The sequence below is a fragment of the Cupriavidus sp. C1SS-2L genome, from assembly GCF_057073735.1.
In genome coordinates this window covers 2,489,987-2,546,568 of sequence record NZ_CP172708.1, presented here as the reverse complement: position 1 = coordinate 2,546,568, position 56,582 = coordinate 2,489,987, and the positions used below count along the sequence as shown (strand labels likewise).

Below are 56,582 nucleotides of genomic sequence, written 5' to 3'. Positions count from 1 at the left end.
GTCGAGTTGACGCACCAAAAGCACAAAGGGCATCCGTAGGGATGCCCTTTCCTGAAGCTGTCGACCGGTGTGGCCGGACGATCAGAATTTACTGCTTCGGCTCGGTGATGAAACCAATCTTTCCTAGCCCGCCATGCTGCGCGGCGGCCATGACCTCGGCCACGCGCTCGTAGCGCACGTCGCGGTCCGCGCGCAGGTGCAGTTCAGGTTGCGGTTCCTGCTTCGCGGCCAGCGCGATGTTGTTGGCCAGCGTAGTATCGTCCACCTCGGTCTGGTTCCAGTAGACCTTTCCCTGGGCGTCGATCGAGACGTTGATGTTCTGCGGCTTGGATTCGTTCGGGGTACTGCTTGCGCGCGGCAGGTCGATCTTCACCGCGTGGTTGATGACCGGGATCGTGATGATGAAGATGATCAGCAGCACCAGCATGACGTCGACCAGCGGCGTCATGTTGATTTCGCTCATCACCTCGTCATCGTCCCCGTCGAGCGTGCCAAATGCCATGATGACTTCCTTGATGCGGTAGTGTTACTGCCGTGCAGAGGCGAGGCGTACGGCGTTGTCGTCGCCGCGGGTGCTGGCCGGCCGAACGCGTGCGCCGGTCACGAAATAGGCGTGCAGGTCGTGCGCGAAGCGGTTCAGCTTGGAGATGACCGACTTGTTGCCACGGGTCAGTGCGTTGTAGCCCAGCACGGCCGGAATCGCAACGGCCAGGCCGAAAGCGGTCATGATCAGCGCTTCACCGACCGGGCCGGCGACCTTGTCGATCGTCGGCACGCCTGAGGCACCGATACCGATCAGTGCATGGTAGATGCCCCACACCGTGCCGAACAGGCCCACGAACGGCGCGGTCGAGCCAACCGAAGCCAGCACGGCCAGGCCAGACTGCATGTGTGCCACGGCGTCGTCGATCGAACTCTTGAGCGAGCGCGTCAGCCAGTCGGAGATGTCCATCACGTCATGCAGTTGCGGCTGGCTGGCGCGGTGGTGCTGTGCCGCTTCCTTGCCGGCGATGGCCAGCGTGCGGAACGGGTTCGCGTCATTGGAACCGAGTGTCTCCAGCGCGTGGTCGAAGTCGTCGGAGTGCCAGAAGCGCTTTTCCGCGCCGTGCGCCATCTTCTTCAGCCGAATCAGATCCCACGCCTTGGTGAGGATCACGATCCACGACAAGAGCGACATGATCAGCAGAATGATGGCCGTCGCACGCATGACGAAATCGCCTTGCGACCAGAGGTGGGAAAGTCCGAGATCCTGCATGTTGGTTCCTGGTAGGTGCGTTGTAGGTTGAGATCAGTTGAGTTCGAATCCGATCGGCTGCTGCGCGGTCACGGCGATGGCGCGGCCGTTGTCCATGTACGGCTTGCAGCGCATACGCTGGACGGCCTCCACAGCAGCATTATCCAGTCGTGACGATCCACTGCTAGATACCACCGAGGTCTTGATCACCTTGCCGGTTTCGTCGGTTGTCAGTCGGACCACGGTCTTGCCGGTCTCGCCCATGCGACGCGACTGGGCCGGATAGCTCGGTTGCGGCGGCGAGCACTGGATCTCGCCGATACCGACGGCGCGGGGTGCTGCGGCGACGGGCGCCGGCTCAGGCGCTGGCGCGGGCGCCGGGGTGGGCGGAGCAGGGGGCGACGGCGGGGCCTCGATCGCAGTGGGCGATGGCGGCAGCGCGGCGACTGGTTGCGGAACCGGCTTGGGCTGCTGCGGCGTCGGCCGCGGCGTGGTCACCTTGACCTGCTTGGGTGGCGTTTCCGTCTTGGGCTTGGGCGGTTCCGGGGCGGCCGGCTTAGGCTGCTCGAGCGGAATGATGCGGGCGATGATTTCCGGGGCGATCACCGCCTCGGTCATCTTGCGGCCCATGCCGCTCTGGATCAGGTAAAGCAGGCCGGCGTGGAACAGCAGGACGGCGAGCGTAATCTTGAAGAAGCGTTGATCGAACATGGGATGAACAACAGGTCTGCCGGACGGCACAAGTCACTTGCGATAGAACAGAATCAGCGAGATACCACATCCGACCAGCAAGCTGACAAGCAATTCCATGATAAACGCTCCTGCAATGGGTCTGCTGGGGAGCGCCACTCTCGGCGCGGCGTGTAGCTGGATAGTATAAACGATAATGATTCTTATTTGTTGTGATTTGTGCGTCGCAGCTGGAAATTTGTCCGAAGCGCAGTTATACCCCCAAATCCAGGCAGCAATTTCGCATTGGTGGCCGGTACCACAGTGACCGGCGAATGGCAGGGCGGCCGAATGCGCTGCAAGCAGCAAAGCGCGTAGCATAGGAAAAAGACTGCAAGCGTGGCGGTGGGGCCGGTTGCGGCGCCGCCCGCGGGTACACGGGGACGATGCGATGGACTTCACACGTTTTGCTGAAGAGGACCGCTCGCGGATACTGCGCTCCGGTCCGGGCATCTCGGCCAGTTCGGCGCTGGACTGGATGTGTGCCCAGTTTGCCCTGCGCGTCGTATGTGCGTTGGGCCCTCGGTTCAATCTGCGCAGCAATATCAATGACGTACTCACGGTCAGCGCGCCGGAAATGGTATGGCCGTACGGTGTCGTACTGCGCGTGCAGCGTTTCCTGTCGGCCCGCTGCGCCGACATGCCGGCGTGGAAAGGGGCGGGGCGCCTGACGCCCGAGGAGTTCCTGGAACGCCACGGGCAGTGGAACAGCGCGTTCGACGAGAGCGCGCTGTTCTACTACCTTGATGAGTACGTCAAGCACCACGCCAAGGACATGTTCGCAGTGTTCGACGCCTCGGCTGCGGCCATCGCGAGCCGGCTTGATGGCGAACGCGTGCTGCTGGTGCGCAACATCGACATGCTCAGCCATGTGCTCGACCTGCCCGAGCACGAGCGCAAGCTGTTGCTGTACGCGGCGCTGGCCAAGTACAAGCGCGACCTGCGTGCGGTGATGGTCGATTGCAAGGTCGCGCACAGCCAGGAAGCGTTCCAGATCCTGTCCGGCCTGACCGGCGCCAGCCCGGCGGACGTCGCTGCGTCGCTGCGGCCCGGTTCCCGGCTGGAAACACTGAACCTGATCGAACAGCCGCTGCCCGAGAACAGCGTGACCGATCTCGGCGACCTGATGCGCCTGTCCGACCGCCTGCTGCACGTACTGCTCGGCAACTACGCGAACGAAGCCGAGATGATGGCGGTCTTCACGCGGCCGGCCGCGCCGCCCACGCTGACCGTGACCGACTATCCGCATGTGGAAACCGACGCGCGCTATCTTTCCGCGTTGCTTTCCAATGCCACGCGCCAGCACGCGGCTGGTGTGAATGTGCTGATCTATGGCCCGCCCGGCACCGGCAAGACCGAGTTTGCGCGCCTGCTGGCCTGCGAGTCCGGCTGCGAGCTGTACGAGGTCGATTGCCTGGACCGCGACGGTAACAGCCTTTCGGGCAAGGACCGCTACCGGTCGCTGCAGGTATCGCAGGCTTTCCTGCGCGGGCGGCCGCGCACGGCGCTGCTGTTCGACGAAGTCGAGGACGTTTTTCCCGGGAGCTCGCGCGAACTGATGAGCCTGTTTGCCCAGGAAGATCCGCGTGCGTCGGTCAACGGCAAGGCCTGGGTCAACCAGACGCTAGAGCAGAACCCGGTGCCCGTGATCTGGATCTCGAATTCGATTCGCCAGATCGATCCGGCGTACCTGCGCCGCTTTCAGTTCCACCTCGAACTGAAGATTCCGCCGCCGCTGGTGCGCGAAAACATCATTCGCAAGCATCTGGGCGGGCTCGATGTCAGCGATGCCTTCATCACAGCGCTGGCGGGGCGCAAGACGCTCACGCCGGCGCAAGTGCAATCCGCCGCGCGCTTCGTGCAGCTCGCGCGGCCCGACGTGGACGAACCCGTCGAGGCGCTGATCCTGCGCCAGCTCGAACACGCTGACCGCGCGATGGGGCTGCGACCGGAAGCCGAGGCGCGACCGGTGGTGACGCATTACCGCCTCGACAACCTGCACCTGGAAACCCGCTACGAAGTCGCCAAGATCATCGAGGCGCTGCGCGTGCGCGAGCGCGGCACGCTGTGTTTCTACGGCCCACCGGGCACGGGCAAGACCGCGCTTGCCGAGCACATTGCCGCCGCACTCGACATGCCACTGATGATCCGGCGCGCCTCCGACCTGATGAGCAAGTACGTCGGCGAAACCGAACAGCAGATTGCCGCGATGTTTGCGCGGGCCGAGGAAGACGGTGCCGTGCTGTTGCTCGACGAAGCCGACAGTTTCATGCAGAGCCGCCAGCAGGCCGTGCGCAACTATGAGGTATCCGAGGTCAACGAGATGCTTCAGGGCATGGAGCGCTTCAACGGCATTTTCGTCTGCACGACCAACCTGTTCGACCGCATCGATGAGGCCGCCTTGCGCAGGTTCTCGTTCAAGATCCGCTTCCTGCCGCTGAAGCCCGCGCAGCGAGTCACGATGTTCGTCGACGAAGCGCTCGAAGGCGATGAAACCCGGCTGACGGAGTCCATGCGGCACGAACTCGATGCGATGGATTGCCTGACTCCGGGTGACTTCGCCACGGTCAAGCGCCAGTGCGTGCTGCTCGGGGACTCACTGACGCCAGAGGAATTCCTCGCGCAGTTGCGCCATGAGCATGCAGTCAAGCCAGACGTGCGCGCGCACCGTCCGGTGGGGTTCCTGCGATAGGCGTCAGAAAGCCGGGGCGGGTTCGATGGCTACCGTTTCCGCCTGCGTTTCGATATGCAGCAGCGCGGCGGCCATCTGCCTGAGGTGGGCGGCATCCTTGGTCGAGACGAAGCGGTCTTGCGGCACGGCGCCGGGCGCAACGGCAAGATCGTGCTCGACGAGCTTGCGCGCCAGCTGACGTGCGATCGCGCTGCCCGTATCCACCAGTGTCAGCTGATTGCCGACCATGTCGCGGATGGTGTCGGACAGGAAAGGGTAGTGAGTGCAGCCGAGTACCAGTGTGTCGGCGCCGGCCTCGAGCATCGGCGTGAGGTAATTGTCGAGCCGCCCGCGGATGTCGGGGCCATCGATGTCGCCTTGCTCGATCAGTGGCACAAGGCCCAGTCCCGCTTCGCAGATAAAGCGGCTTTCGCCGTCGAGTGATGCCAGCAGCCGCGCGAACTTGCCGCTCTTGAGCGTGTTGGCCGTGGCCAGCACGCCCACGACTTTGCTTTGGCTGGCCGCCGCAGCCGGCTTGAGTCCCGGTTCCACGCCGATGATCGGCACGGGAAGTGTTTGGCGCAGCAGCTCCACGGCATGGCCGGTGGCAGTGTTGCACGCGATCACCAGAGCCTTGCAGCCTTGCGCGAGCAGCCACTCGCACGCCTGCAGCGTACGCGCCTGCACGAAAGCTTCCGGTTTCTCGCCATAGGGCGCGTACTTCGAGTCGGCCAGGTAGAGCAGCGATTCATGCGGCAGCAGCGCGCGGATCTCGCGCAGCACGGACAGGCCGCCGAGGCCGGAATCGAAGACGCCGATGGGTGCGGGGTTCACGTTAGGCAAGCAGAAGGGCGGGGATGGAAAAAAGCCGGGCGGAGCCCGGCTTTCTTATGCAGATGCGCAATCTTACAGCGCCGCGACCGGAATCTTGCCGATCTTGGCCTGCCATTCCGCAGGGCCGGTCTTGTGGACCGAAGTGCCTTGGCTGTCCACGGCGACGGTCACGGGCATGTCCTTGACGTCGAACTCGTAGATGGCTTCCATGCCGAGGTCTTCGAAGCCGACGACCTTGGCTTCCTTGATGGCCTTGGCCACCAGGTAAGCGGCGCCGCCCACGGCCATCAGGTAAGCCGACTTGTGCTTCTTGATGGCTTCGATGGCTACCGGGCCGCGCTCGGCCTTGCCGATCATCGAGATCAGGCCGGTTTCCGCCAGCATCATCTCGGTGAACTTGTCCATGCGTGTGGCGGTGGTGGGGCCTGCCGGGCCGACGGCCTCGTCACGGACCGGGTCAACCGGGCCGACGTAGTAGATCACGCGGTTCTTGAAGTCCACCGGCAGCTTTTCGCCCTTGGCCAGCATGTCGGCGATGCGCTTGTGCGCGGCGTCGCGGCCGGTCAGCATCTTGCCGTTGAGCAGCAGGGTCTGGCCCGGCTTCCACGAGGCGACTTCTTCCGGCGTCAGCGTGTTCAGGTCGACGCGCTTCGACGTTTCGGTGTTAGGCGCCCACTCGACCTTCGGCCATTGCGACAGGTCCGGCGCTTCCAGCTTGGCCGGGCCGCTGCCGTCCAGCGTGAAGTGCACGTGGCGGGTGGCTGCGCAGTTCGGGATCATCGCGACCGGCTTGGACGCAGCGTGCGTCGGGCAGGCCATGATCTTGACGTCCAGCACGGTGGCCAGGCCGCCCAGGCCTTGCGCGCCAATGCCCAGCGCGTTGACCTTCTCGTAGAGCTCGACGCGCAGTTCCTCGACCCAGTCCTTCGGACCACGAGCGATGATGTCCTGGATGTCGATGGACTCCATCAGCGATTCCTTGGCCATGACCATGGCCTTCTCGGCGGTACCGCCGATGCCGATGCCCAGCATGCCCGGCGGGCACCAGCCGGCGCCCATGGTCGGCACGGTCTTCAGCACCCAGTCAACGATCGAGTCGGACGGGTTCAGCATCACGAACTTGGACTTGTTCTCCGAGCCGCCGCCCTTGGCCGCGACCTGGATGTCCACCGTGTTGCCCGGCACCACTTCGTAGTGGATCACGGCCGGGGTGTTGTCCTTGGTGTTCTTGCGGCCACCTTCGGGCGGGCTGACGATCGACGCGCGCAGCACGTTGTCCGGGTGCGTATAGCCGCGGCGCACCCCTTCGTTGATCATGTCGGTCAGGCCCATGGTGGCGCCATCCCAGCGCACGTCCATGCCCACCTTGACGAAGACCGTGACGATGCCGGTGTCCTGACAGATGGGGCGCTTGCCTTCCGCGCACATGCGGCTGTTGGTCAGGATCTGCGCGATCGCATCCTTGGCCGCGGGACTCTGCTCCAGCTCATAGGCACGGCCCAGGCTGGTGATGTAGTCCATCGGGTGGTAGTAGCTGATGTACTGCAGGGAGTCTGCGACGCTCTGGATGAGGTCTTCTTGCTTGATGACGGTCATTTTGTGGGGGGTGGCAGCGGTGAAACACAGCCCGAAATCATACACCGAGCCGGGGCGCTCTGCCCGGCTGCATACAGGCGTCTACACGGCTCGCCGTGCATATTGCGGCACATGTTGGCATTCACGACACCCGATCGAAAACCGCGGCACAGGGTCGCGGTCCGGGGTGAAGCCGACGATGTATGCCGCTTTAGTGTGACTCGGACTTCGCGTGGCCGGCGGCCGGATGGGAAACCATGCGGTCTACCCAGGCCATTGCCAGCGCCGACATCAGGAATGCCAGGTGAATAGCGACCTGCCACATGATCGTGTGGGTCGAACGCTGTTCCGCGTCGATGAACGTCTTGAGCAGGTGGATCGAGGAAATGCCGATCAGCGCCATCGACAGCTTGACCTTCAGCACGCCGGCGTTGACGTGGTCGAGCCATTCCGGCTCGTCGGGGTGGTTGTCGATCCCGAGGCGAGAAACGAAGGTCTCGTAGCCGCCCACGATCACCATGATCAGCAGGTTCGAGATCATCACCACGTCGATGAGGCCCAGCACGACCAGCATGATCTTGTTCTCGTCGTACTCGGTCACATGCGACAGCAGGTGCCATACCTCCACCATGAAGTGATAGACGTAGACGCCCTGCGCGACGATCAGGCCGAGATAGAGGGGCAGCTGGAGCCAGCGCGAAGCAAAGATAAGGCGGGGGATGGGACGCATCGGGGTTTGGGCCATAAGCAAACAGGTGAAAAGTCTTTGTCGCCAGACATCCGAAATGGGTCTGGATTGTACCTTGCCTTGTTTGCGTCCCGCGACGCCTGTCACTTCCTGAAACGCTTCAGGTGACGTCGCGCCATGCCCGGCGCGCTACCGGGCCCGGCCAGCTCGCCAGCACGATGCCGCCCAGCACGCACGCCAGCGCCACCGCATGAGGCCAGCCCGGTGTCTCGCCAAGGAAGACGATGCCGTAGGCGGCCGCCGCCACCGGCAGCACCGAAGTGAAAACGCCCGCGAGTTGTGCGGGCACATGCCGGATCCCTTTCATCCAGAGCCAGAACGAGAACACGCTGGCGGACAGCGCGTACCACAGCAGCATGAGCCAGGTCTGCGTCGGCACGGTGGAGGGATCGAACCCGAGCAGCGGGATCAGGCCCAGCGGCAGCATCAGCAGGCCGCCGATCAGGTGCGTGTAGGCACAGATCTCGATCGCCGCGAGCGTCTGCGTAAGGCGGCGCGACAGGATCACGTAGATCGATTCGCAGATCACGGCGCCGAGGATCATCAGGTTGCCGAGCAGCGCCTGGCCGCCGCCACCACTGTCGTGCGCTCCGCCGCGCGCGATATTCAGTACCGCGACGCCGGCCACCGCCAGCAGCACCGAACCGATCGTCCGGCGCGACAGCCGCTCACGCAGCCACAGCCATGACAGGATCGCGACCGTCGCGGGAATGGTGCTGGTGATGACCCCAGCGGCCATTGCGCTGGTCAGCCGCACGCCATTGAGCATTAGCAGCGTGAACAGGAAGGTGCCGAAGAACGCCTGCAGGAACAGGTTGCGCCATTCCGCGCGCGCCACCTGGCGCATGCGCGACGGCCGGTACCACGGCGACAGGCAGATGATGGCGATGACAAAGCGCAGCAGTGCGAACAGCAGCACGGGCACATGCACGATGATCGATTTGCCCAGGCCGACATTGCTGCCAACGAGCGCCATCGAGGCGATCAGGAAGAAGGGATAAATGGACACGGATACTGCCTCGGGAGTATGCACGCAGCCGGTTTTGCGGGCAGGGTGCGGGCGCTTCGTGAGCGCTGGCATTGGACGCGCCGGGGCCGCGCGGGCAGCCGAATATCGGGCCCGCGGCATTATAGCTGTGCTAGCCTAATGAAGAAGGCTGCACATTCCTCGCGCCGCGCCCTTTCATGCGGGTTTGTTGCTTTGCAGCAAGAACCGGGCATGCTTTTGCCGCGCAAGGGAGCGTCAGGTTTAAGTAAGCCGCCGCGCGTACTTTTGCAGCCAAGCCGTTCAGTCAAATACCAGGAGACCCGCCTATGTCCGCCATCGAATCGGTGATGCAAGAGCATCGCGTTTTCAACCCGCCCGAGTCCTTCGTCCGGCAAGCCGCGATTCCAGGCATGGACGCCTACCGCGCGCTGTGCGCCGAGGCGGAGCGCGACTACGAGGGCTTCTGGGCCAGCCGTGCGCGCGACCTGCTGCACTGGAACAAGCCCTTCACCAAGGTGCTGGATGAAAGCAATGCACCGTTCTACAAGTGGTTCGAGGATGGCGAACTGAACGCTTCGTACAACTGCCTGGACCGCAACCTGCAGAACGGCAATGCCGACAAGACCGCGATCGTGTTCGAGGCCGATGACGGCACCGCGACGCGCGTGTCGTATCGCGACCTGCACGCCAAGGTCTGCCGCTTCGCCAATGGCCTGAAGGCGCTTGGCATCAAGAAGGGCGATCGCGTGGTGATCTACATGCCGATGTCGGTCGAAGGCGTGGTGGCCATGCAGGCGTGCGCGCGTTTAGGTGCCACGCATTCTGTGGTGTTCGGCGGGTTCTCGGCCAAGTCGCTGCAGGAGCGGCTGGTGGACGTCGGCGCCGTGGCGCTGATCACCGCGGACGAGCAGATGCGCGGCGGCAAGGCGCTACCGCTCAAGGCGATTGCCGACGATGCGCTGGCGCTCGGCGGCTGCGAGGCGGTCAAAAACGTGATCGTCTATCGCCGCACCGGCGGCAAGGTCAACTGGGTCGAAGGCCGTGACCGCTGGATGGAAGACGTATCCGCCGGCCAGCCCGACACCTGCGAGGCCGTGCCCGTGAGCGCCGAGCATCCGCTGTTCGTGCTCTACACCTCGGGCTCCACCGGCAAGCCCAAGGGCGTGCAGCACAGCACCGGCGGCTACCTGCTGTGGGCGCTGATGACGATGCAGTGGACCTTCGACATCAAGCCCGACGACCTGTTCTGGTGTACTGCCGACATCGGCTGGGTCACCGGTCACACCTATATCGCGTACGGCCCGCTGGCCGCCGGTGCCACGCAGATCATCTTCGAAGGCGTGCCGACCTATCCGAACGCAGGCCGCTTCTGGGACATGATCGCGCGCCATAAGGTCAGCATCTTCTACACCGCGCCGACCGCGATTCGCTCGCTGATCAAGGCCGCCGAGGCAGACGAGAAGATCCATCCGAAGCAGTACGACCTTTCCAGCCTGCGCCTGCTCGGCACCGTGGGCGAGCCGATCAACCCCGAAGCCTGGATGTGGTACTACAAGAACATCGGCAATGAGCGCTGCCCGATCGTCGATACGTTCTGGCAGACCGAGACCGGTGGCCACATGATTACGCCGCTGCCGGGCGCCACGCCGCTGGTGCCGGGCTCGTGCACGCTGCCGCTGCCGGGTATCATGGCGGCGATCGTCGACGAGACTGGACATGACGTACCTAACGGGAGCGGCGGCATCCTGGTGGTCAAGCGCCCGTGGCCGGCGATGATCCGCACGATCTGGGGCGATCCGGAACGCTTCAAGAAGAGCTACTTCCCGGAAGAACTCGGCGGCAAGCTGTACCTGGCCGGCGATGGCTCGATCCGCGACAAGGAGACCGGCTACTTCACCATCATGGGCCGTATCGATGATGTGCTGAACGTGTCGGGCCACCGCATGGGCACGATGGAAATCGAATCGGCGCTGGTCGCGAACCCGATCGTGGCTGAAGCCGCCGTGGTCGGTCGCCCGGACGACACTACGGGCGAGGCCATCTGCGCATTCGTGGTGCTCAAGCGTGCGCGTCCGAGCGATGCCGAGGCGCAGCAGATCGCCACCGAACTGCGCAACTGGGTCGCGAAGGAAATCGGTCCGATCGCCAAGCCCAAGGACATCCGCTTCGGCGACAACCTGCCGAAGACGCGCTCGGGCAAGATCATGCGCCGCCTGCTGCGTTCGCTGGCCAAGGGTGAGGAAATCACGCAGGACACCTCGACGCTGGAAAACCCTGCGATCCTTGATCAGTTGAAGCAGGCACAATAACCGGACCATTCGGTAACGGCTCGTCCGACAGAACCCGCCGCCGCGTGAATCGCGCCGGCGGGTTCTTTACTCTAGATTTCCCTCACAGCCAGATCCTTGCCTATGCCCGACGCCCAGTCGCGTTTCCGCCGCCGGCTGATGTTGTACTACGGCCTGTTCACGCTGGGTCTGTTCGGCTTCGTCGGCATGATGGGGCTGCTGGAGAAATCCAATGCCGATGCGCTGTGGCTCGGCTATGTCTTTCTCTTCGTCACCATCGCGATCTACGCCTGTATCGGGCTGATCTGCCGTACGTCCGACCTCAACGAATACTACGTCGCCGCGCGGCGCGTGCCGGCGATGTTCAATGGCATGGCGATCGCGGCGGACTGGATGAGCGCCGCGTCGTTCATCGGCCTGGCCGGCATTCTGTTCGCTTCCGGCTATGAGGGGCTGGCGTATGTGATGGGATGGACCGGCGGCTATTGCCTGGTGGCGTTCCTGCTCGCGCCATACCTGCGCAAGTACGGCGGCTACACCATTCCCGATTTTCTCGCGGCACGCTATGGCAACGGCAAGCCGGGCGGCAACCTCCCTGTGCGCGCCATTGCGGTGCTTGCGGCATCGTTGTGTTCGTTTGTCTATCTGGTCGCGCAGATCCAGGGTGTGGGCCTTGTCGTGACACGCTTCATCGGCGTCGAGTTCGCGGTCGGCATCTTCTTCGGGCTGGCCGGCATCCTGGTTTGTTCGTTCCTGGGCGGCATGCGCGCCGTCACGTGGACCCAGGTCGCGCAGTACATCATGATGATCGTCGCGTTCCTGGTAACGGTCTCGATGATTGCGTGGAAGCATCATCATGAAGTCGTGCCGCAACTGAGCTACGGGCCGCTGCTTTCGCAGCTGGACCAGCGCGAACGGCAGCTTGAGCGCGAACCGGCCGAGTTGGCCGTGCGCGATTTCTACCGGCAGCAGGCCATCCAGATGCAGGAGCGCATCGCCCGTCTGCCCCAGTCGTTTGCCGAAGAACGCGACGCGCTCGACGTGCGCCTGCGCGACTTGCGCGCTCGCAATGCGCCGCTGCGGGAAATCAAGGCATTGGAGCGAGAACGGATCGAGTTCCCCGCCGACGCGGCTGCCGCGCAACTGCAGTGGAACCAGATGCGTGAAGATGCGCTCGCACGCAGCAAGCCTTCCACGCCATCGACGGAGCCTTATCCTTCGGCCTCCGAGCAGGAGCGTGGCACCAAGCGCCTGAATTTCGTGCTGCTGGTGTTCTGCCTGATGGTGGGGACCGCCAGCCTCCCGCACATCCTCACGCGCCTGTACACAACACCATCGGTGAAGGAAACGCGCAACTCCGTCGCGTGGGCGCTGTTTTGTATCGCCTTGCTTTACGTGTCGGCCCCCACGCTGGCGGCGCTGGTCAAGTACGAATTCTTCCAGCACGTGGTCGGCACGCCCTACGCTGAACTGCCGCAGTGGGTCGTGCAGTGGCGCAAGGTCGATCCACCGGTGTTCGCGCTGCGTGACGTCAACGCCGATGGCATCGTGCAGTGGGCCGAAATCCTGTTGCAACCCGACATGATCGTGCTGGCCGCACCTGAAATTGCGGGGTTGCCTTACGTAATATCCGGACTGATCGCCGCCGGCGCGCTGGCGGCTGCACTATCGACGGCGGACGGCCTGCTGTTGACCATCGCCAATGCGCTGTCGCACGATGTCTTCTATCACATGGTCGACCGCCAGGCGAGCCACCAGCGGCGCGTAACGACGGCAAAGATCGTACTGCTCGGCGTAGCGCTGTTCGCCTCGTACGTCACATCGCTGCGTCCCGGCAACATCCTGTTCCTGGTGGGCGCGGCCTTCTCGCTGGCGGCATCAAGCTTCTTTCCGGTGCTGGTGCTCGGCATCTTCTGGCGCCGCACGACGGCCGCTGGCGCGGTCGCGGGGATGGCGGCGGGCTTGGGCATTTCGGTCTACTACATCTTCGTCAACTATCCTTTCTTCACGCGGATGACGGGTATCTTTGGTGACCGGTGGTTTGGCGTCGATCCCATCGCGTCAGGTGCCTTTGGCGTTCCTGCGGGCTTCGCTGCAGCCATCCTGGTCAGTCTGGTCACACCGAGGAATGCGCCTGTCATCGACAGGCTGGTGAACTACTTGCGGAAGGGGTAGGGGGTGGCCAATGAAACACTGGACGCGTCGCCGCGCTCTGCTATAATCGCGGACTTCCCGGAGAGATGGATGAGTGGTTTAAGTCGCACGCCTGGAAAGCGTGTATAGGTTAATAGCCTATCGGGGGTTCGAATCCCCCTCTCTCCGCCAGGATTCTTTAAGGCTTCGCGGGTTAGCAATCGCTCGCAGCAGGCCGTAAAAAAGGGGCTGGGGTCATTGACCCCGGCCCCTTTTTGTTTGCCTGAGGGGCGCCAACACTACCTTATGCAGGACACTCATAGTCCTCCCATTACGGAATGTTCGAAAGGTCGCATTATGGACAACCTTGCGAAGGCTCCGACCCGAACGGGGGATTATTATTATCGGTGGGTTTGACACTCTCGCCGACATCGATAAGCCGCTGTGGAAAACATTGTCATCATCGGATCGGGCGGCCATGCGAAGTCCGTCATCGATGCGGTAGAAACTCAGCGCAAACATCACATAGTCGGACTGATCGACACTTCCCGGCGCGAAGTGATGGGTTATCGGGTGCTCGGTGATGAGGCGGCTTTGCCGATTCTTGTCAGGGAATATCGGATCGATGGCGCGCTGATCGCAATCGGCGATAACAGCGCACGTGCCCAGGTCGCCAAAAGAATCATGGCGCTGTGCCCGGGTCTCCGGTTTCCAGCGGCCATTCATCCGGCAACCAGCATCGGCAGAGGGACCACGATCGGCGAAGGTTCGGTCGTGATGGCGGGCGTGGTGATCAATGCATGTTCGACCGTTGGCCGGCATTGCATTATCAACACCGGCGCATGCGTGGATCACGATTGCGAGGTGGGCGATTATGCCAGTCTCGCGCCTGGCGTTGTCACAGGGGGGGGAGTGCAAGATCGGCGTCTTTTCCGCCATAGGGTTAGGTGCGAACCTGATTCACGGCATCACCGTCGGCGACGACGTGGTCATTGGCGCTGGATCGTTGGTTGCGAGAGACATAGAGCCGCTGACGGTCGCCTATGGGCTGCCGTCGAAGGTTATCCGAACGCGCCAGCATGGTGAGCGCTATCTTTAAGGACCGGAGCGAGGTTGCCGCTTGCACCATCCAAAGCCGTCTCGTAGGCGGCTTTTTTGTTTTTGCACGCTCTGATTGCGCCCCTTTGCCGCGGGTTTAGTCCTTCACCTCGAGCGCTTCCGTTTCGAACGAACTGCGTTCCACGATCTGTCCGTCGCGGCCATGTATCAGTAACGCGACTTTCGCCTGCCTGGCTCTTTCGGTGCCGGTGGCAATTGCATGTTTCTGGCAGGTGAATCGATGTTCGTTACCGGAGCCACCGTCGAGTTGTACTGCCCAACCGTTGTGGGTGGGTACGACGTGGATATTTTTATTGGGCATCTCTGTCTCCCTGGGTTGATGGAGACAGTGTCGACAGGTAAACGGTGCGCCGGTATCAGGCGCCGTCCGACAGCGGGCGCCTGACCCTGTTGGGAAGCGACCCGTCCGGAGCTCCGAAGCCTTATGCGCATATTGCATAAGCCATCCCACGCGCCTGTGAAAGAATCGGACATCCCCTCAGCAAGCACTTACCATGTCCGAGCCTCTCGTCTATCTCAACGGCGATCTGACCCCCTTGTCCGAAGCCCGCATCCCCGTCCTGGATCGCGGTTTCATCTTCGGTGATGGCATTTACGAGGTCATCCCGATCTACAACGGCAAGCCGTTCCGGGGCGCTCAGCACCTGGCACGCCTCGCGCGTAGCCTGGCGGCCATCGGTATTCCCGATCCGCACGACGCGTCCGAATGGCTGGCGCTGATCGCGCGCGTGGCGGAGGCGAACGGGCTGTCCGACCAGATGATCTATATCCAGGTCACCCGGGGCGTGGCACGGCGCACACATGCGTTTCCAACGGAAGTCACGCCGACCGTGCTGATCATGACCAATCCGATGGTGCTGCCGGCTGCGGAGGCGGTGGCGCAGGGGGTGGCGTGCGTGACGATGGAGGATCGGCGCTGGCTCAATTGCCAGATCAAGTCGACGTCGCTGCTCGGTAATGTGCTGGCCGCGCAATATGCGGCGGAGCATAGCGCAACCGAGGCGATCCAGTTTCGCGATGGCTGGCTCACGGAAGCCTCGGCGTCCAATGTCTGGGTGGTGCGTAGCGGCCGAGTATCGGCGCCACCCAAGGACAACCTGATCCTGGAGGGCATCCGCTACGGGTTGTTGGAAGAGTTGTGCGCCGCGCTGGACATCTCGCTGGAAACCCGCCGCATCTCGCGCGAGGAGGTCTTCGGTGCGGACGAGGTATTGCTGTCGTCGGCGAGCAAGGAACTATTGCCAGTGGTGTCCATTGATGGACAGACGATTGGAGCAGGAGCGCCCGGCCCGGTCTTTCGCAAGCTCTACGACGCTTACCAGGCCGCCAAGGCCGCGCTTTGAGCGCACGGGCATGCCCGTGCTAGCATGACCGCCGAACCGCTTCCGGGAGACAGCCATGGCCAAGCGCGAGCGCGGCCGGCGCGCCTTGCAGGACGAGGTAAGCCGGCGAGTGCAGCAGATCGACGAAATCGGCGAGGACGGTGCAAAGATCCGCGCACCAATGCCTGAGCCTCATCCACGCGATGCACGCGGACGGAACTGGGACATGAAGGGCTTCGGCCGGTCCACCGGCTACGAGGCAAGCATTCGCGCCGTCGTCGACAAGGTGCGCGACGAATTCGACCTGTCTGACTCCATCGAGAACCGCGCGTCCAATCCCTTCGGCGACTGAGGCTGTCGGCGTTGCCGGCAGTCGTTGCCGCGATGTGTCCCGCGCGGTTACTCCACCGTCACCACGATGGAGGCGCGCCGATTCTCCGCGCGACCGGCGGCGGTGCGGTTGTCTGCCACCGGCCGGCCCTTGCCCATGCCGCGCAGTTCAATGTTCGCCGGTTCGAAACCGGCAGTGACCAGTACCCTGGCTACGGCTTCCGCGCGCCGCAGCGAAAGCCGCAGGTTGTATTCGGTGCTGCCGGTGTGATCGGTGTGGCCATCCACGCGTACATGGTCGATGCCCACGCCTAGCAGCACGCCGCCGAGGCGCCGGATGTCGGCAATCCGATCGGGAGGGATGGCATCTTCGTCGAAGCCAAACAGGACTTTGAGCGGACGGCCGAGTTCCCAGCCGACGTCTGTCTCCGTAAAGCCTTCCTGCTGCAGCACGGCTACCTGTGCCGGTGTCAGGCCGCCCTGGGCCGGAGGGGCGGTCTTGCAGCCCGACAAAGCCAGAACCATCGCTGCCAGAGCCGCCAGCAGTGCGCCCGCCGCCAGCCCGCGGGTATCCCGCGGGCCGGTATGCGGCAACTGGCTTGCCGCAGCGGAACGGTAGGCAGGCGTCATCGCTGGTCCCGGCTGGCCTCCAGGCGTGGCTCGGCACTCTGCCAGGTCCCGCCGCATCGGCGCTTGGCGCCGTACATGGCCGCGTCTGCCGCATGCAGCAACCCCTGGCTGCCCTGCGCATGCATCGGAAACACGGCTACACCAATGCTAAGCGATGCCGTGATGCAGGTGCCATCGGGCAAGAGGATAGGTTCGGGGATTCGCCGCAGGATCTGCTCGGCAATCGGCACGATATCCGCCGCAGCGCGCAAGGACGTGACGAGCACCGCAAACTCGTCGCCGCCAAGGCGCGCGACCACATCGCCTTCGCGCACGCTTGCTCGGATGCGCTGAGCCAGCGCGACCAGCACCACGTCTCCGGCGGCATGGCCGAACCGGTCGTTGATGCCTTTGAAGTCGTCGCTGTCGAGATAGAGCAATGCCGCATAGCTAGCGCTGGCAGCCGCGGCGCGAACGGCAAGCTCAAGCAGTTCTTCAAACGCGGACCGGTTGAGCAGGCCGGTCAGCGAGTCATGGCTGGCACGGTGCGCGAGCGAGCGGTTCTCATGCTGCATCTGGTTTTGCCACGTTTCCAGCTCATCGAGCAGGCCGTTGAAGTCGTCGCCAAGTGCATTCAGTTCCTCGATGCGGGCGGGGGGGGTGCGCTGGGCGAAGTCGCGCTCCGAACGTACGGCGTGAGCCACGCGCATCAGGTTGCGCAACGGCTCGACGATCTGCGCGAGCATGCGGCTCGACATATAGTGCGCGCTGACGGCGGTCAGCAGCAGGCAGGCTAGCAGGCCCAGCGCGCCTTGCAGCAGGAACTGCAGCAGATTGGACGGATCGCCGGTCATCCGCAGGGTACCGACCGGCTGGGTGTCGTGCAGGATCGGCTGCTCGATCACGCCGGTGCTGAGCAATTCGCCGAGCGCGTACCGCAAGCCGTCTCGGCGTTCGTGGCCGGGACGCTGCCAGTCGGCCAGCACGCGGTTGTCGAGATCGAGGACGGTAGCGCGGGAGACGTCTTCGGACGCGGCAATCACGGCCAGCGTCTCGCCAGTGGCGACCTTGTCGCGGAATACCACCGGCGCTTCGAGCGTATAGGAGATCGACCGTGCCACCAGGCGCAGGTTGTGGTCCGCATAGACCCGAAGTGCAGCAAAGCCGAGCGCGGTCAGGGAGAGGCCCGCCGTGCAGACCGCCAGCAGCGCTACGCCAAGATGAATGCGTCGCAGCGTGCTGTACAGGGTAGGGCGTTGTCGGCCGCCCGCGGGCCTCGATCCGGGCTTCATGACGACGCGCCCCTGCGGCGACCCAGTTGCAGCACGGCCGGATGGACGTGGACACCGCTGCGGGCCAGCGAATCGAGATTCACGCGGAACGACACCTGGTTCTCGCGGATGTTCAGGCAGAACATGCTGCCAACTTCACACTCGAAGTCCTCTTCGCTGATCACCAGCACCGGCCGTCCGGTCAGTTCCGCGCCCAGCCGCTGGCGTCGTGCGTCGGTCATGGCGCCAAGATAAAGCGCGTCGCAGTTGCTCGCGAGCGCTTCCGTCATGACATCGACTTCGCGCGTGCGTACCGTGCGGCCGTTGCTCAGCGTGCCGCCTTCCAGCAGGCGCGCCGGATACCGGCTGGTGTTGTCGACGCAGAGGCGGACCGGTTCGCGTTCCGACGGCCAGCGCGCGTAGCCAAGCAGGCTGAAGACCACGCGCGCCACCATGTCTGTGCGTTGCGGAGCCGGTTGCGCGGTGACGCCCGGAGGCAGCACGGCCGGCACGATGGCAAGCACGGCTGCCGTCAGCAGCCGCAGCCAGTAGCGAAGCGGGCTGCGGTCGCGGATGATTCGGAATCTGGCTGGGGCGCGAGCCATGGGTGGCGGAGTATGCGTACTGCCTGATCGGGTTGTCCGGGGGGCACTCATGGCAGGATACGTGCGTTCCTTCCATGAGTTGTTCCAGGGGCAGGCGGCGTGGCGAAAATATTGTCCCGGTGGCTGCGTCGGGCGGTCAAGCCATGCACCAGCCGGCGCCAGGCCGCGGTTGTTGTACTGGTTCTGGTTCTGAATCGCGCCGGGATGCGGGTTGGGGCGGGGCCGGCACTGTCAGGACCGGTTATCGGCAGAAGCGCCGGAATCCTGAATTCCGGGGGATCGTGGCGTCCGCTGACTGTGCGCAATAATGCGCGCGGCGCATAGAATGCAGGTTCAGCGCGCAGCGCCTATCCCACACCATCACGATGACTTTCCTGCCGATTCTCCTGTTCCTGCATGTGGTTGCCGCCGTCGTATGGGTGGGCGGCATGTTCTTCGCTTACCTGTGCCTGCGCCCGGTTGCGGGGCAGGTGCTCGACCCGCCGTCGCGGCTGCGGCTCTGGCGCGGCGTCTTCGAGCGGTTTTTCCGCTGGGTCTGGGTAGCGCTGGTGCTGATACTGGGCAGCGGCGGCGCCATGATGGCCAATGCGGGCATGGCAGCGGCGCCGCCAAACTGGCACCTGATGGCCGGCATCGGCGTGGTGATGGCCCTGGTTTTTCTGTTTGTTTTCTTCAAGCCCTATCCGGTCTTGCGGCAAGCCGTGGATGCCGGCGAATGGCCGGTTGCCGGCGCTGCGCTGAATCGGATTCGTCAGGCGGTCGGTATCAATCTTGTGCTGGGCCTGCTCAATGTCGCGGTGGCGACCTTGGGGCGCATGGCCAACTGATGGCCGGCCGATCGACAGATTGAGTGTCCGGCGCCTGTCGGGGAACTGTCGCACCGCTGTGCTAGTCTTTTCAGACACGCATTGCGAGGAGGTGGATCATGGTGAATGAATCCCGTTCCGGGTTGAAGGCTTTCGTGCAGACCGCGCCCCAGGCGGGCCGCTATGTCTGGATCATTTCACTGGTCGATTTCAGTGCGCAGCAGATCCGGCGCACCATTGTGTCCGACGATACCTTCACGACATCGGATGCTGCCCGGGTGGCGGGCGACGCCGAACTGAAGGCCATGGCTGCGGACCACTAGTCCGTTGCACCGCCGCAACCCGGTGCGACGGCCGGTGCCCGGATACCCTTTCTTACAATGGATGTGCCCGTCCCAGCGTTAGACTTGGGCCACATCTCCAAGACAAGAAAGGGTTTCCATGATGATTCGTTCCCGCGTCTTGCCGCGCGCGATTCTGCTTGCGTCCTTCGTTTGCGGTGGCCTTGCCGTTGGCCAGTCCGCACAGGCTCAGGTCTCGGTCAATATTGCCATTGGCGTGCCACCGCCGGCGCCGGTTTACGAGGTAGTGCCCGCGCCGCGCCCAGGCTATGTCTGGATGCCAGGCTATTGGGACTGGGACGATCACCACCACAAGCACGCGTGGAAGAAAGGTCGCTGGGAACACGAGCGTCCGGGTTACGTCTATGAGTCTCCGCGCTGGATTCAGTCGCGCGATGGCTGGGTGCTGGTGCCGGGCCGGTGGGACGACCACCGTGGCAAAGGCAAGGGTCCCAAGGGCTATCACTGCCCGCCGGGGCACGCCAAGAAGGGGGAATGCTGAAGCCTTGACTGTTGTCAGGCTGGCGCCTCGGCCCGCACGATGACAAGCGTGCGGGATGCCATGCTACGATCGTCCGCGGTGATCCTGCGAACAGCAGGCCATGCGGTCCGCCGGCCGCGGATACGGAGAGACGGACAATGGCAAAGCATGTTTTCACGCGTGCTCAGTATCTCGACATCCTCAACGACAGTTTGCGCAACCATCCGGGCTGGCGGCCCGGCATGGCTTTCGTGTTCCTGCCACCGGGTGCCGATGCCCGTCAGGCAACGGCCGTGGGTTGTACCGGACCGCTTGAAGCCATTCCGGTTTACGCGGAGATCCAGCGCGTGGCGGCGGACCTCATCGAGGTGAAGGACGAACCGGCGTAGCCGGTCCGCTTGGCGGCGGCGCCTTACTCTTCGTCGTCCTCGTCTTCCTCGTCCTCGAGGAATTCGCGACGCAGCATCCAATTGGCGATGGCGTCGTCGCAGATCTTCTTGAGCTTCTGGCGGTCCGGCATCTTGTCGAACATCGCGAAGTTGACCAGCGCCATGCCGGCATCGGTGATGTAGAACATCCGGCGCGGGTCGTCGGGGTGGACGATGCGTCCGTCGATGTCGCCTTCTTCGTTGTCGCTCGGCACGTCTTCGAGTTCGACCACGCGGCACGTGAAGCGCGGGGTGCGCGTATGGGTCAGGTACTCGAATTCATCGTGCAGAACGTCTCCGTCCCTGCCCGCGGCGACCGCGAAGCCCCAGATGAAGCGTGGCATCGGCAAGTCGGACAGGCCTTCAATCTCGTCCATGGTGTTCTCCGTATTGCAATGGCCCGCATTATCTCCCGGAATGCCGTCGCCTCAAAAGGCGGGTGATGGCGGAGTGGCGGAGCGCGCTATCGCACCGCGCGGCACCCGCCCAGCATCGGCGGACTGGCGTCTGTCTGCATGAGGTCACGCAGCGTGCCGTCGTCGCCCTGGGTCCACCATTCATAGCGGCCGCCCACATAGCGCGCGCCGGAACCGCTCACGACGCTGACCGCCAGCACCGGCTTGCCTTCGAGCCGCAGGATGGCTGCCTGGTTGTCCGGGCTGTTGAAGTAGCGCACGGTCAGGTCCTTGCCGCCGTCGCACTGGTACCGCACGGTACGGACGTCGGGAAAACGAACGCTGTCGATGCCGGGGGCGCCTGCGGCGAATGCACTGGCGCTGGCGCAAACGCCCAGAAGCAGGGCGGGGAGGGCGAGCGGGTGCGGGTGCGGGTGATGGGTCATATCAGTTTTCCGGTCGGATACGTGGATCCGGCATCCGTCACGTTCAGTCGAGCATGTATCCGGCGGCGAGCTTGCGGAAGTTTTCCACTTCGCTGGCCTGCCAGGCTTCGTCGTGGCCCAGTTCTTCCGCCAGGATCGCTGCCACCTGTGGGGCGGCTTCCACGGCCGCGCGCGCGTCCAGGAACAGCGCGCGGTTGCGCCGCGCCAGCACATCCTCGACGCGGCGCGCGAGTTCATGGCGAGCCGCAAAGCGCACGTGCGCCTCGGTCAGCCCGGACGCCGGCGCCAGGACATGGTCGATGCCGGGCAAGGCGCGCAATGCGGGCAACTCATTGCCATAGTAGCGATCGGGCGACACCGAATTCGGCGCGGGCAGGTCGGCTGGCAGGCCGCTCGCGCCGTGCAGTGGCAGATCGGCGGTCACGCAAGGCGCGGCGCGCAGCATCTGGCGCTGGATGGCCGTCTCGATGACATCTTCGGCCATCTTGCGGTACGTGGTCCATTTGCCGCCGGTCACCGTGATCAGCCCGGCGCGCGACACCACGATGGTGTGCTCGCGCGACAGCGAAGCCGTGGATGCCTCGCCTGTCGCCTTGACCAGCGGCCGCAATCCGGCCCAGACGCTTGTGACATCGGTGCGGCCGGGGTCGCGCGCCAGGTAACGCGAAGCGGTATCGAGGATGAAATCCACATCGTCGCCGCTTGCGCCAGGCTCCAGCGGCAGGTCCTTGCGCGGCGTGTCGGTGGTGCCGACGATGACATGCCCGTTCCACGGCACCACGAACAACACGCGGCCGTCATCGGTCTTCGGAATCAGGATGGCGCGATCGCCGGGCAGGAAGCTGCGCGGCAGCGTCAGATGCACACCCTGGCTCGGTGCGACCATGGTGCGCGCCTGCCCGTCTTCCATCTGGCGGATGGCATCCACCCACACGCCGGTGGCATTGATCACGCAATCCGCGCGCAGGCGGAACGTGGTATCGCCAAGCGCATCTCGCACGGTCACGCCATTGACCACGCCGCCCTGCTGCGACAGGCCGATTACCGGCAGGTAGTTGATGGCGGTGCCGCCGACGTCGAACAGCGTGCGCATCAGCGCAATGGCGAGGCGTGCGTCGTCGAACTGGCCGTCGAAGTACAGGTTGCCGCCGCGCAGCGGGCGTCCGCCGACATGCTCGGCCAGCGTGGGGGCGGCGGCCAGTACCTCGCGGTGGTTGAGCCAGCGGCTGCCATCGAGATTCAGGCCGCCGGCCAGCATGTCATAAAGCTTCAGGCCGATGCCATAGAACGGCTGGTCGAACAGCTGGTAAGCCGGTACGACAAAGCCGAGCGGCCACACGAGGTGAGGCGCGTTGCGGGCGAGCAGCCCGCGTTCATGCAGCGCTTCGCGCACCAGGCTGATATTGCCCTGGGCCAGGTAGCGCACGCCGCCGTGCACGAGCTTGGTGGCCTTGCTCGACGTGCCCTTGGCGAAGTCGGCGGCCTCCACCAGCAGTGTGCGATATCCGCGCGACGCGGCATCGACGGCCGTGCCGAGGCCGGTGGCGCCGCCACCGATGACGATCACGTCCCAGCGCGGCTCGCGTTCCAGCCTTGCGAGCAGGGCGGCTCGGGACGGCGGCTGGATCGGGGTCGGGGCTTTCGGCATGACACTCTCTGAATCTGAATAAAGGGTTCCGTAAGGTGTGGCCGCGACGGCGCGTCAGGTTCTCTTGCCGCTGGTGGCCTCGTGATCTTCCCGGGCCCAGTCGCGGGCCCGTTCCACGGCGCGGTGCCAGCGCGACAGCCGGTGCGCGCGTTCATCGGCGGACAGGTTGGGCTCGAAGCGCTGCTGCACCTGCCATTGCCGGGAAATCTGCTCCTGGTCGCTCCAGTACCCGGTGGCGAGGCCGGCCAGGTAGGCTGCGCCCAGTGCCGTCGTTTCGGTGATGCGCGGACGTACCACGGTCGTGCCGAGCAGGTCGGCCTGCATCTGCATCAGCAGGTCGCTGCGCGACGCGCCGCCGTCTACGCGAAGTTCCGCGAGCGAAATGCCGGCGTCCTTCTGCATGGCATCGAGCACGTCCACGCTCTGCAGCGCAATCGATTCCAGCGCCGCGCGTGCGATCTGCGGGCGGCCGGTGCCGCGCGTCATACCGACCAGCGTGCCGCGTGCGAATGCATCCCAGTGCGGCGCGCCGAGGCCGGCAAAGGCCGGCACCAGCACCACACCGCCCGTGTCCGTGCACTGGCGCGCGAGTGGCTCGACCTCCGGGGCGCTTGCGATGATCTTCAGGCCATCGCGCAGCCACTGGATCGTGGCGCCGCCCATAAAGACGCCGCCTTCCAGGCAGTATTGCGTCTGCCCGTTGATCTGCCATCCGACCGTCGTCAGCAAGCGGTTGCGCGAGACCACCGGCTGCGGCCCCGTATTCATCAGCAGGAAGCAACCCGTGCCATACGTGTTCTTGGCCATGCCCGGAGACAGGCAGGCCTGGCCGAACGTGGCGGCCTGCTGGTCGCCCGCGATGCCGGCAATAGGGACTTCCGCGCCAAACAGCCGCGGCACCGTGCGCGCGACCTCGCCGCTGGAGGGCACCACCTCCGGCAGCACCTTGTGGGGGACGTCCAGCAATGCGAGTAGCGCATCGTCCCATGCGAAGCTGTGGATATTGAACAGCATCGTGCGCGAAGCGTTGGACACGTCGGTCACATGGCGCGCGCCGTCGGTGAGCTGCCAGATCAGCCAGCTGTCGATCGTGCCGAACGCCAGTTCGCCGCGCTGGGCGCGTTCGCGCGCGCCCTTGACGTTGTCGAGCATCCAGCGCAGCTTGGTGCCGGAGAAGTAGGCATCGATGACGAGCCCGGTCTTGTCGCGGATCATGCCGGCATGGCCGGCCGCCTGCAGTGCCTCGCACATGGGCGCGGTGCGGCGGTCTTGCCAGACCAGCGCGCGGCCCACGGGCTCGCCGGTCTTGCGGTCCCACAGGACCGTGGTTTCGCGTTGGTTCGTGATGCCGATTGCGCGCAACTGCGAGGCCGAGATACCCGCGTCGTTCAGGACCTCGTGCGCGACCGCGAGCTGCGTCTGCCAGATTTCGTACGGGTCGTGCTCGACGTGGCCGGGATGTGGGTAATATTGGCGGAATTCGCGCTGGGCAAGCCGTACCACATTGCCGGCGTGGTCGAACAGAATGGCCCGCGAACTGCTCGTGCCCTGGTCCAGCGCCAGTACGAACTGCTGCTGCGCGGCCTGCGTGGTCTGCTGGTTCATGCCTTTCGTCCCTGAAAATCCTCAACTTGCGTAACTTGCGTCCGCCGATGCCCACCGACACCCTTGCCGCCATTGACGCGTCCATCGCCGCGCGCAGCCCGTTCGACCGCGCCACCAAGCTGCGCCTGATGGTGGCGGGGCAGCACGTCGGCTGGCTGCCGCGTGCCCATGCCGATGTCCTGCGCGGCATGGGTTGCGTGCTCGGGCCGGAAGAGCAGACGCCGTCGGGCCCCTGCGTCGAACTGCTGCCGGGACGTGGCGACTTCGCGGTACGCAGTGCCGCGCTCGAGGCGCTGGCAAGGCAATTGGCCGAGGGCGGACATGTGCGCGGCTGGCGCGACGAGCTGTTTGCGGTGACGCCGTCCCTGGATGCGCCAGCGCTTGCGGTGGTCGAACGTGCCGCCGCGCGTTTCCTGGGCCTGCTGACGTTTGCTTCTCACATGAACGGCGTGGTTCATGGCGAGCCGACGTTCTGGATCTCGCGCCGTAGCCAGAGCAAGGCGGTAGATCCCGGCATGTGGGACAACCTCGTCGCCGGCGGCATGCCTCATGGTAGCGATCCGCTCGCCACGCTGGTGCGCGAATGCGAGGAAGAATCCGGCATCCCGGCCGCACTGGCGCGCGGCGTGCAGGCTCATGGCTGCATCGAAGTGCTGCGCGAGATTCCGGAAGGCGTGCAGTGGGAGCACGTCTATGTCTATGATCTGGAGCTGCCCGCGGACTTCACGCCGCATAACCAGGACGGCGAGGTGGCCGAGCACCGCCGCATCGGTCCCGACGCATTGCTTGCTATCATGTCGGCCGGCGCCATGACGGTCGATGCGACATTGGTGACGCTGGATGCTCTCCGCCGACGCGGCTGGCTGGCCCCGGCGGGCAATCCCGCCTGATGCAGGGCCCCGGGCCCCGCCTGCGCTCTCCCGGCCCCGTGCCGCACGCACCCGACAGAACAACACACGATGAGCAACACCGGATTCATTCTTACTCTTTCGTGCCCGGACCAGCCGGGCATCGTTCATTCCGTCTCCGGCCTGCTGTTCCAGCACGGCTGCAATATCGTCGATTCCGACCAGTATGGTGATGAATTCACCGGCCGCTTCTTCATGCGGGTGCATTTCACCCCGTCGGCCGGCGGTCCGGACCTGGATGCGCTGAAGGCGGCGTTCGCGCCGGTCGGCGACCAGTTCGGCATGCAGTGGGAACTGTTCGATGCCTCCGCCAAGCCGCGCGTGATGATCATGGTGTCCAAGATCGGACACTGCCTGAACGACCTGCTGTTCCGTGCCAAGGTGGGCGGCCTGCCGGTCGAGATTGCCGCCATCGTCTCGAACCACCGCGACTTCTACCAGCTCGCCGCGTCCTACGACGTGCCGTTCATCCACCTGCCGCTGATGAACGCGTCGGCCGAGCAGAAGGCCGCGCAGGAAGCGCGCGTGTTTGAAGTGGTGCGCGACCAGAACATCGACCTCGTCGTGCTCGCGCGCTACATGCAGGTGCTGTCGGATGACCTGTGCCGCAAGCTGGCCGGCCGCGCGATCAATATCCACCACTCGTTCCTGCCGAGCTTCAAGGGCGCCAAGCCGTATTACCAGGCCCATGACCGCGGCGTGAAGCTGATCGGGGCGACCGCGCACTATGTGACGGCCGATCTCGACGAAGGCCCGATCATCGAGCAGGAAATCGCGCGCGTGGATCACAGCATGGACCCCGACCAGCTCACGTCCGTGGGCCGCGATGTCGAATGCGTGGCGCTCGCCCGCGCAGTCAAGTGGCATGCGGAACACCGCATCCTGCTGAACGGCCACAAGACCGTCGTCTTCAAGTAATTGCTGCAATTCGCCGCCGGCGCGCATCGCGCCGGCCGGTATGCGGATACTGGCGTGCGCCGCCGCGGCGGCAGGGTCAGTCCTGGTCCGCCACCACACATTTCACTCCGCTGTCCGCCACGATCTGCCCGAACGGGGCCACCAGCGGCTCATCGGTGAACAGCCTATCGATCTGCGACAGGTGCGCCAGTTCCACCATTGCCTGGCGATGGAACTTGCTGGCATCCGCGGCCAGCCACACCTCGCGCGCGTGCTCCATGATCGTGCGTGCCACCTTGACCTCGCGGAAATCGTAGTCACGCAGCGTGCCGTCGGCCTCGATGCCCGAGATGCCGATCAGCCCGATATCGACCTTGAACTGGCGGATGAACTCCACCGTCGCTTCGCCGACGATGCCGCGGTCGCGCGAGCGCAATACGCCGCCAGCGACGATGACTTCGCAGTCGGGGTTGTCCGCCAGGATATTGGCCACGTTCAAGTTGTTCGTGATCACGCGCAAGCCGCGGTGATGCATCAGCGCACGCGCAATCTCTTCCACCGTGGTGCCGATGTTCAGGATCAGCGAGCAGCCTTCGGGTACCACCTTGGCCACCGCGCGCGCAATGCGCACCTTGCCTTGGGCATTTAGCACCTGCCGCTGCCGGTAAGCGATGTTCTCTGTCGTCGAGCCCTCGACCCGCACCCCGCCGTGGAATCGCGCGAGCATGCCGCCTTCGGCCAGCAGATTCACGTCGCGCCGAACGGTCTGCAATGTCACGCCGAATTTTCGCGCAAGCGCGTCGATCGACGCGAAGCCCTGGGTGCGGACTTCTTCGAGAAGGGCGGTCTGGCGGGGATTCAGGGTCATGCGAGGCATTCTAGTTCAAACACAAACGAAAACAAATGATGCGGTGCACTATTGTTTTATGTTCGTTCATTTACTAAAACGAGCATAAGCCACACATTGGGCGCCCGCAGCGCGCTGGCTTCCTGGTGGAAGGGGAAGTTCGAACATGGAGATCGGATGCAGCTGAGTCTTGAGGGCATTGCGCAGCAAGCGGGCTCGCAAGCCTGCCTTTATCCAATGTCGCTGGCGCCCATGGCGGGTGCGGTGACAGTGCTGCTTGGCGCCACGCAAGCCGGCAAGACTTCCCTCATGCGCGTGATGGCCGGACTGGACCGCCCCAGCGCCGGCCGCGTTCTGGTAGACGGCGCCGACGTGACTGGTGTGCCGGTGCGCGAGCGCAATGTCTCGATGGTGTACCAGCAGTTCATCAACTATCCGTCGATGCGCGTATTCGACAACATCGCTTCTCCGATGCGGCTGCAGCGGCAGGCCAGTCGCGATGACATCGCGGCACGCGTGCGGTCGCTGGCGGCGAGGCTGCATATCGACCACTTGCTGGACCGCTACCCGGCAGAACTCTCGGGCGGCCAGCAGCAGCGCGTGGCGCTGGCCCGCGCGCTAGCCAAGGGCGCGCCGCTGATGTTGCTGGACGAGCCGCTGGTCAACCTCGATTACAAGCTGCGCGAAGAGTTGCGCGAAGAACTGACCCACCTGTTCGCGCAAGGCGATGCCACTGTGGTCTACGCCACCACCGAGCCGGCCGAGGCGCTGCTGCTCGGCGGCTACACCGCCGTGCTCGATGCCGGCGAATTGCTGCAATACGGCCCGACGCCCGAGGTCTTCCACTATCCCGATTCGCTGCGCGTCGCGCGCGCGTTCAGCGATCCGCCCATGAATCTCATGGAAGGCTCGCTGCGAGGCGGCTGGGTCACATTGTCGGACGACATCGCGGTGCCCGTGCCCGGAGCGGGCAGCCACGCCGGCCCCGTTACTGTGGGGGTGCGCGCGGCCGCACTGCGACTCGATGGCGTGCCGGGATCGGTCCCCGTGCCTGGCCGCGTGGCACTGGCGGAACTGTCCGGTTCCGATACCTTCGTGCATGCCGATACACCGGTCGGCAACCTGGTGGCGCAGTTCGCGGGCGTGTTCGATCTCCGGCTCGGTGCGCCACTGACGCTGCATCTCGACCCGGCGCAGCTCTACGTGTTCGATGACAGCGGCCGGCGCTTGAGCGCGCCGCGCCGGCCCGGCGGCCTGGCGGCCACTGTTCCGCCTGCCGGCGCAGCGACGGGGGGCTGAGATGGCGCGCGTCGACCTTGATCTCGCCCATTCCTACGTGGCCGATCCGCGCTCCGATGACGACTACGCGCTGCTGCCGCTCAAGTTCAGCTTCGAGGACGGCGGCGCCTATGCGCTGCTGGGCCCCTCGGGTTGTGGCAAGACCACGCTGCTGAACTGCATTTCGGGGCTGCTGCGGCCGTCTCAGGGCCGCATCCTGTTCGACGGGCGGGACGTCACCGCCGAGTCGCCGCAGGCGCGCAATATCGCGCAGGTGTTCCAGTTCCCGGTGATCTACGACACCATGACCGTGGGCGAGAACCTCGCCTTTCCGCTGCGCAACCGCGGCGTGCCGGCGGCGCAGGTGCGCGAGCGGGTAGGGCGGGTGGCCGAGATGCTTGAACTGTCGGCATCGCTGGACCGGCGTGCGAGCGGACTGGCGGCCGACGCCAAGCAGAAGATATCGCTGGGGCGCGGCCTCGTGCGGCACGATGTGTCGGCGATTCTGTTCGACGAACCGCTGACCGTGATCGATCCGCAGCTGAAATGGCAGTTGCGGCGCAAGCTCAAGGAGATCCATCACGAATTCCGGCTGACGCTGATATACGTGACGCACGACCAGACCGAGGCGCTGACCTTTGCCGACCAGGTTGTCGTGATGTCGCGCGGCAAGGCCGTGCAGGTGGGGTCGGCCGACGCGCTGTTCGGGCGGCCCGCACACACGTTTGTCGGACACTTCATCGGTTCGCCGGGCATGAACTTCGTGTCGGCGGACTGGCGCGAGGGTGCCGTGGAAATTGCCGGGCGCCGCTATTTGCCAGCGCTGCCCGATGCCGTAGCGGGCGCGCTGCGCGAGGCGGGCAGCTTCCGCGTCGGCGTGCGGCCCGAGTATTTGCGACTGGCCGGCCAGGACGATGCACAGGCGGTGCCCGTTCGCGTCGAGCGCGCACAGGATATCGGAACCTACTGGCTCGTGACCGGCACCTTGCAGGAAGCCGGCGGACAGGCCGGCACGCTGCGCGCGCGGCTGGGCGGCGAGGCCGCGGCACTGCGCCCCGGCGACACCGCGTGGCTGTCCGTCTTCAACCGCCACACGTGCTACTACGTGAACGAAGTGCTGGTGCCCGGGAGCCCGTCATGAAGCCCATCAACCAGAAGGCGTGGCTGCTGGTGTTGCCGGTGGTGCTGTGCGTGGCGTTCTCGGCCATCCTGCCGCTGATGACCATCGTGAACTACTCGGTGCAGGACATCATCTCGCCCGAGCGGCGCGTGTTTGTCGGTACGGAGTGGTTTCGCACGGTGCTGCGCGATGGCGAACTTCATGACGCGCTGCTGCGCCAGTTGGGCTTCTCGCTCGCAGTACTGCTCGTGGAAATACCGCTGGGCATCCTGCTGGCGCTGGCGATGCCGGCGAAGGGGTGGAAGGCATCTGCGGTGCTCGTCATCGTCGCTCTGTCGTTGCTGATCCCGTGGAACGTGGTCGGTACTATCTGGCAGATTTTCGGCCGCACCGATATCGGCCTGCTTGGCGCCGCGCTCGACGCCATGGGGTTTGACTACAACTACACCGGCAGCGCCTTCGATGCCTGGGTGACCGTGCTGGTGATGGACGTCTGGCACTGGACGCCGCTGGTCGCGCTGCTTTGCTATGCGGGCCTGCGCGCCATTCCCGACGCCTACTACCAGGCCGCGCAGATCGACGGCGCGAGCCGCTTCGCCGTATTCCGCTACATCCAGTTGCCCAAGCTGCGCGGGGTGCTGATGATCGCGGTGCTGCTGCGCTTCATGGACAGCTTCATGATCTACACCGAGCCGTTCGTGCTCACCGGCGGGGGGCCGGGCAATGCCACCACGTTCCTGTCGCAGTACCTGACGCAGAAGGCCGTCGGCCAGTTCGACCTTGGCCCGGCTGCAGCATTCTCGATCGTCTACTTCCTGATCATCCTGCTCCTGTGCTTCGTCCTCTATAACTGGATGCAGCGCGCGGGCACCGCCGGCAGCGAGGACATGCCCCATGGCTGATACGAGCGATCGCGCCACATGGTGGCGCCCTGCGTTCCTGCTGGTCTACCTGCTGTTCGCCATCCTGCCGATCTACTGGATGGTGAACATGTCATTCAAGACCAATGAGGAAATCCTGTCGACGCTGTCGCTATGGCCGGCGGCGTTCACGCTCGAGCACTACCAGACCATCTTCACCGATGCGTCGTGGTACTCGGGCTACATCAACTCGCTGATCTATGTGGCAATGAACACGGTGATCTCGATTACCGTGGCGCTGCCTGCGGCTTACGCGTTCTCGCGCTACCAGTTCATCGGCGACAAGCATGTGTTCTTCTGGCTGCTGACCAACCGCATGACGCCGCCGGCGGTGTTCCTGCTGCCGTTCTTCCAGCTCTACAGCACCATCGGGCTGATGGATTCACACCTGGGCGTGGCACTTGCGCACCTGGTGTTCAACGTGCCGCTTGCGGTGTGGATTCTCGAAGGTTTCATGTCGGGCGTACCGCGTGAGATCGATGAAACCGCCTATGTCGACGGGTATCCCTTTCCACGTTTCTTCCTCACGATCTTCCTGCCGCTGATCAAGGCTGGTGTCGGGGTGGCGGCGTTCTTCTGCTTCATGTTCAGCTGGGTCGAACTGCTGCTCGCGCGCACGCTGACGTCGGTCAACGCCAAGCCGATCGTGGCGACTATGACGCGCACGGTTTCGGCGTCGGGCATGGACTGGGGCGTGCTGGCCGCTGCCGGCGTGCTTACGATCGTGCCCGGTGGCATCGTGATCTGGTTCGTGCGCCACTACATCGCGAAGGGCTTCGCGATGGGCCGCGTGTAGTGCAGTTGCCGACGGAAAGGAGATCGCCATGCTGAGCTGGATGGTCTGGACCACGCCCGTGGCCGTGTTCTTCGCCTGCATCGTCGTCATGCTGCTCGGCATGACGGTCTGGGAAGTCCGCTCGCCGGCCGTGATGCGCAAGGGCTTCCTGCCGATTGCCACCACGCGCGGCGACCGGCTGTTCATCGGCCTGATGTGCGCGGCGTGGATCAACCTCGCGTGGGTGGGGCTGGGTGAAAAGATCACGCATTGGTTGTCGCTGCCCGAGGAGCCGTCTATCTGGATCAGCTTCGGCCTGTCTATGCTGGTGTTGCTGCTGATCATGCGCAAGGGCTGAAAGCGCGGCACGACACGCGACCGAAGTCATGGGACATGCGGCTTATCCCTTCCCCGGGGCCGCGCCCGGACAGCAAACGGGGAGGGGGCTCTTGAGGAGACACTGATGAACGTGCACGTGAAGTCGGGAATGACAGTCCTTGCCTGCGCGGCCGCGCTGGCATGCGGCCACGCCTTGGCTGGCGAGGCCGAAGCGAAGAAGTGGATCGACAACGAGTTCCAGCCCTCGTCGCTCTCGAAGGACAAGCAGCAGGCCGAGATGAAGTGGTTCATCGACGCGGCCGCCAAGCTCAAAGCCAAGGGCGTTACGCAGATCAGCGTGGTGTCGGAAACCATCACTACGCATGAATACGAATCCAAGACGCTCGCCAAGGCGTTCGAGGAGATTACTGGCATCAAGGTGAACCACGACATCATCCAGGAAGGCGATGTCGTGGAAAAACTGCAGACGTCGATGCAGTCGGGAAAGTCGATCTATGACGGCTGGATTTCGGACTCCGACCTGATCGGCACCCATTACCGCTACGGCGCCATCCTGCCGCTGTCGGACTACATGGCCGGCGCGGGCAAGGAGTGGACCAACCCCGGACTCGACGTAAAGGATTTCATCGGCACGAAGTTCACCACCGCGCCCGACGGCAAACTGTACCAGTTGCCCGACCAGCAATTCGCCAACCTGTACTGGTTCCGCGCCGACTGGTTCGCCCGCAAGGACCTGCAGGACAAGTTCAAGGCCAAGTATGGCTATGACCTCGGCGTGCCGACCAACTGGTCCGCTTATGAGGACATTGCCAACTTCTTCACGAACGACGTGAAGGAAATCGACGGCAAGAAGGTGTACGGCCACATGGACTACGGCAAGAAGGACCCATCGCTCGGCTGGCGCTTCACGGATGCCTGGCTGTCGATGGCGGGCACAGCCGACAAGGGCCTGCCGAACGGCATCCCGATCGACGAATGGGGCATCCGCGTGGCGGAGGACAAGTGCACGCCGGTGGGTGCGTCGGTGTCGCGCGGCGGCGCCACCAACAGCCCTGCAGCGGTCTACGCCCTCACCAAGTACATCGACTGGATGAAGAAGTTCGCGCCGTCGCAGGCCATGGGCATGACCTTCTCGGAAGCTGGCCCGGTGCCGGCACAGGGCCAGGTCGCACAGCAGATCTTCTGGTACACGGCCTTCACCGCCGACATGACCAAGAAGGGCCTGCCGGTGGTGAACGCCGACGGTTCGCCCAAGTGGCGCATGGCGCCGTCGCCGTATGGCCCGTACTGGAAGCAGGGCATGCAGAACGGCTACCAGGACGTGGGTTCGTGGACGTTCTTCAAGAACACCGATCCGAACCGGCTAGCGGCTGCATGGCTCTACGCGCAGTTCGTGACGGCGAAGACGGTGTCGCTGAAGAAGTCGCTGGTTGGGCTGACGTTCATCCGCGACAGCGATATCCACCACGAGTACCTGACCAAGAACGCGGCCAAGTATGGCGGGCTGATCGAGTTCTATCGCAGCCCGGCACGCGTGGCGTGGACGCCGACCGGTACCAACGTGCCCGACTATCCGAAGCTCGCCCAGCTTTGGTGGAAGAACGTGGCCACCGCCGTGACCGGCGAAAAGACGCCGCAGGCCGCCATGGACAACCTGGCCGAGGAGATGGATCAGGTCATGGCACGGTTGCAGCGTGCGGGCATGACGAACTGCGCGCCGAAGCTTAATGCGAAGAGCGATCCGTCGAAGTGGCTGTCGAGTGAACACGCACCGTGGAAGAAGCTCGACAACGAGAAGCCGAAGGGCGAGACCATCGCCTACGACAAGCTGCTGCAGGCCTGGAAGGAGGGGCGCGTGCGTTGAGGCGGGAAGCGGGGCCTCTCCGGATGGGCAGGCTCCGGTGTCGCAGTGGATCAGGCCGTCGAATCTTCCAGCGGCGCCGCGTAGCGGGCCTTGCCATGGCGCTTGGCTTCATACAGCGCCATGTCGGCCCGCATGAACAGCTCGCTCACGGACATGCCCTGTCCGGGGCGGTGGATCGCCGAGCCGACGCTGACCGTGGCCGCATGTTCATGGCCGTCGATGATCACCGGTGCCAGCGCAGTTTGCACGATGGTGCTGGCGATACGCTCGACCGCGCGGACATCGCCCACGTTTTCGAGGATCACCGCAAACTCGTCGCCCCCGATGCGCGCCACGGCATCGTTCTTGCGCACGCTGCGGGTCAGGCGCTGCGCGAAAGCGACCAGCAGGCGATCGCCGATCGAATGCCCGTAGCCGTCATTGACGGCCTTGAAGTCGTCCAGGTCGACCAGCAATAGCGCTGCCGCCTGGCCGCTGTCATCGGCGCGCGCCAGTGCTTCGGCAAAGCGTCGGTCGAAGCCCTTGCGGTTCAGCAGTCCGGTCAGGTGGTCCGACACGGTCTGCGCTTCCAGGCTGCGCAGCTTCTGGCGCTCGCTCGTGACATTGCGTGCGAACAGGTGCATGCCATGGATCGCGTCATGCGTGTCGTTCCAGGCTGGCTGGCAGGTGAACTGCATGCATTCGGAGCCGTCCGGGCTCTCGCGCGTAAACCTGACGACCTTGCCCGCCAGCGCCTGCTCCAGGTAGGGCCGCGAGGCCAGATAGGCCTGCGTGCCCCATAGCTCGCGCAACGTCAGGCCGATGATCTGCTGTGCCGGCAAGCCGAAATGGCGTGCGTAGGCCTGGTTGACGAAGACGAAGCGCTCATTCATGTCGATGAACGAGACAAAGTCGGGTACATGGTTGGCGATCGCCTCGATGCGCTTCTCGCTCTCGGCGGCGTGGTCCTTGGCGGCTTTCAGCGCGGCTTCGCGCTCGGAAAGCTGGTGCATGACTTCGGCGAACGTGGAAGCGAGTTCGCCGATTTCGTCCTCGCGGCCGACTGGCAGTTCCTTGATGGCGGCCGGGTTGGCAGTGATGCCTCGCACGGCGCGATGCAGCCGGTGCAGCGGCGCCAGCAAGCGCCACATCGCCAGCCACATCAGCGCGCCGGCAACCAATAGCGAGAGGCCGACAATGGCGAACATTCGGCGCCTGGCTTCGATCAGCGGCGCATAGGCCTCGTTGGCAGGCAGGACTGCGACCAACTCCCAGCCATTCGATTCCAGCAGGTAACGACCCACGATCGGCCGGCGCGGACGGATCGGCTCCCAGAACGACTCGGGCTGGTCCGCGCCACACGTCTCGCCGATGGCGCGGGCGGGCGTCAGCAGCTTGGCCGGATCCCGGTGCATGGCGTAGCGCGGTCGGGGGCCGGCGGAAACCAGGCAGTAGCTACCCGTGACGCCGACCGGACTGCGCCCCAGTTCGCGCAGGAAATTGTCCAGAGAAAGGTTGATCACGCCGCCGAGCACAGCACGCAGTTCGCCGCCGGGGCCGCGCAGCGGAACTGCCAATACCACCCCGGGCGACCTGGTGAGCTTGCCCTGCAGCAGGTCGGATACGGCAAACGGCGCGCCGCGCACAATCGCCCGGAAATAGTCGCGGTCGCTGAGGCTCATACGCACGCCTTCCGGCACGGCCGTGCTGAAGATCATTTCGCCTGATGGAGCGGCCATGAAGACGGCGTTGAAGGTGTCCGGCAAATCCGGCATTTGTGCCGCCATGCGTCGGAGTTCGGCAGGGCGACTGCCAAGCATGGGCGCAAACTGCTGGGCCATATGGCGCAGCATGGACGCCCGAATCTCGAACTTTCCATCGAGCTGTTCGGCCACCATCCGGACTTGCGAGTCCTGATGGTTCTGCAGCAGCTCCTTCAGCGTGTGGTACGCGTAGTACTGCGAGTAGAGCGCCCGCAGCACGATGATCAACGTAACCACCATGGCGGTTGCCACCGCCATCCGCAGCTTTATTGAGTGACGCATGGTTACTTTTCTTCTGCGCACTGACCCGTTTTCCGGTCCCAGGGGCATGTGGAATGACGACCCCGCCCTATTCGTACGGAACCAGGCGTTCAGGGTAGCAGATGTCCTACTTGTCGCCACGCACATGGAACTTTATGGTTCGGCATTGTGGGGCATGCGGCACTCCGTCTATGCAATCGGTGGCAACGATGCGACGGTCGGGCGCGCTACGCAGCGCCGAGCGGCCATTGGCGGATGCGCAGGATGGCGCGGTCGGCGACCCGCACGGCCAGCTCCAGCAACGCCGGCATCTGTTTGCGCGTGATGCCGGCGGTGTATCGTACGGCGGCGGTATCGTCGTCATCGGTCGACGGCTCGCAGCAGCCGCATCGCATCGCGAGCCGAAGGATATGCAAGGGCACGAAGCGCTCAGCCTGCTGCATGTCGGCCAGGGCTGCCAAAGAGAAATGCAGCGGCAGCCGCGATAGTTCAATGACCCGTTGCCGAAGGCTGGCGCCTGTACGCGCGCCCAGCGCGGCGCCTTCGGCATGGAAGCCGGCGCGCGTCATGCCAGTGGCACCGGGCTGCCACAGTGCGCCGATGGCGAGGTAGGGCGCCGCGGCTTGCAGCAACCCGGCTTCGCCTACTTCATCGATCGCCACGAAACCACCCAGCAGGTCATACGTGAGCGCGGTTCGCCCGAAGCAGCGGTGGTAGCCCGTGATGCAGTCAAAGTCCTCGTCGTAGACTGGCCTGGCGTCGCGAGGAATGCGCACGGGGCGGATTTCGAACCAGCCAGGTGATATTGGGTAGCGGCCGGTCCACGCGAATGCTGGCTGTGTGGCGGCTGGTTGCCAACGTGTTGGAAGGGAGGGTTGCGGCATGAGCCCGCTCCTGCTCGGTTGTGAAGCGGACTACCGTATCGACGCGGGATTGGAACCGGAATGAGACGATGCCGCTTAGTTGAAACCGGGGCTTTGCAGCAGGGAGGCGGAAATGAAAAAAGCCAGCACAAAGCTGGCTTTTTTGGAATCTGGTGGGTGGTACAGGGATTGAACCTGTGACCCCTGCCGTGTGAATCAGAAAAAGGCCCGGCTTTGTACATACAGTTTTCCTGTATGTACTTGAGTTTACGCGATTTTTGTATCCTTCAATATCGCTTGTGCGCGTTCAGTTGCCCTTCGATGTGCGCCAGTTTTGCGCCCGACTCCATGGCCTGCGGCTTTCGGCGAAAATTGAGTTGTATTGTGTAGCGTTACGCGATACACTGGCTCCCGTCGTGTTACTTTGTTGATGGGGGGGCACATGGCCGCGTTTACTGATATCCCGCATCCCGGGGTGCGTATCAAGACTGAGATCATTCCCCAAGGAATGTCAGTCACTAAAGCTGCTCAGATCATGGGTGTAGGCCGCCCGGCTCTGTCTAACCTTCTCAATGGCAACGCTGCTTTGTCGGCTGAAATGGCAGCGCGACTGGAAAAGGCATTCAACTATCCGCTCAAGGATTTGATGCAGATGCAGGCGCAGTATGAAGCGGCACTGGCGAATCAGAAGGATGCCCCGGCAGATACCAAGGCGTATGTGCCGCCTTTCCTGTCAATTAAGGCCAACGCTATTGAAGCGTGGGTCTCGCACAACATTTCGGCCCGGATCCGCATGGCGGTCTTCTTGCGCACGCTGGTGCACTCGACCGGCCGGGGGCTTACCAAGGTCGAGTTTCCCGGTAACGATGATGCGGAGCGCCCCGGTTGGGATGGATTCGTGGAGGCATCCGAGGGGGCGCCTTGGGTGCCTGCTGGCCGCTCTGGTTGGGAGTTTGGTACTAACGAGGACCCTAAGGCAAAAGCAGAGGGCGACTTCGAAAAGAGCATCCGAGCTCTCGGCAGTAAGGAGTGCGCGGAAACGACGTTTGTTTTCGTCACGCCGCGCCGTTGGGCGGGCAAGGCCGCATGGGTTGCTACGAAAAAGGCGAAGGGTCTTTGGAAAGATGTTCGCGCCTACGACGCTAGTGATCTTGAGCAGTGGTTGGAGCAGTCACTGCCGGCGCAAGCTTGGTTCGCAAATGAAACGCACATCCCTGCGGAGCAGGTTCGTTCGCTCGACAAGTGCTGGGAAGACTGGGCCAACGTTTCGGCACCGCCGCTAACTGGGGCCTTGTTTAGCTCTGCTATCGAAGCAAGCAAGCGCACTATACTCTCACGGCTTTCGAAGCCATCCGACGGGCCAGTCCTGATCGCGGCCGACTCGACCGAAGAGGCGCTTGGCTTCCTTGCCCAGTTGCTTAGTGAGCGTGGTGGCGCGGAACTGGCCTCATACCGCGACCGCGTGCTGGTGTTTGACAAGCCTGGTGTCTTGCCGCGCCTGGCGACAGGCGCGCAGACCTTCATCCCGGTCGTCTTTACGCGAGAAGTCGAACGTGAACTCGCCCCCTATGCGAAGTCGATGCACGCCTTCGTCATCTATCCTCGCAACGCTACGGCCGTCAATCCTGACATCGTTCTGGAACCAGCCAACTACGAGACCTTTAATAAGGCGCTCGAAGAGATGGGCAAGAACCGCGATGACATCTCTAAGCTTACGGTTGCTTCGGGCCGATCGCTAACCGTTTTGCGTCGTCGTCTTTCGACGCTCCCTGCGGTGCAGACGCCGGAATGGGCGGCCGATCGCCAGAAGGCGGCAAGCCTTGTACCTTTCCTTTTTGTGGGGGCATGGAACAGTCAGAATGAAGCCGATAGGATCGGACTTTCGCTTCTCGCTGGAGATCGTTCGTACGACGATCTTGAGAAGGAGTGTCAAAGCCTTGCTCAATTGAACGACGTGCCGATCTGGTCAGTCGGTGCATACAGAGGCGTGATCTCGAAGCTTGACCTTCTTTATGCCATCGCTGGCACCATAACCGCAGCCGACTTAAACCGTTACTTTCAGGTGGCGCGCATGGTATTGGGCGAAGACGATCCAGCACTCGATCTGGACGAAGATCAGCGCTGGGCTGCCTCAATCCATGGCAAGACACGTGAATTTTCCAGTGCTTTCCGGGACGGAATTTCGGAAACGTTGGTCTTGCTGGCGGTTCACGGTGGACAACTCTTTAAGAGTCGCCTCGGCATTGATCCGGAACTGGGGGTGGTACAAGTTGTGCGCGACCTGCTCCCGATGCCATTGACGACGCGGATTCTCGAGGCCAATGACCGTGACCTGCCTACATACGCGGAAGCCGCTCCTGATGAGTTTCTTTCCATTCTTGAGCGCGACCTTAAATCCGATAAGCCTGCTGTGCTCGGTCTTCTCCGTCCTGTCGATCCCGGCATCTTTGGGAGCAGTCCGAGCCGGACAGGTTTGTTGTGGGCGCTGGAGGGGCTCTCGTGGAACCCGGTGACATTGCCGCGCGCTGCCGTAATTCTCGCTCGGCTCGCGCAGGTGGAGATCAACGACAACTGGCTAAACAAGCCTACAAACTCCCTGGAGTCGATATTCCGCGCTTGGATGCCACAGACAGCCGCAAGCCACGGGCAGAGGGTCGACCTGATGAAGAAACTGGTGGCAAAGTTTCCAGACGTCGCTTGGAAGATCTGCGTTGCGCAGTTTGGTGTACACCATCAAACCGGCCACTACAGCCACAAGCCGCGTTGGCGTACTGATGGCTATGGGTTCGGCGAACCTTTTCCGACTTGGGGGCCTGCCATCGAGTTTGCGCGTGAGATGGTGGAGATGGCTTTGACTTGGAGGGAGTATTCGCTTGAGATGCTGTGCGATCTAGTCGAGCGCCTATACGACCTGAGTGATGCGGATCAAAACCGCGTGTGGGCGCTGGTCGAGAAATGGGCGAAAACTATGGCCAGCGATGCTGAGAAGGCCATGATGCGCGAGAAAATCCGCATCTCGACACTCTCGCGACGCGCCACGATACGGGCCAGGAAAATGGGGAAGAAGACGGGCCTTGCGGCGGCTGGTGCGGCTGCCTATGCCGCGCTTGAGCCAAGCGACCTGCTCAACAAACATGCCTGGCTATTCCGAAATGGGTGGGTCGATGAGTCAGCCGACGAAATTGAGGACATCGAAAAAGTCGACTTTCGAAAACGTGATGAGCGCATCCAGGGCTTGAGGGCCGACGCGCTGCGCGAAATTTTCTCGCAGCGCGGTCTCGCGGGGATCTTGGAGCTTTCCGAACGCGGGAATGCTTCATGGGTAATCGGCGCGCTGATGGCAAGCATCGTGTTGTCGGATCAAGAACTCCGGGAACTGCTGCGGAACGCGCTCACGCCCATCCTAGCTGGCAAAGAACAGGTTCACTCGTACAAGAACCTCATTGGCGGTGCATTGCATTCTATGGCTGAGAGCGACAAACGCGAAGGGGTCCTCAAGAGCGTAGCAACCGATCTTTCTGAAGAGGATGTGGTGCCGCTATTGTTACTTGCGCCGTTTGGTAGGAGCACCTGGCAACTTGTCGACGCGTTGGGCGAGTCGGCGCAGGCGAAATATTGGAGTGAAGTGTCGCCGGACGGCATTCACACCTCCGATGCCGAGATCCACGAGGCCATCGATAGGTTGTTGAAGGCGGAGCGGCCCCGTGCGGCGTTCTCGTTCATTCGGTTTGAACCGAGCAAGCTCGATGGGCATGTTCTCTTCCGCCTGTTGTCGGCAATGGCACAAGGCGGCAATGATCAGCCTGGCCAATACATGCTTGAGCAATACCACGTCGAGGAGGCTTTCAAGCACCTGAACTGCACCTTGAAGCTGACGCTCGAGCAAAAGGCCGGTCTGGAACTTGCCTACATCGGTTTGCTAGCGGGGACGAGAGCGCACAGAGGAAACTATGGCATACCGAATCTCGAACGGTACGTAGAGGCCCATCCTGAGTTCTTCGTCCAAGCGGTGTCTTGGGCCTATAAGCGAAACGACGGTGCCGCCGATCCCGCGGAATTCCAGGTTCCGCTGGAGCGCATGGAAGCTATGGCGGAGCGCGGTTACCAGCTTCTGGAAGCTATCGAGCGCATTCCTGGCCACAATGACTTGGACGAGCTAGAGGTGGGTCGCCTTGCGAACTGGGTTACAAGCGTTCGTGATTCGTGTGCCGAACGGAGCCGTTCAGACATCGCCGACGTCTGTATTGGTAAAGTGCTGTCGCACGCCCCGATCGGCCGGGACGGTGTGTGGCCTTGTGAGCCAGTGCGGGACGTTATGGAGGAGATCCAGTCAGAAGCAATAATGCGTGGTGCGCATAACGGTGTTTACAACTCTCGAGGTACTCACTGGCGCGGTGAGGGTGGCGACCAAGAGCGTGAGCTGGCGGAGAAGTACCGAAAATGGGGCCAAGCGCTTCAGGTTTCGCACCCGTTTGTTGCTTCGAAACTTCTACTTGGTCTGGCTAAGACGTACGATCACGAGGCGAGCTGGGAGGATACCGAAGCAGGCATTCGCCGTCGTCTACGCTGAATGACTGCCGCCACTTCTCTCTGGGTGCTTTTGGGACGCCTGATGCATGTTCTGCTGAAAGCGCTCGAAGAAAGCCTCAATCTCTTCATCCGTAGATGGCAGCGCATCAAGCGCAGGTATGGCCGGCCTGTGTAGCCGTCTGTCTTCGGGTAACCAGGGCCGGTCCAATTGGCCGAACGAGAAACGTAACCGCAGGCGGTTCAACGCACCGCCGTTTGGGCGCGCAGGGTCGAACGGTCGTATCCAGTCTGGGAGATCTTCATAGTCTTCAGCAATGACTAGACGGCCTTCGAGCACCGCTTGCTCCCAAAGCATTCGATCTTGCTCTTCGACATCCGCTCGGTCTTCTAGCACTGAGCATCCGAGCTCTTGAATCTTCTCAGTCCACTCCTGGTATGCCTTCACGGCCTCGGACGAGGAGCGCGGCGCTCGCGGCTTCCCACCCTTGGCACCCCCAGGCGGCAGGGGTAGTTTGCCATTGGCTAGATTCAATATTCCGCGTCGAAATAGCTTCAGAGCAGCCCGTTCGCAATCAAGCCGAGCATCGATGGCATCTGTGTGGGCAAGGTCGACTAGGCCTAAAGGCAAGAGTTCATTCTCCGTAACGTAGCCAAGTTCGACAGCCAAGGCGGCAACCTCAAACAGCCTCCGGAGGGACAAGGCTTGATCTGACTTACTGTAGGCGCCGTGAAGATTTCTGTAGCGTAGCCATTCCTGACCCGTCTCCTGATCAAACCTGTCTTGCAACCCTAAGCCGAATTTGGCCTCCAGTTGTGCGGGAGATAGCCCCGAACGTCCCTCTATCATGCTGAGCAACGCCACTGTGGCTCCCTTCATTCGTTGCTGACCGTGCTTACCGTCTCGATGTCGGCCCATTCGAAACCTCGCAGAATTCCCTTTTTCCTGACAGATGCGACTTGACGCATCCTAGCAGCACATTGCGAGTGAAGGAATATGACCGATGAAGACCGCCGACAAACCGAAAGTGAATTTCCGCGTGGAGTTCGCGAGCATGGATAGGTGCGCGCTCCTGTCGCCCGAAGAACTTGCTGAGTTGCTTGGAAAGAGTAGGAACGCTATTTACCACATGCTTCGGCGAGAGGAGGATTCGTTTCCTCAACCAGTCCTGCGCCAGAATAGATGCGTTCGCTGGCGTGCTGGGGACGTGCGAGATTGGATCGACAGTTTGTCGAGCGCCAAGCCACGCGAGATAGCGACGGCAAAGCGGCGGGGCAGGCCCCGAAATGGCGAGTTGCAGCGGCCGACTGCCTGACGCCGCTCTTCCTCCCAACGATCTGACTGGAACGGGGCAACTGCGCCAACGCAAGTTTGCGCCCCGTCTTGAGGTGATTTGGTCGCGGTCCGTCACATAGGGCTGCTCGAACGTGCTCCAACCGTAATTAACCATAAGGGCCGTAATGGCTGACGATCGCTTTCATAACCACAGTGGCGGGGTGGTTCACGTTCACCACGCTGTGCGTTATGGCTCTGTACCAGAGGCGTTACTGGAAGACAGCCGCCTTGGGCTGGATTCTAGGGCCGTGGCTGCCTGGCTGGCTGTGAAGCCAGCCGGATGGCAGATTCTGGTGGGAGTTCTTCAGTCACGACTAGAGCTTGGAAAGGATCGATGGGGGCGGATCTCTCGCGAATTGGAGGCGGCAGGATACTTGAAGCGTCGGCGGGCTCATGGCCCACGGGGGCAATGGCTTTGGAACATAGTCTTCAATCCAGTCCCAATGAGCCAATCTTCGACCATGGGCGGTTTTCCCGGAGATGGTGACCACGGATCCGGACAGGGCAAGCCCGGTAGATCCGGGGCTGGAAACGCCGACTCCGGCTTCGCCGGCAATATAGAAATACCAGGCAAGAAAAAACATCTAAGTAGAAAACAACCCACTACGACTCCGACGCCCGTGGCTGACGCAGGCGACTGGACCGCCTCCCGGTACGGGGAGTTGCTTTGGGCCAAATCAGTTAAGCCTCACAAAGGCGTGGTGGTCGCTTGTCTTGATCGAAGTGAAGTGGACATGCCTGCGGCGCAGATGATCGTCGATGAGCTAGCGGGTTGCCTGGAGGCGGCAGCGTTAGGCAAGCGCGGCGAAATCGCGAGTATCCAAGGTTGGGTTGCTGCGGTCGTGCGTCGCTGCAAGGAGGGTACCTTCGTCATCGATTTAGGGCGTGTCGTGGCCCGCCGACGTGAACATGCGAGGATGGATTCAATTGCGTATGGATCAGAGGTACACGAGTCGTTTACTAGCCGGGAGAAGGGGCGCGAGAATGTGCGGACTCTCCTTCAGACACGCGACGGGACCGGTCGATTAAATCCATAGCCGGCTACCAGCTACAAGTATTTGCTTATTCGCCGGCGTCGGTTGCGAGGCAATGAAGGATTTCGGATGGAATGCGGCTGGGGTGATTTGGTCGCACATCCAGATCGCGGTAGTCATCTTCCCCCGTCGGCGGCGTACCCCGTGGAGACTACCAAGAGTCCAACTCATTTGGAATCGGCGGTGGCCGAATTGCGCTGCAGGGTCGGCGCTCTCCCTTGCGCCTGGCGGCGCGGGGACCCCTGCGCCTCGATCCGGGCGCGCGGGGCGCGCGAGACGTGGCCAGTAATCGGTTTGCAGAGAAGGGCGGCTTGCTCCCTCGGATGGCTCCCATCATTGCGCGGAAGACCGTTGGCCGCGGCGGGGAGGTGTGAAAGGGACGATGGCCTACGTGTGGGCTATCGGGCAGGTTGTCCGTCCGCGCAGCATGTGCTCATTGGCGGAACGTAGGAACAACGTGCCGTCGCTGCAGTGATAGTGCAGTGATAGTGCAATGATGGCGCAATGACGATGCAGTGACGGTGCGGTGAGCGTGCACTGAGGGGCAGTGAGGGTGCAGCAAGGGTGCCGTGAGGGCGCAGTGATAGACCAGAAGGCGGAGTCACCAGCAAGGTGTGAATTGGCTTTATGTCTCGCTAGTCGTTCGTACCTGTGCCTGGCAAACCAGCAGCTGCGGTGGGCAAGTGGGGGCAAGTGGTGGGCGGCGCGTGGGCAACCCGGTAGGGTTGTCCATCGCAGTCCACGGCTTGTCTACACGCTGGCGCGTCAGCGCCATGTCCACGGCAGGGCTACACCAAAAGATCGCGCACTCTGACGGTGCCCCGATTTATGCGTTCATGATTCTGCATACCTGGTGGTAGTGCGCTACCAAGTAGAAGTCTGGTGGGGTATTTGGTCGCGGTGGCCAACCGACGATGCCCGGCGGCGGGGATGGAGGCCGGAGCCTGGCAACTGTTGAAGGGCACGGTGAGCGTGGGTTCGAGGTGCAAGCCGATGCCGAAGGTGGTTGACGGGTGGGTACATAGGGAGGGGCGTCCCTCCCTATGCGCGATTCCTCGTTTGAATGGCTTGCTTCGCAATCCATTCAAACGATCGCGGTCGGGGCATGGCCCCGACACCCCGATCGAGGGCTTCTTCTCATGTGCTTTAACAGAATATGGCGTCTCCTCACGTGTCCCTTAAGCGCGGAAAAGTTGGTAACGCCGCAGCGCACGCTGCTTACGTTCGCGGTGAGGGAAAGTACTCCGATCGCGACGATGTGCGTGCAGTGGTCGATGGCAATCTGCCTGCCTGGGCGTGTAACGACGCCTATAAGTTCTTTGCTGCGGCGGACGCCAATGAGCGGAAGAACGGGCGGGCATACATCGAGGTCGAGGCGGCCATCCCTCGTGAAGCTGTGGATCCGGTCGGTTGGGCGCGTGATTTCACTCGGTCGCTGTTGGGGGGGCGCTTTGCCTACCGGCTGGCCGTGCATGACCGCACGGCCAGCGATGGCGGCCGGAATGTCCACCTCCACCTAATGTTCTCGGACCGTCCGACAGACGGTGGGCACTTCGACGCGAAGCGCTTTTTTAAACGAAACGGATCGACAAAGGACCGCAGCTGGAACAAGCGCGACAAAGTGCACGAGGTGCGGTGGCTCTTTGCCAAGCACGTTCGTGAAGTCGCACCCGGCTGGGAACCGACCGCCCCGGCGAAGCCGGAGCCGAAGATCGGCCCGGCTCTGCCTGGCGCGGGCTGGCGATACGAGGAGACGCGGCGGGCACGCCTCGACCAGGTCGAGGCGATCCGCGCGCAGCGGCGCATTGAGCAGGCGGCAGCGCTGGGCCGGGCCGAGCAGGCCCAGCCTCCCGGCCTGATCGATCTATCAACGAACCTGCGCGCGGCACTTGCCGAGCGTGACGCCAAGGAGCCGAGTAATGAGCAACACCGAGCCGAATTCTTCGAGGTCGACCACGGAGTTCTGGCGGTCCGACGCGGGCCGACAGCAGCCGCGAACGGTCTGCGTCGATTGTCGGAATGCCGTCTGGCAGGAATTGCACGCCCTGGGATCGCACATGCCGAGCCGCACGACGCGCGTCTACTGCCGGGTAATGCACGCGCTCATCGACGAGGAGCTGAGCGAGTGCACGATGCACGGTTGACGGCGGTGTTGGACGGTGTTGGCCGGGAGATGGAACAGCCCGCGCAACTTTCGACGGCGAGACTGAATCAGTTCGACGCCGGCTTGGCCGACATGCTCAGGTCGCCCGACCTAGACAGCGAGACGTGCGCGCGCGCCGAGCACCTGCGGCAGGCGGCCGAGGGCGAAAGGAAGCGCCGGGACGCCGAGGCCACGAAGGAACGGCGCAATCCGTCGGAATCGGGTCTGCCGCAACTCGAGCACCGGCTTAATACCCTGGTGACAGTGACCTCGGCACCCACCGCTCCGGTGCCCACGCCTACAGCCAAAAGGCCGAAGCCGTGATGTGCAATGGACTGTAATTGCGGCACACCGCGGCTCTCCGGGGGCGGCCGCGTGTCGATCCCGCATCGTGCATGCGCCGAAAGCTATCAAAAATTCTCAATCGAATAGGAGAAGGAAAGTATGAGTGAACCGAAGAAAACTGCAATGTGGCGGACCATCGCAAGGGCCGTGAGTCCTTTTGCACCGCTGGCCTCACTGAAAACAACAGTGTGCAGTGGTTGGACGACGATCCTAGGACTGCAAGCGGAGCTAAGGCAGAGGCGGCGGGATCCGCGCATACGAACATTTAGGGAGGCGATGGCAGCTCGCCCAGCGGACGCCATGTCACTGTCGGATATTCGGCGAGAATGCTTGACAAACAGGCGCATATCGATTGCCTTTTCCCTGTTTTCCTTTGTGTACTCCGCCGCCAGCTTGGTTCCGGGCAATCTCTTCAGCGCATTCACGGGATTTCTGTTTACGACGCTTTGCTTGTTAAGTGCAACGCAATATGCGCACCGGTCTTGGCAAATCGATATGGGGCAAGTTTCGCCTGACGAGCCACTGCCCAGCGTTCGAGAGTTTCTAAATACACGGGGGGCTGCGAGGCGAATCCTTGATCCACAACTGTTCGACTAAGCGCAACCTTTCGTATCGACGCACTGAAACTAAGAGGTCGACTCATGATCCGATTCTTGCAGGTGCCAATGCGATGGGCCGGCGCAATAGCTTGCGTACTCGCCAGCTCGACGGCTTTCGCGCAGACAACATCAGTAGGAGACATCCAGAATGCCGCCAATCGAGCCGGCGACAAGTCGATGGCGTTGCTGGAGCTCGTATTTGGCGATGTCGTCCACAATCCTCTCTCTACCTCAGGAGGAGTAGGCGGAGGCATGCTTGCGAGCATCTTCTTCGTCATCACGTCATGCATCCTCGCCGTCGCGGTGATTTGGGCAATCTACCAGTTCGTGGTTAGCTTGATCGCCACTGGGCAGGATGGTGAATTCCTAGGGCAAAAGAAATCGTCGCCTTGGTATTTAATCCGCACCGTCATCGGCTTATGTTCCCTGATTCCGATCTTTGGAGGCTATTGCGGTGCGCAAGTCGTCATGCTGTGGGGCACGACGATGGGGGTCGGAATTGCAAACCTAACGCAGGATGCGACCATAGCCGTGCTTAAGGCGGGTGGCTCTATGGCATCGACTCCGGCATCTCCTGCAGCCAATACTCTCGCGCAGGCCCTGTTCGAGGCGAATCTCTGTGGCGAGTCGGTGAACGCTGCGCTCAAGCAGTTGCGCTCGGAGATTGGAGTGGATGCCGATGAGTCGGAGCAATTTGCGCCAACCATTTCCGGTAAGAGCGTCTATATCGTTAACGGACGCGGGCAGTCTTGCGGCGGCGCGAAGCTTGAACTGCCGGAGCCGGTGGCGATCTCGCCGAGCATATCAGCTTACGGGACCGGCACGTCGACGCTGTACAGCCCCATGAGATCCGCTCATGAAGCTGGCCTGGCCACGATGCAGTCAACTCTAGGGGTTATCGCGAAGGAGTATGTAAGGGATGTGAACATAGGTAGTGCTCCGCCCGATGTGAGCGGAACACTGAATTCGTCCGCACAAGCCTATGAGAACACGATCCGTGATGCCGTCACCGGATCGCGCGGCTCTATCGAGGCGCTAGCCGGAACGCTGGAACATGAACTTAAGCGCGATGGCTGGATCATGACGGGGGCTTGGTATCAGACCTTTGCGCAGGCAAATGCGCAAGCCACAGCACTGGCAAATGCCACAGCGTCGGGCGTGGCGGGCACGGACCCGAACAACCTGGCATACCCCCAGCTCTACCGAAAGGTTTTGAGCGCTTACCGGCAGCAGCGTGCGATGGACGGGGCGAACGCATCCAAGGCTGCAAATGCTGTCGCCGCATTGAAGACGGAATCCTCGGATGCAAAGGGCTTCATCGCCAGCATCTTCAGTGGGCAAGAGTGGGTCAAGGCCGCCATCAATCTGAATGGGAACAACGGCGGCGGCGGGACTACGAACCCCATGATTGGGATGAAAAACCTCGGCGATTACATTTTGACAGGAGGCTGGACTGCGCTTGGAACGTACACCGCCATCAAGGGCGGGCTAGCAGGCTCAGAATCCACGCTTGGCAAGGCCGTAACGGCCGCTGCCGATGTGGTAACGCTGGGCTACGCTGACACGTTCAAGAAGGCTGCGATGGGCGTCTTGGATGCTCTTAGCCCCTTCATCATTATCGCGCTTCTTTCGTTGTTCTTCTTTGGCGCAATGCTCTCGATCTACATCCCGATGGTGCCGTTCATCGTCTGGTTCGGCGGTGTTACGTCGTGGTTCGCAGTTGTCGGCGAAGCGTTGATCGCTTCGCCTCTCTGGGGCCTAACGCACTTGGATGGTGATGGCGAAGGCCTGGGGCAACGGTCAACACACGGCTATCTCTTTCTACTGAATGTCCTTTTCCGACCCGCTCTGATGATGGTCGGATTCGCACTCGGCGGGGCAGGGGTCATCGTGCTCGGAACACTGCTGAACACGATGTTCAGTGTTGCAATGGCTAATGCGCAGTTCGATAGCACGACAGGCGTTGTCAGCGTCATTGGCTTCATTGCGCTGTACGTATCCCTATGCCTGGCGTTAATCAATGGCTGCTTCAATTTGATCCACATTGTCCCTGATCAGGTCTTTTCGTGGGTCGGTGGACATATGGCTGGTCAGTTGGGGCGCGATACGGATGATCGCACCAAGCAAGTTTTCCTGGGCGGCATTGGGCATGGCCGTGACGCATCGCGAGGTGCGATGGGGCGCGGGCGCCCGCAGCGAGCCGCTAACCCCGGGGGCCCCGCACAAAGCGAAACACCTGGTCCGAAAGGCTACCTGGAATAATTTCATCCCAGGAAAGACAAAGAGCCCGAAATTTCGGGCTCTTTGTCTTTCCTGGCTGTCGCCTCACGAAGAGGTGCTAAGCCGGTGCATTTTCTCATCGTAGGCGGCTTGGCCGATTCGAGTTCGATTCTCTTTTGCCAGCAGGCAATTTTTGGGATCCAACTTGCTAAGTTCTGCCAAGGCGGCATCCCTCACCGCACGGGCTCCGCTCAGGTTCGCTTGCGACGCACGAAGCTCGCCTTCGAGTTGACGTGCGTACGCAGCCCATGCACTCGCGGCTCTCGCATTTTCATTCGCGATGCGCGCGTTTTGCTGCGCTTGCCCTTGGAAAAGCATGTCCATCGACATTTAGCTCACCTCATCTCGGCTTCCATGGAGTTGAATATACGGGCGGCGGCAACTAGCACGCAAGCTGATGCGCGAAAATGAGCCTAAACTATGACCCAAGTAGAGGAGGCCCAGTATGGCAACGAAACTCACCCAGTACATCATGAGCGAGCGGTTCCAGGAGGTCGTTGGCCGCGGCATTGAGATGGCGATTGCGCAGGCCAAGGCTGCTGGATTGCCTCCCGCCGGTGACCAGATCCTTGCCACGCCGAAGAAGCGGCGCGCTACGATTGTCTATCTTCCTCCGAGGCCCTCGAGGAAGGAGTAGAGAGGCCGCAGACCCGAACTGACGGGGTACGATTCCCGTGATAGTGCTTCATAGATCACGTCTCGCTTGGGTGAAAGCATATTTCGTGTTTCATCAGAACCCTCGATGTGCGACCTGGCTGTCGGTGCTCTTGCTGGGCACTGACTCTTGCTGTTAAGGATTGTTTGATGCCTGCCCTCGTCTGCAGGACGGTGAGGCGCGGTGGCGCCTGTGGGCAGGCGTCGAACAATCCTCGGGGGAGGAAACCGCGGGATGCAGCGATGTGGCGCGCGGGGCTATGGCGATTGAAGCGTCTGCTCGATCAGCAATGCCAAGGGATGTCGCAGGAAGCGAGACGTGAAGCGGACGTAGGCGTGACGCGAGGTGGTGGCCGGTCAGAATCCTTGGGACGCTGCGAGCATTTAATGAGGTGGCGTGAGACAGCGAGCACGACTGTCCGCTTTCGGCTCCGGTCTCCGAAGAGCCGACGATCGAGGTTGATGCGTAGGACGTGTGGGCTCATGTGATGACTCGCTGCGGTGGTGGTCCGCGGATACAGGCACTGCGCGGAATGACCTCAATGATGAGCATCGGTGCGCCACAATGCCGGCACACGAAGGGCGTGGGCATCGCGAGCTCGGTGTCGTCAGGTGAAGCGGTGACAGCAGGCGCAGCATCCAGGAGCTCACGCGCCCTGACCAGGTTGGCGCGGCGCACCGGGTTGGCAAGCAGCCCATAGTGCCGAATGCGGTGGAAGCCGCGCGGCAGCACGTGCAACAGGAAGCGGCGCATGAACTCGCCGACATCCAGGGTCATGGTCTTGTAGCGGGTGCGGCCCTTGGCACGGTAATCCTTCCAGCGGAAGGTCACGCCACGCTCGTCCAGGGCAAGCAGGCGCTGGTTGGAGATCGCCACGCGGTGGGTGTAGCGCGACAGGTAAGCTAGCACCGCCTCGGGTCCGGCGAACGGTCGCTTGGCATACACGACCCACTCGGATGTGCGTAGCGGCGCAAGCCACTGCGCAAAGGCAGCCGGATCGACGAGCGCGGCGTAGTCGCCGAAGAACTGCAACTGACCCTGATCATGTGCAGCCTGGAGGGCCTCGAGGAAGCGGCGTCGGAACAGGCGGGAGAGTACACGCACCGGCAGGAAGAAGCCGCGGCGGCAAGCCACCCACCGTTGGCCGTCCAGTGACAGGCCGCCGCCGGGAACGATGCCGTGCACGTGGGGATGATGTGTGAGTGCGGATCCCCAGGTATGGAGGACCAGAGTGGCGCCAATCTGCGCGCCGAGGTGCTTCGGGTCGGCGGCGATGGTCCGCAGGGTGTCGGCGGCGACATCGAACAACAGGCCATAGATCACCGCCTTGTTGTACCAGGCGATGGCGCTGATCGGCGCAGGCAGTGTGAACACGACGTGGTAGTACTCCACGGGGAGCAAATCCTCACTGCGCGCCTCGAGCCAGCGATGCGCAGCGCTGGCTTGACACTTGGGGCAATGCCGGTTGCGGCAGGTAATGGAGTGCAACCCATTACCTGCCTTATGGTGACAGTTCCGTTGCGGGGAGCTGGGATGTGATTGTTGTAGCAGTGCTGGGATCCGCCATAGCGCGAAGGCGAGTGACTCTCCCCATTAGAACCGGCTCTGGGTACTGTGTGTTGGGCCGCTCATGGCTCAATTCACTGGGAGACCTCGATGCTCGAGAACTTCTATTGCGCACCCAAGACCCTTCGCCGCCTTCGAACCGGCCCCAGCGGCCCGTACATCGATGGCTTCGCGGCGGAACTCAGTCGTGCAGGATATTCTGCAACGACCGCGGTCCATTATCTGCGTGCGGCAGCTCACCTCGGTCACTTCGTGCACCGCGAACGTACGGATCTCTCGGCTGTTGGCGCCAGCACTCTGGAGGCGTTTGCTCACCACTTCCCCCGTTGCCGTTGTGCCATATCGAACGGCGACTCAACTGGCTACCATGACTACTTCGGAGCGAAGCTCTTCCAGAGGTATCTGACGCAGATCGGCGTTTGCTGCGACAGCGAAGTCACTGTTGACGGAGTGGATGAGCCAGCCCTCGTGACGGCGTTTCGCGACTGGCTTCAAGTGCATCGCGGTGCGAGCCAGTCCACTGTTCGCCTGTATGCGCACGATGCCACAGAGTTCGTCCGCGAACTCGGTGACGACGTCGGCGCGTGGACCGTTCGTGCTGTTCGTGACTTCGTCACCGACCGCGCTGCTCAATCCGGCCTTCGAACCACGCAGAAGCGAATCACATCGTTGCGTTCCTTCCTGCGGTTCCTGAACGCTTCGGGACAGTCGCAAACCGACCTTGTAGACGCCGTTCCCGCCGTCGCCGGTTGGCGCCTTGCCCGACTGCCACGCTGTTTGTCCGAAGACGAGGTGGCTCGCCTGATCGCCACATGCAATGGCACGAGTGCCAGCCACGTACGCGACGACGCAATCCTGCTGCTGCTCGTGCGACTGGGGCTTCGGGCCGGTGACGTAGCCCAGCTTCGCCTTCGTGACATTGACTGGAGAGACGGCACGCTAGTTGTGGCGGGCAAGGGACGCTACCAAGTGCGCTTGCCATTGCCTCAGGACGTCGGCGACGCTTTGCTCGCATACTTGCATCACCGACCGAAGATCCAATGTTCGGATCGGGTGTTCCTGCGCAGCATTGCCCCAGCCGGTCCTTTCAAGTCGGGCGACGGCGTGTCCTCCGTCGTCAAGCGCGCGTTGCAGCGCGCGGGCATCAAGTCGCCCGCCAAAGGAGCACATCTGCTGCGGCACACCGCGGCGACGCAGATGCTGCGCAACGGTGTCCCGCTCGATCAGATTGGCCTCGTGCTGCGGCATCGAAGCCTGGACATGACCGCCTATTACGCGAAGGTCGATACCTCGCTGCTTCGGGGCATCGCACAGCCGTGGCCGGAGGTGCAATCATGATGGCCGCCGTCGAAGCCTATCTCGCCTTGCGTCGCTCGGCTGGATTTGCGATGAGCAATGCGGAATACTTGCTACGCAGTTTTGCCAGATTCGCTGCTGCTCGTGGCGAACAATATTTGCGAGTGACAACGCTCGTCGACTGGGCCAGTCAGGGGCCGTCAGTTGCACAGCGGCACGCTCGCTATCAGGCGGTCTGTAAATTTGCCAGCCAAGTGCGCCTGGAGGACCCGGGCCATGAATTGCCTCCGCCGAACTACTTTGGCTATAAGAAGACTCGTCGCGTCCCGCACATCTACTCGCCCGCCGAGGTCGGCCGGGTGATGCTGGCCGCCAGCCGGCTGGCTCCACAAGGAACGTTAAGGCCGTGGACGTACCTGACCCTTATCGGCTTGCTCGCTGCCACCGGCATGCGGGTCTCCGAGGCTTTGGCCCTGCACTTAGACGACATAACTTCGGAGGGGCTGCTGATCCGCAAGACGAAGTTTCAGAAGACGCGCATAGTCCCGCTGCACGACACCGCCTTAGTGGCACTGCAGAGTTACCTCGAGCAGCGTCTGAGGATGCATCCTGAAGGCGACCATATCTTCGTCGGAAGCAGCGGTCAGCCGTTGACGTACCGCGCGGTGTATCCAGTCTTTAGAACAGTACTGAAGGCTGCGGGTGTGCAAGGCTCGCAGGGGCGCCAGTTAAGGCTGCACGAGCTGAGGCATACGTTCGCCGTCAGAGCGTTGGAGTCAGCGCCAGCGGGTCGTCAACGCGTCGGACAGCACATGGTGGCACTTGCGACCTATCTGGGGCACGTGAACATCGACGCGACGTACTGGTACTTGCAGAGTACTGCCGAGTTGCTCGCGGATACAGCCGCCGCCGGCGAGAGGTTCTTCACTGGGGAGCAGCCATGACCTCGATCGCACCTCATATCGAAGCCTTCCTGCGTGATCACCTGAGTCAGCAGCGCGGTGCGAGTGGCCATACCTGTGACTCATACGCCTATAGCTTCCAGGCGTTGTTCGAGTTTGCTGCGTCTAGGCTCAAAGTCGCACCGTCGGCCCTTCGGTTGGAGCAACTCGACGCGACATTGATTGCCGCTTTCCTCCGGCACCTAGAGGTTGATCGAGGCAACTCGGCGCAGACGCGCAACGTCCGCTTGGCTGCCATTCGATCATTCTTTCGCTTCCTACAATATCGCGAGCCGGCAGCGCTCGAACAGATCCGCCGCATCCTTGCGATCCCATTCAAGCGGGCCGATACACGGCTGGTCGCGCATTTCGACAGAGACGAGGTTCAGGCCTTACTCGATGCACCGGACCCGACCACCCGAGACGGAGTCCGGGATCGGGCGATGTTGCATTTGGCGGTATGCGCTGGCCTGCGGGTGTCGGAGTTGACGGGCCTGCGTATCGCCGATGTGGGCGCGCAGTCAGCGAGCGTCCATGTACTTGGCAAGGGGCGGCGAGAACGAGCATTGCCCTTATGGAAGCCAGCGGCGGCCGCATTGCGGGCATGGATGGCAGTGCGGGGTGACCTCTCGACGCCAGAGGTGTTCGTCAATGCCCGCGGTGATCCCTTGAGCCGATGGGGTGTGGCTTACATTCTCCGGCGCCATGTCTTCACCGCGAGTCAGCGATGCGCGTCGTTGGGCAGCAAGCAGGCGTCTCCCCACGTATTGAGGCATACCTGCGCAATGATGGTGCTGCAGGCGACGCAAGACATCCGCAAGGTGTCACTCTGGCTTGGACACGCCAACTTGGCAACGACGGAAGTGTACGTTCGCGCCGATCCCGACCAAAAGTTGGAGGCAATCGAGTCGATGGTGCCGCCCAACCTGCGCAAGGGCAAATTCCGACCGCCAGATCGGCTGATCGCGCTACTAAAGACCAAGATGTAATGGAGAGCTTTGCGGGCGCTGGTCCAGCTTTCGCGCTGCGTGGGCGCCCGTTTTCCCCACAACGGAACTGTCACCATAAGGCAGGAGTTATAGGACACCTCGAGCTTGGCGCAGCCGGAACAGCGCAGCACATGCCCTCCCAGTGCCCCGGTGCGGCACTGTTCGATGGCCGACATGACCTGCAACTGCCCCAGGCTCAAGTGGGCACTCTGTCGCCAGGCCGGCCCGTGGAGGCGGAAGATATCCGCGACCTCGAGCACAATGAGCTCGGCGGCAGGACTCTTAGTCGGAACGCAGGTTCTCGAGCGGGCTGACGACCTCGCGCAGCAGATCAGTGGCGACCTGAGCGTAGAGCGCTGTCGTCTCCAGCTTCTTATGCCCAAGCAGTACTTGAATGACGCGGATATCCACCTTCTGTTCGAGCAAGTGGGTGGCGAAACTGTGTCGCAGCGTATGCATGGACACGTGCTTCTCAATCTGTGCATCTTGGGCGGCGGCATGGATGGCGCGATTGAGTTGCCGGGGGCTGAGCGGCTCGATCGGGTTGAGGCCCGGGAACAACCAGCCACCGTCGAGCATCTTGCCCTGGGCATGGGCGACACGCCACCAGACGCGCAGGCGTTCGAGCAGCACGGGCGAGAGCATCGCGTAGCGGTCCTTGCGACCCTTGCCCTGTTCGATGCGCAGGGTCATGCGTTCACTGTCGATGTCGGTGACCTTCAGCGTCACCACTTCGCTGGCGCGCAAGCCGGCGCCATAGGCGACCGCGAGCGCAGTCTGGTGCTTCAGGTTCCCAGCGGCCGCCAGCAGTCGGGCGACTTCGTCGGGACTGAGTACCACGGGCAGGGTGCGTGGTACTCGTACCGGGCGCATCTTGGCCATGCGTTGAGCATCGCCGAGCGTCACTTCAAAGAAGAACTTCAATCCGGTGATCGCAGCATTGAGCGAGGTCGGTGAGATGCCGTGATCGACCAGATGGAGTTGATAGCGCCGTAGGTCCTCGGTGCTGGCCGTGTCGGGAGAGCGGCCGAGAAAGGCCGCGAACTGGCACACGGCGCGGATGTATTGGGTCTGGGTCTGTTCCGCAAGCTTGCGCATCCGCATGTCTTCGATCATGCGCTGGCGTAGCGGGCTGATGGTAGGCGTCGCGACTGACATGGCTGTGCTCCTGTCGAGGCTCGAGGCGAATTGCCTCGGTCCTCAACATAGGAAACAGCCCTGACGGTTGAGTCACTTCACGCTTGGCCGGAGGGGTACCGCGCGAGCGGTTTAGTCCAACGACCCATCAGAGACGTTCGATTCCAAAGCGCCGAAAGGCCGTATCCAATGCCAACTCGGCCATTCGCGGGGAAAGCCATCCAGCTAAGGTTAGAGCGGACTGCCGAAGCAGATAAGTGGGCTCGCCGGATGCGGCTTACCCGGCGCGTGATGCTCGCCTTCGCGAGAGCGGATACTGGGATTGCCAGGTTGGCGGACTGATATGCGATTGCGCATGTCGTCACATGTCATCTTGCATTCGGCTGCCACGGCCAATCCAAATTGCCCCGAAGCTGTCCTGCTTCAAGTCCCTTGGGCAGCTAGCAGCGCTCACACGCACACCGGCTTAGTACGACGTACAGAGACAACCGGACCAAGGCGTGGCGCACGTGCCCCATCCGCCGGCCTGCCGCCGAGCTCGCGAGAGGATTCGCGTATTGCGAATCTTCGCTTCGCCAGTGACGCCTTGAGCGCGAGAGGCTCTCTCCACTAGCATCCATTCAAAGCAAACCGAAGCGGCAACAACCAGTACGGGAGACATGGATGGAAGCAACATGGCAAGCCTACGACGTGGCATGGCGCCCCGACCCGAAGGCCGCGAAAGCCAGCTCTCTGGCGGCGTTCATGCGCCGACTTGGCGTCGGTTGTGCTGATCCCAGTGGCTACCAGGCGTTGCTCGATCTGGCGGCTGAGGATCCCGCGCGCTTCTGGAATGCGCTGATCCAGCACATGGACCTGCGCTTTTACCAGCCTTACGAGTCAGTGGTCGATACCAGCGAGGGGATCGAGTGGGCAAAGTGGTGCACTGGCGGCACCACCAATGCCGTGCTCAACTGCCTGGATCGCTATCGCGGCACGGCGCGCGATGCGGAGGAAGCAGTGGTATGGGAAGGCGAGGACGGCAACGTGCGCCGCTGGACCTATGCCGAGCTCGATTCGCAGACCAGCCGGCTTGCCGGCGGACTGCGCCGGATTGGCTGCCAGCCCGGCGATGTCATTGGCGTCTACATGCCGATGGTGCCCGAGGCTTCCGCGGCGCTGCTGGCAATCGCCAAGATTGGCGGTGTGGTGCTCCCGCTTTTCTCTGGCTTCGGCGCACATGCTGTCGCCGGCCGACTGCGCGACAGCGGTGCGGTCGCGGTGCTGACGGCAGATGCCAGCACGCGTCGTGGAAAGGCTAGCCCAATGAAGCAG

Annotated in this window: 49 protein-coding genes, 1 tRNA gene and 2 pseudogenes (1 of these 52 cut by a window edge); 28 read left to right on the top strand and 24 right to left on the bottom strand. The window is 62.8% G+C overall.

All coding sequences use genetic code 11. The annotated features are described in order from the left end of the window. Positions 1–88: 88 nt before the first annotated feature. From ACIGJG_RS11755 to ACIGJG_RS11745, 3 genes are read right to left on the bottom strand one after another with little or no spacing between them, the layout of a single operon-like run. Positions 89–502: an ExbD/TolR family protein gene (locus ACIGJG_RS11755; protein WP_011298393.1), complete on the bottom strand. Its 414-nt coding sequence runs from the start codon at positions 500–502 to the stop codon at positions 89–91. 24 nt (positions 503–526) lie between these two features. Then, positions 527–1,255, bottom strand: a complete 729-nt coding sequence (locus tag ACIGJG_RS11750) for a MotA/TolQ/ExbB proton channel family protein (protein ID WP_011298392.1) — start codon at positions 1,253–1,255, stop codon at positions 527–529. A 33-nt stretch (positions 1,256–1,288) separates the two neighbouring features. Beyond that, complete coding sequence (locus ACIGJG_RS11745; RefSeq protein WP_011298391.1) at positions 1,289–1,945, bottom strand: energy transducer TonB; 657 nt, start codon at positions 1,943–1,945, stop codon at positions 1,289–1,291. A 409-nt stretch (positions 1,946–2,354) separates the two neighbouring features. Between ACIGJG_RS11745 and ACIGJG_RS11740 the strand changes: the two genes are divergently transcribed. After that, the gene (locus tag ACIGJG_RS11740; RefSeq protein ID WP_011298390.1) at positions 2,355–4,655 is read left to right on the top strand and encodes an AAA family ATPase; all 2,301 of its coding nucleotides are present in this window, start codon (positions 2,355–2,357) and stop codon (positions 4,653–4,655) included. A gap of 3 nt (positions 4,656–4,658) precedes the next feature. On the opposite strand, the gene murI is transcribed toward ACIGJG_RS11740, so the two are convergent. From murI to ACIGJG_RS11720, 4 genes are all read right to left on the bottom strand, one after another. Continuing rightward, positions 4,659–5,468 (bottom strand): glutamate racemase, encoded by an 810-nt coding sequence (murI, locus tag ACIGJG_RS11735; protein ID WP_041679658.1) that lies wholly within the window; start codon positions 5,466–5,468, stop codon positions 4,659–4,661. Between the two features lie 72 nt (positions 5,469–5,540). Continuing rightward, positions 5,541–7,064 carry a fumarate hydratase gene (locus ACIGJG_RS11730; protein WP_011298388.1) on the bottom strand — a complete coding sequence of 508 codons (1,524 nt, stop codon included), beginning with the start codon at positions 7,062–7,064 and terminating at the stop codon, positions 5,541–5,543. A gap of 190 nt (positions 7,065–7,254) precedes the next feature. After that, positions 7,255–7,788 (bottom strand): TIGR00645 family protein, encoded by a 534-nt coding sequence (locus ACIGJG_RS11725; protein ID WP_011298387.1) that lies wholly within the window; start codon positions 7,786–7,788, stop codon positions 7,255–7,257. Between the two features lie 103 nt (positions 7,789–7,891). After that, positions 7,892–8,800: a DMT family transporter gene (locus tag ACIGJG_RS11720; RefSeq protein ID WP_483672379.1), complete on the bottom strand. Its 909-nt coding sequence runs from the start codon at positions 8,798–8,800 to the stop codon at positions 7,892–7,894. A gap of 305 nt (positions 8,801–9,105) precedes the next feature. Between ACIGJG_RS11720 and acs the strand changes: the two genes are divergently transcribed. The 4 genes from acs to ACIGJG_RS11700 all read left to right on the top strand — a co-directional run bounded on the left by acs (position 9,106) and on the right by ACIGJG_RS11700 (position 14,286). Then, entirely contained in the window at positions 9,106–11,088 is a 1,983-nt protein-coding gene (gene acs / locus ACIGJG_RS11715) for an acetate--CoA ligase (RefSeq protein WP_011298385.1), read from the top strand. A 102-nt stretch (positions 11,089–11,190) separates the two neighbouring features. Beyond that, positions 11,191–13,242 carry a sodium:solute symporter family protein gene (locus ACIGJG_RS11710; RefSeq protein WP_224003601.1) on the top strand — a complete coding sequence of 684 codons (2,052 nt, stop codon included), beginning with the start codon at positions 11,191–11,193 and terminating at the stop codon, positions 13,240–13,242. Between the two features lie 59 nt (positions 13,243–13,301). After that, positions 13,302–13,392 (top strand) — tRNA-Ser (locus ACIGJG_RS11705). Positions 13,393–13,644: 252 nt separating this feature from the next. Next, the gene (locus ACIGJG_RS11700) at positions 13,645–14,286 is read left to right on the top strand and encodes a PglD-related sugar-binding protein (protein ID WP_483672378.1); all 642 of its coding nucleotides are present in this window, start codon (positions 13,645–13,647) and stop codon (positions 14,284–14,286) included. A gap of 109 nt (positions 14,287–14,395) precedes the next feature. On the opposite strand, the gene ACIGJG_RS11695 is transcribed toward ACIGJG_RS11700, so the two are convergent. Then, the gene (locus ACIGJG_RS11695) at positions 14,396–14,620 is read right to left on the bottom strand and encodes a DUF2188 domain-containing protein (RefSeq protein ID WP_011298382.1); all 225 of its coding nucleotides are present in this window, start codon (positions 14,618–14,620) and stop codon (positions 14,396–14,398) included. A 193-nt stretch (positions 14,621–14,813) separates the two neighbouring features. Between ACIGJG_RS11695 and ACIGJG_RS11690 the strand changes: the two genes are divergently transcribed. Next, a complete protein-coding gene (locus ACIGJG_RS11690; RefSeq protein ID WP_483672377.1) occupies positions 14,814–15,662 on the top strand; it encodes a D-amino acid aminotransferase in 849 nt (282 codons plus the stop codon). A gap of 55 nt (positions 15,663–15,717) precedes the next feature. Further along, positions 15,718–15,993 carry a hypothetical protein gene (locus ACIGJG_RS11685; protein ID WP_011298380.1) on the top strand — a complete coding sequence of 92 codons (276 nt, stop codon included), beginning with the start codon at positions 15,718–15,720 and terminating at the stop codon, positions 15,991–15,993. Positions 15,994–16,040: 47 nt separating this feature from the next. On the opposite strand, the gene yfiB is transcribed toward ACIGJG_RS11685, so the two are convergent. From yfiB to yfiR, 3 genes are read right to left on the bottom strand one after another with little or no spacing between them, the layout of a single operon-like run. Continuing rightward, entirely contained in the window at positions 16,041–16,601 is a 561-nt protein-coding gene (gene yfiB, locus ACIGJG_RS11680; protein ID WP_011298379.1) for an outer membrane lipoprotein YfiB, read from the bottom strand. Continuing rightward, positions 16,598–17,872: a diguanylate cyclase DgcN/YfiN gene (gene dgcN, locus ACIGJG_RS11675; RefSeq protein WP_011298378.1), complete on the bottom strand. Its 1,275-nt coding sequence runs from the start codon at positions 17,870–17,872 to the stop codon at positions 16,598–16,600. Before dgcN ends, yfiB begins: the two co-directional genes overlap by 4 nt. Beyond that, entirely contained in the window at positions 17,869–18,456 is a 588-nt protein-coding gene (yfiR, locus tag ACIGJG_RS11670; protein ID WP_041679656.1) for a regulatory sequestration protein YfiR, read from the bottom strand. The genes dgcN and yfiR overlap by 4 nt, the downstream gene beginning before the upstream one ends. A gap of 365 nt (positions 18,457–18,821) precedes the next feature. Here yfiR and ACIGJG_RS11665 point away from each other — a divergent pair, with 365 nt between their 5' ends. From ACIGJG_RS11665 to ACIGJG_RS11650, 4 genes are all read left to right on the top strand, one after another. Beyond that, positions 18,822–19,283, top strand: a complete 462-nt coding sequence (locus ACIGJG_RS11665; protein WP_011298376.1) for a DUF4149 domain-containing protein — start codon at positions 18,822–18,824, stop codon at positions 19,281–19,283. A gap of 98 nt (positions 19,284–19,381) precedes the next feature. After that, positions 19,382–19,585 carry a hypothetical protein gene (locus ACIGJG_RS11660; protein ID WP_011298375.1) on the top strand — a complete coding sequence of 68 codons (204 nt, stop codon included), beginning with the start codon at positions 19,382–19,384 and terminating at the stop codon, positions 19,583–19,585. Positions 19,586–19,703: 118 nt separating this feature from the next. Beyond that, entirely contained in the window at positions 19,704–20,105 is a 402-nt protein-coding gene (locus tag ACIGJG_RS11655; protein ID WP_011298374.1) for a YXWGXW repeat-containing protein, read from the top strand. Positions 20,106–20,242: 137 nt separating this feature from the next. Further along, positions 20,243–20,473: a hypothetical protein gene (locus ACIGJG_RS11650; protein ID WP_011298373.1), complete on the top strand. Its 231-nt coding sequence runs from the start codon at positions 20,243–20,245 to the stop codon at positions 20,471–20,473. Between the two features lie 23 nt (positions 20,474–20,496). On the opposite strand, the gene ACIGJG_RS11645 is transcribed toward ACIGJG_RS11650, so the two are convergent. The 4 genes from ACIGJG_RS11645 to glpK all read right to left on the bottom strand — a co-directional run bounded on the left by ACIGJG_RS11645 (position 20,497) and on the right by glpK (position 24,606). Continuing rightward, positions 20,497–20,889, bottom strand: coding sequence for a hypothetical protein (locus ACIGJG_RS11645; protein ID WP_011298372.1), 393 nt, complete (start codon positions 20,887–20,889; stop codon positions 20,497–20,499). An 86-nt stretch (positions 20,890–20,975) separates the two neighbouring features. Next, positions 20,976–21,353 (bottom strand): MliC family protein, encoded by a 378-nt coding sequence (locus tag ACIGJG_RS11640; protein ID WP_483672376.1) that lies wholly within the window; start codon positions 21,351–21,353, stop codon positions 20,976–20,978. A gap of 43 nt (positions 21,354–21,396) precedes the next feature. After that, a complete protein-coding gene (locus ACIGJG_RS11635) occupies positions 21,397–23,001 on the bottom strand; it encodes a glycerol-3-phosphate dehydrogenase/oxidase (RefSeq protein ID WP_483672374.1) in 1,605 nt (534 codons plus the stop codon). A 54-nt stretch (positions 23,002–23,055) separates the two neighbouring features. Then, the gene (gene glpK / locus ACIGJG_RS11630; RefSeq protein WP_483672373.1) at positions 23,056–24,606 is read right to left on the bottom strand and encodes a glycerol kinase GlpK; all 1,551 of its coding nucleotides are present in this window, start codon (positions 24,604–24,606) and stop codon (positions 23,056–23,058) included. 47 nt (positions 24,607–24,653) lie between these two features. Here glpK and ACIGJG_RS11625 point away from each other — a divergent pair, with 47 nt between their 5' ends. Together ACIGJG_RS11625 and purU are read left to right on the top strand one after the other, a co-directional pair. Next, positions 24,654–25,496, top strand: a complete 843-nt coding sequence (locus ACIGJG_RS11625; RefSeq protein ID WP_011298368.1) for an NUDIX hydrolase — start codon at positions 24,654–24,656, stop codon at positions 25,494–25,496. 69 nt (positions 25,497–25,565) lie between these two features. After that, positions 25,566–26,432, top strand: coding sequence for a formyltetrahydrofolate deformylase (gene purU / locus ACIGJG_RS11620; RefSeq protein WP_011298367.1), 867 nt, complete (start codon positions 25,566–25,568; stop codon positions 26,430–26,432). Positions 26,433–26,508: 76 nt separating this feature from the next. Here the strand turns inward: purU and ACIGJG_RS11615 are convergent, their stop codons facing one another. Then, positions 26,509–27,279 (bottom strand): DeoR/GlpR family DNA-binding transcription regulator, encoded by a 771-nt coding sequence (locus tag ACIGJG_RS11615; protein ID WP_182142199.1) that lies wholly within the window; start codon positions 27,277–27,279, stop codon positions 26,509–26,511. Positions 27,280–27,435: 156 nt separating this feature from the next. Between ACIGJG_RS11615 and ACIGJG_RS11610 the strand changes: the two genes are divergently transcribed. The 6 genes from ACIGJG_RS11610 to ACIGJG_RS11585 all read left to right on the top strand — a co-directional run bounded on the left by ACIGJG_RS11610 (position 27,436) and on the right by ACIGJG_RS11585 (position 33,554). Further along, complete coding sequence (locus ACIGJG_RS11610) at positions 27,436–28,557, top strand: ABC transporter ATP-binding protein (protein WP_140950762.1); 1,122 nt, start codon at positions 27,436–27,438, stop codon at positions 28,555–28,557. A gap of 1 nt (position 28,558) precedes the next feature. Then, positions 28,559–29,677 (top strand): ABC transporter ATP-binding protein, encoded by a 1,119-nt coding sequence (locus tag ACIGJG_RS11605; RefSeq protein ID WP_483672370.1) that lies wholly within the window; start codon positions 28,559–28,561, stop codon positions 29,675–29,677. Beyond that, a complete protein-coding gene (locus ACIGJG_RS11600) occupies positions 29,674–30,558 on the top strand; it encodes a carbohydrate ABC transporter permease (RefSeq protein WP_011298363.1) in 885 nt (294 codons plus the stop codon). Before ACIGJG_RS11605 ends, ACIGJG_RS11600 begins: the two co-directional genes overlap by 4 nt. After that, complete coding sequence (locus ACIGJG_RS11595) at positions 30,551–31,372, top strand: carbohydrate ABC transporter permease (RefSeq protein ID WP_011298362.1); 822 nt, start codon at positions 30,551–30,553, stop codon at positions 31,370–31,372. The genes ACIGJG_RS11600 and ACIGJG_RS11595 overlap by 8 nt, the downstream gene beginning before the upstream one ends. Before the next feature lie 28 nt (positions 31,373–31,400). Beyond that, positions 31,401–31,709 carry a DUF2160 domain-containing protein gene (locus ACIGJG_RS11590; RefSeq protein ID WP_011298361.1) on the top strand — a complete coding sequence of 103 codons (309 nt, stop codon included), beginning with the start codon at positions 31,401–31,403 and terminating at the stop codon, positions 31,707–31,709. A gap of 129 nt (positions 31,710–31,838) precedes the next feature. Next, on the top strand, positions 31,839–33,554 hold the full coding sequence (locus ACIGJG_RS11585; protein ID WP_086004444.1) for an ABC transporter substrate-binding protein: 1,716 nt from the start codon (positions 31,839–31,841) through the stop codon (positions 33,552–33,554). A gap of 50 nt (positions 33,555–33,604) precedes the next feature. Here the strand turns inward: ACIGJG_RS11585 and ACIGJG_RS11580 are convergent, their stop codons facing one another. Both ACIGJG_RS11580 and ACIGJG_RS11575 read right to left on the bottom strand, forming a co-directional pair. Next, positions 33,605–35,578 carry a sensor domain-containing diguanylate cyclase gene (locus ACIGJG_RS11580; RefSeq protein WP_483672369.1) on the bottom strand — a complete coding sequence of 658 codons (1,974 nt, stop codon included), beginning with the start codon at positions 35,576–35,578 and terminating at the stop codon, positions 33,605–33,607. A 206-nt stretch (positions 35,579–35,784) separates the two neighbouring features. Next, complete coding sequence (locus tag ACIGJG_RS11575; RefSeq protein ID WP_235679765.1) at positions 35,785–36,333, bottom strand: hypothetical protein; 549 nt, start codon at positions 36,331–36,333, stop codon at positions 35,785–35,787. A 562-nt stretch (positions 36,334–36,895) separates the two neighbouring features. Between ACIGJG_RS11575 and ACIGJG_RS11570 the strand changes: the two genes are divergently transcribed. Beyond that, a complete protein-coding gene (locus ACIGJG_RS11570) occupies positions 36,896–40,990 on the top strand; it encodes a helix-turn-helix transcriptional regulator (protein WP_483672368.1) in 4,095 nt (1,364 codons plus the stop codon). Here ACIGJG_RS11570 and ACIGJG_RS11565 read toward each other — a convergent pair. Beyond that, the gene (locus ACIGJG_RS11565; protein ID WP_483672366.1) at positions 40,982–41,827 is read right to left on the bottom strand and encodes a hypothetical protein; all 846 of its coding nucleotides are present in this window, start codon (positions 41,825–41,827) and stop codon (positions 40,982–40,984) included. The two genes, ACIGJG_RS11570 and ACIGJG_RS11565, sit on opposite strands and share 9 nt — an antisense overlap. A gap of 124 nt (positions 41,828–41,951) precedes the next feature. On the opposite strand from ACIGJG_RS11565, the gene ACIGJG_RS11560 reads away from it, so the two are divergent. Both ACIGJG_RS11560 and ACIGJG_RS11555 read left to right on the top strand, forming a co-directional pair. Beyond that, the gene (locus tag ACIGJG_RS11560; RefSeq protein WP_483672365.1) at positions 41,952–42,263 is read left to right on the top strand and encodes a helix-turn-helix transcriptional regulator; all 312 of its coding nucleotides are present in this window, start codon (positions 41,952–41,954) and stop codon (positions 42,261–42,263) included. A 2,225-nt stretch (positions 42,264–44,488) separates the two neighbouring features. Continuing rightward, positions 44,489–45,784, top strand: coding sequence for a MobA/MobL family protein (locus tag ACIGJG_RS11555; protein ID WP_483672364.1), 1,296 nt, complete (start codon positions 44,489–44,491; stop codon positions 45,782–45,784). Between the two features lie 86 nt (positions 45,785–45,870). Here the strand turns inward: ACIGJG_RS11555 and ACIGJG_RS11550 are convergent, their stop codons facing one another. Beyond that, a complete protein-coding gene (locus tag ACIGJG_RS11550) occupies positions 45,871–46,230 on the bottom strand; it encodes a hypothetical protein (protein WP_483672363.1) in 360 nt (119 codons plus the stop codon). Between the two features lie 216 nt (positions 46,231–46,446). Between ACIGJG_RS11550 and ACIGJG_RS11545 the strand changes: the two genes are divergently transcribed. Beyond that, on the top strand, positions 46,447–48,666 hold the full coding sequence (locus ACIGJG_RS11545; RefSeq protein ID WP_483672362.1) for a DotA/TraY family protein: 2,220 nt from the start codon (positions 46,447–46,449) through the stop codon (positions 48,664–48,666). 63 nt (positions 48,667–48,729) lie between these two features. Here the strand turns inward: ACIGJG_RS11545 and ACIGJG_RS11540 are convergent, their stop codons facing one another. Further along, entirely contained in the window at positions 48,730–49,014 is a 285-nt protein-coding gene (locus ACIGJG_RS11540) for a hypothetical protein (protein ID WP_483672361.1), read from the bottom strand. A gap of 115 nt (positions 49,015–49,129) precedes the next feature. On the opposite strand from ACIGJG_RS11540, the gene ACIGJG_RS11535 reads away from it, so the two are divergent. Next, entirely contained in the window at positions 49,130–49,321 is a 192-nt protein-coding gene (locus tag ACIGJG_RS11535) for a hypothetical protein (protein WP_483672360.1), read from the top strand. A gap of 498 nt (positions 49,322–49,819) precedes the next feature. Here the strand turns inward: ACIGJG_RS11535 and ACIGJG_RS11530 are convergent. Continuing rightward, positions 49,820–50,821, bottom strand: a pseudogene (locus ACIGJG_RS11530) (IS91 family transposase); the annotation flags it as partial. A 174-nt stretch (positions 50,822–50,995) separates the two neighbouring features. Here ACIGJG_RS11530 and ACIGJG_RS11525 point away from each other — a divergent pair. The 3 genes from ACIGJG_RS11525 to ACIGJG_RS11515 are packed head-to-tail and all read left to right on the top strand — an operon-like array spanning position 50,996 to position 54,131. Next, positions 50,996–52,243: a tyrosine-type recombinase/integrase gene (locus ACIGJG_RS11525; RefSeq protein WP_483672359.1), complete on the top strand. Its 1,248-nt coding sequence runs from the start codon at positions 50,996–50,998 to the stop codon at positions 52,241–52,243. Then, positions 52,240–53,145: a tyrosine-type recombinase/integrase gene (locus ACIGJG_RS11520; protein ID WP_483672358.1), complete on the top strand. Its 906-nt coding sequence runs from the start codon at positions 52,240–52,242 to the stop codon at positions 53,143–53,145. Before ACIGJG_RS11525 ends, ACIGJG_RS11520 begins: the two co-directional genes overlap by 4 nt. After that, entirely contained in the window at positions 53,142–54,131 is a 990-nt protein-coding gene (locus ACIGJG_RS11515) for a tyrosine-type recombinase/integrase (protein WP_483672357.1), read from the top strand. The genes ACIGJG_RS11520 and ACIGJG_RS11515 overlap by 4 nt, the downstream gene beginning before the upstream one ends. Before the next feature lie 5 nt (positions 54,132–54,136). On the opposite strand, the pseudogene ACIGJG_RS11510 reads toward ACIGJG_RS11515, so the two are convergent. Together ACIGJG_RS11510 and ACIGJG_RS11505 are read right to left on the bottom strand one after the other, a co-directional pair. Next, a pseudogene (locus tag ACIGJG_RS11510) lies at positions 54,137–54,394 on the bottom strand (transposase zinc-binding domain-containing protein); the annotation flags it as partial. 19 nt (positions 54,395–54,413) lie between these two features. Continuing rightward, positions 54,414–55,289 (bottom strand): tyrosine-type recombinase/integrase, encoded by an 876-nt coding sequence (locus ACIGJG_RS11505; RefSeq protein WP_483672356.1) that lies wholly within the window; start codon positions 55,287–55,289, stop codon positions 54,414–54,416. Between the two features lie 642 nt (positions 55,290–55,931). On the opposite strand from ACIGJG_RS11505, the gene ACIGJG_RS11500 reads away from it, so the two are divergent. Further along, on the top strand, positions 55,932–56,582 hold the start of the coding sequence (locus ACIGJG_RS11500) for an AMP-binding protein (protein ID WP_483672355.1). 1,353 nt of this gene lie beyond the right edge of the window; the window shows 651 of its 2,004 coding nt (coding positions 1–651); its start codon is at positions 55,932–55,934; its stop codon lies off the right edge, out of view.

Excerpts from the sequence above, each read along its gene's own strand:
- ACIGJG_RS11755 (WP_011298393.1), bottom strand. The coding sequence starts at position 502 with ATGGCATTTGGCACGCTCGACGGGGACGATGACGAGGTGATGAGCGAA.
- ACIGJG_RS11750 (WP_011298392.1), bottom strand. The coding sequence starts at position 1,255 with ATGCAGGATCTCGGACTTTCCCACCTCTGGTCGCAAGGCGATTTCGTC.
- ACIGJG_RS11745 (WP_011298391.1), bottom strand. The coding sequence starts at position 1,945 with ATGTTCGATCAACGCTTCTTCAAGATTACGCTCGCCGTCCTGCTGTTC.
- ACIGJG_RS11740 (WP_011298390.1), top strand. The coding sequence starts at position 2,355 with ATGGACTTCACACGTTTTGCTGAAGAGGACCGCTCGCGGATACTGCGC.
- ACIGJG_RS11730 (WP_011298388.1), bottom strand. The coding sequence starts at position 7,064 with ATGACCGTCATCAAGCAAGAAGACCTCATCCAGAGCGTCGCAGACTCC.
- ACIGJG_RS11725 (WP_011298387.1), bottom strand. The coding sequence starts at position 7,788 with ATGGCCCAAACCCCGATGCGTCCCATCCCCCGCCTTATCTTTGCTTCG.
- acs (WP_011298385.1), top strand. The coding sequence starts at position 9,106 with ATGTCCGCCATCGAATCGGTGATGCAAGAGCATCGCGTTTTCAACCCG.
- ACIGJG_RS11710 (WP_224003601.1), top strand. The coding sequence starts at position 11,191 with ATGCCCGACGCCCAGTCGCGTTTCCGCCGCCGGCTGATGTTGTACTAC.
- ACIGJG_RS11695 (WP_011298382.1), bottom strand. The coding sequence starts at position 14,620 with ATGCCCAATAAAAATATCCACGTCGTACCCACCCACAACGGTTGGGCA.
- ACIGJG_RS11690 (WP_483672377.1), top strand. The coding sequence starts at position 14,814 with ATGTCCGAGCCTCTCGTCTATCTCAACGGCGATCTGACCCCCTTGTCC.
- ACIGJG_RS11685 (WP_011298380.1), top strand. The coding sequence starts at position 15,718 with ATGGCCAAGCGCGAGCGCGGCCGGCGCGCCTTGCAGGACGAGGTAAGC.
- yfiB (WP_011298379.1), bottom strand. The coding sequence starts at position 16,601 with ATGACGCCTGCCTACCGTTCCGCTGCGGCAAGCCAGTTGCCGCATACC.
- dgcN (WP_011298378.1), bottom strand. The coding sequence starts at position 17,872 with ATGAAGCCCGGATCGAGGCCCGCGGGCGGCCGACAACGCCCTACCCTG.
- yfiR (WP_041679656.1), bottom strand. The coding sequence starts at position 18,456 with ATGGCTCGCGCCCCAGCCAGATTCCGAATCATCCGCGACCGCAGCCCG.
- ACIGJG_RS11665 (WP_011298376.1), top strand. The coding sequence starts at position 18,822 with ATGACTTTCCTGCCGATTCTCCTGTTCCTGCATGTGGTTGCCGCCGTC.
- ACIGJG_RS11660 (WP_011298375.1), top strand. The coding sequence starts at position 19,382 with ATGGTGAATGAATCCCGTTCCGGGTTGAAGGCTTTCGTGCAGACCGCG.
- ACIGJG_RS11655 (WP_011298374.1), top strand. The coding sequence starts at position 19,704 with ATGATGATTCGTTCCCGCGTCTTGCCGCGCGCGATTCTGCTTGCGTCC.
- ACIGJG_RS11650 (WP_011298373.1), top strand. The coding sequence starts at position 20,243 with ATGGCAAAGCATGTTTTCACGCGTGCTCAGTATCTCGACATCCTCAAC.
- ACIGJG_RS11645 (WP_011298372.1), bottom strand. The coding sequence starts at position 20,889 with ATGGACGAGATTGAAGGCCTGTCCGACTTGCCGATGCCACGCTTCATC.
- ACIGJG_RS11640 (WP_483672376.1), bottom strand. The coding sequence starts at position 21,353 with ATGACCCATCACCCGCACCCGCACCCGCTCGCCCTCCCCGCCCTGCTT.
- ACIGJG_RS11635 (WP_483672374.1), bottom strand. The coding sequence starts at position 23,001 with ATGCCGAAAGCCCCGACCCCGATCCAGCCGCCGTCCCGAGCCGCCCTG.
- glpK (WP_483672373.1), bottom strand. The coding sequence starts at position 24,606 with ATGAACCAGCAGACCACGCAGGCCGCGCAGCAGCAGTTCGTACTGGCG.
- ACIGJG_RS11625 (WP_011298368.1), top strand. The coding sequence starts at position 24,654 with ATGCCCACCGACACCCTTGCCGCCATTGACGCGTCCATCGCCGCGCGC.
- purU (WP_011298367.1), top strand. The coding sequence starts at position 25,566 with ATGAGCAACACCGGATTCATTCTTACTCTTTCGTGCCCGGACCAGCCG.
- ACIGJG_RS11615 (WP_182142199.1), bottom strand. The coding sequence starts at position 27,279 with ATGACCCTGAATCCCCGCCAGACCGCCCTTCTCGAAGAAGTCCGCACC.
- ACIGJG_RS11610 (WP_140950762.1), top strand. The coding sequence starts at position 27,436 with ATGCAGCTGAGTCTTGAGGGCATTGCGCAGCAAGCGGGCTCGCAAGCC.
- ACIGJG_RS11605 (WP_483672370.1), top strand. The coding sequence starts at position 28,559 with ATGGCGCGCGTCGACCTTGATCTCGCCCATTCCTACGTGGCCGATCCG.
- ACIGJG_RS11600 (WP_011298363.1), top strand. The coding sequence starts at position 29,674 with ATGAAGCCCATCAACCAGAAGGCGTGGCTGCTGGTGTTGCCGGTGGTG.
- ACIGJG_RS11595 (WP_011298362.1), top strand. The coding sequence starts at position 30,551 with ATGGCTGATACGAGCGATCGCGCCACATGGTGGCGCCCTGCGTTCCTG.
- ACIGJG_RS11590 (WP_011298361.1), top strand. The coding sequence starts at position 31,401 with ATGCTGAGCTGGATGGTCTGGACCACGCCCGTGGCCGTGTTCTTCGCC.
- ACIGJG_RS11585 (WP_086004444.1), top strand. The coding sequence starts at position 31,839 with ATGACAGTCCTTGCCTGCGCGGCCGCGCTGGCATGCGGCCACGCCTTG.
- ACIGJG_RS11580 (WP_483672369.1), bottom strand. The coding sequence starts at position 35,578 with ATGCGTCACTCAATAAAGCTGCGGATGGCGGTGGCAACCGCCATGGTG.
- ACIGJG_RS11565 (WP_483672366.1), bottom strand. The coding sequence starts at position 41,827 with ATGAAGGGAGCCACAGTGGCGTTGCTCAGCATGATAGAGGGACGTTCG.
- ACIGJG_RS11560 (WP_483672365.1), top strand. The coding sequence starts at position 41,952 with ATGAAGACCGCCGACAAACCGAAAGTGAATTTCCGCGTGGAGTTCGCG.
- ACIGJG_RS11545 (WP_483672362.1), top strand. The coding sequence starts at position 46,447 with ATGATCCGATTCTTGCAGGTGCCAATGCGATGGGCCGGCGCAATAGCT.
- ACIGJG_RS11540 (WP_483672361.1), bottom strand. The coding sequence starts at position 49,014 with ATGTCGATGGACATGCTTTTCCAAGGGCAAGCGCAGCAAAACGCGCGC.
- ACIGJG_RS11535 (WP_483672360.1), top strand. The coding sequence starts at position 49,130 with ATGGCAACGAAACTCACCCAGTACATCATGAGCGAGCGGTTCCAGGAG.
- ACIGJG_RS11525 (WP_483672359.1), top strand. The coding sequence starts at position 50,996 with ATGCTCGAGAACTTCTATTGCGCACCCAAGACCCTTCGCCGCCTTCGA.
- ACIGJG_RS11520 (WP_483672358.1), top strand. The coding sequence starts at position 52,240 with ATGATGGCCGCCGTCGAAGCCTATCTCGCCTTGCGTCGCTCGGCTGGA.
- ACIGJG_RS11515 (WP_483672357.1), top strand. The coding sequence starts at position 53,142 with ATGACCTCGATCGCACCTCATATCGAAGCCTTCCTGCGTGATCACCTG.
- ACIGJG_RS11505 (WP_483672356.1), bottom strand. The coding sequence starts at position 55,289 with ATGTCAGTCGCGACGCCTACCATCAGCCCGCTACGCCAGCGCATGATC.